The organism is Pseudomonas sp. 8209 (assembly GCF_028682105.1).
Lineage (GTDB): Bacteria > Pseudomonadota > Gammaproteobacteria > Pseudomonadales > Pseudomonadaceae > Aquipseudomonas > Aquipseudomonas palmensis.
Genome location: NZ_JANIAH010000014.1, coordinates 57672 through 115342, shown reverse-complemented (window position 1 = coordinate 115342; position 57671 = coordinate 57672). Strand labels below are relative to the sequence as shown.

Below are 57671 nucleotides of genomic sequence, written 5' to 3'. Positions count from 1 at the left end.
GAACCTGCTCAGCTACGACGGCACCCAGGCCGTGCGCAACGGCGTGATCGAACAGTACACCGGCCACACGCGGTTCAGCTGGGTCGACGGCGAAGACGTGGCGCGGGTGGCGGCGCAGGCCCTGCTGCACCCGCAGCGCCATGCCGGGCAGACCTACCGCCTGGGCTACGACGTGAAGTCCTACGACGAGGTGGCACAGGTGATGAGCGAGGTACTCGGCCAGCCGTTTCGCTATGACGCGCAATCACCCGACGTGTTTCTCGAAAACATGCGCGCCGCCGGCGCCGAGATGGCCTACATGAGCTGCGTGCACGACAACTTCACGCGCATGGCCGCCGGCACCATCCCCGGGGTCGACCAGGTGTTCGACAACTTCCAGGCCATCACCGGCCGCGAGCCGGTGCGCTGGGTGGATTTCGTGCGCAAGCACCGGGCTGCATTCGCCTACTGATCGAATACATGTCTGAATCTTTTTGTAAGAGGTAAATGACATATTAGAAGCGGGTCAATCTTCATTTTAAAATACAATAGTGTATGTTTGTGCGCGGTGCGCCTTGCGCCGTCGTGCATAACAATAAAATGAGGTATTGCCCCCTATGATCGGGTTGAGACATCTGCGTATCAGCACCCGCATCACCGTGCTGGTGATCGGTATCACCCTGTTTGTCGTGTTGCTCAGTGGCTGGCTGGGGCTGACCCTGCAACGCAGCCTGCTGCAGGAGAAGATGGCCGGTGTCGGCACTGCGCTGGACACCGCATCCACCCTGCTGGCGCATTATGAGAAGCAGGCCGAGGAAGGCCACCTGAGCCGCGCCGAGGCGCAGCGCCAGGCGGCAGAAATGGTCAGCCGCATTCGCTACCTGGGCGACAACTACCTGCTGATTCTCGACCTGCAGCACCGCATGCTCATGCACCCCAAGGCACCCGCCCTGGTGGGCAAGTCGCAGGCCGATTTCAAGGACGTCAACGGCAAGCCGTTCGCCCGTGAAATGATCGACCGGGCCGTGGCCCAGGGGCGCGGCACGGTCGAGTACTGGTTTCCGCGGGCAGCCGCGCAGGCGCCGGAATTCAAGGTGTCCGAGGTGGTGCTGTTCAAGCCTTGGGGCTGGGTGCTGGCCAGCGGCATCCACCCGCAGGACGTGCGCCACGAAGTGAACACGGTGCTGCGCATGCCGGCGTTGCTGGTGCTGGTGGCGTTGCTCGGCATGGCGCTATGCGCCTGGCTGCTGATTCGCAGCATCACCCGGCCGCTCAACCACACCGTGCAGGCGCTGGCTCGCGCCACCGATGGCCACACCGACCTGACCTTGCGCCTGCCCACCGACGGCTTCGACGAGCTGACCCAGGTGGCGCACAGCTTCAACCGCCTGGTGGAGGCTGCGCACCGCGTCACCCGCAGCATGGCCAAGGCCAGCCAGCGCATCTCCAGCACCAGCGACAGCCTGGGGCAGATCACCGAGGCGGCGCAGCGCAGCATGCAGGCCCAGCAACTGGAGACCGACAGCGTGGTCACGGCCATGAGCGAGATGGTCAGCACCGTGCAGGACGTGGCGCACAACGCCAGCGTCGCCGCCAGCGCCACCCGCGATGCCGAGCAACAGGCCACGGCCGGCAGCGCCACGGTGCGCGATGCCGGTGAGGCGATTGGTGCGCTGGCCGAGGCGCTGGAGCACAGCCGCAGCGTGGTGGACCAACTGGCCACCGACTCGGGCAGTGTCGGGCGCGTACTGGACGTGATCACCGCGATTGCCGAGCAGACCAACCTGCTGGCGTTGAATGCTGCCATCGAGGCGGCGCGTGCAGGTGAGCACGGGCGTGGCTTTGCGGTGGTGGCGGACGAGGTGCGCACGTTGGCGCGGCGTACGCAGCAGTCGACGCTGGAGATCCAGCAGATCATCAACCGCGTGCAGGCCGGTGCCAGCCAGGCGGCGGCGCAGATCGGCGCCAACGTCGAGTCGGCGCAGCAGCCGGTGGCCGCCTCGGCGCGGGCCGGGCAGGCGCTGGCGTTGATCGATGCGTCGGCGTCCACGGTGAGCCAGATGACCTTGCAGATTGCCAGTGCGGCGGAGCAGCAGGCGGCCACGGCAGACGGTATCAACCGCAGCGTCACGCGCATCCACGACGCCTCGACGGTGAGCGCGCGCACCATCGAGCAGACGCGCCAGTCGTGTGATGAGCTGAGGGCGTTGGCGCAGCAGCTGGAGGAGCAGGTGGGGCAGGTGGTTACGGGGTAGGGCGCGGCAACGGACGTGTAGGAGCGGGCCTTGCCCCGCGAACTGGTGCGAAGCACCAGCAGGACCGGCACAGGCGGCCTGACTGCCCCGCGAGCGCAGCGCGCCCGTTCGCCGGCAAGGCCGGCTCCTACAGGTACCGCGGTGATTCGACGCTGCCAACGCAAAACGCCCCGGCAAGCCGGGGCGTTTGTTCATCTACACACGATGCAAGCGCGTTACCAAAGCGCCACGGTGTAATCCACGTTCACCCGCAGCTCGTTGTCATCCCTGAACGCCGCAGTCGAGGCAAAGTCATTGCGGTACCACGCATGGCGCAACCGCAATGCAACGTTCTTGAACGTGCCGCTCTGCACCACGTACGACAACTCGATGTCCTTCTCGCTCTCGCTGCGCCCGCTGCCGCCCAGCGCATTCGGCAATTCGATGCGGCTGCCGTCCAGGTAGCGCAGCATGCCCTTGAGCCCCGGTACGCCCAGGGCGACGAAGTCGTAGTCATAGCGCACCTGCCAGGTACGCTCCTTGGGGTTGAGGAACTCGCTGCTCAATGCGCCCTCGCTCACCACCATCGGCTCGGACCCGGCGATGTACGGCATCGCCGTATCGCCGCTCAATTGCATGTAGCCCAGCCCCAGGCTGTGTGCGCCCAGGCTGTAGGTGCTCATCACGCCGAAGGTACGGTTGTCGACCTTGCCGGCCCTGGCCGGGCCGTCCTCGCCGCTGATGTGGTAACGCACATCGGTCTTCAGGCGCCCGTTCGCCACCGCACGGTTGTCGACGAAGCCAACGTAGTCCTGGCGATAGATGTCCTCCAGCTGCGCATGGTAGTACTTGAGCACCAGCTGCTCGGACCACTGATAGTCGCCGCCGCCATAGGTAAAGCTGTCCGACTCGGCTGCACCATTGAAGCGCCGGTTGGGCGCGGCGACGGTGATCTTCTGGTAGTTGGTGGAATCGCGCTGGTTCATGCGGTCCAGGCGCCCGCCGCTGAGGGTCAGGTTGTCGATGTCCTGGGACTTGAACTGCACTCCGCGAAAGGTCTGCGGCAGCAGGCGCGTGGGGCTGGCGAACAGGATCGGCGAAAACGGTGCCAGGGTGCCGGCCTGCAGTTCGGTCCTGGAGACCTTGACCTTGCCGGTCAGGCCCAGCTCCGAATAATCGTCGCGCGGGTCGCGGTCCCTGGGGTCGAACGGCAGCAGCCCGGTGCCGGTGCGCGCGGGGCTGGAGTCCAGTTTCAGGCCCAGCATGGCCTGGGCATCCAGGCCGAAGCCGACGGTGCCCGGGGTGTAGCCGGAAGTGAAGCGCAGGATGAAACCCTGGGCCCATTCGCGTGTCGCCGACTGCGCCGATTCGCCCTTGTAGTCACGGTCGAAGTAGTAGTTGCGCGCGGTCAGGGTGGCCTTGCTGTCTTCGATGAAACCCTGGGCCAGCAGTGCCGGGCTGAGCCCGCACAGGGTGCCGAGGGCGAGGGTGGTGTTGACCCGTTTCAGAGTGCTCATGGATCTGCCTTTTTTATTATTGTTGTGGGGGTTTATTCAGGGGCATGCAGCAGGACCCATTGCTGGTCCTGCACGCTCACCAGTGCACGCGCGCGCTGGTCATGGCCGAAATGGTCGGTGGCGCTGAGGTTGTACACGCCATGGGTGCCGACCACGTCGCGGGTCTGCTCCAGCTGGTCGCGCAGTTGCTGGCGAAATTGCGCGGTGCCGGGCTCGGCACCCTTGAGCGCCGCCGGGGTGGCCGCCTGCACCAGCAGCATGGCGTCGTACAGGTAGGCGCCGAACGGCGACAGGCTGTTGTCGCCGTACTTGGCCTGGTAGTCCTGCGCGTACTGGCTGGCGATGGCCTTGGAGGGGTGGCTGGCGGGCAGCTTGTCCCACACCACCACCGGGCCCACCGGCAGTATCGCACCGTTGAGCGCCTTGTCGCCGATGCGCAGGAACGCGCTGTTGGCCGCGCCGTGGGTGTGGTACACGGTGCCCTTGTAGCCCAGCCGGCGCAGCTCGGTATGCGGCAGCGCCGCCGGGGTGCCGGTGGCGCCGATCAGCACCGCGTCGGGCTTGCTGCTCATCACCTTCAGCGCCTGGCCGCTGACCGACGAGTCGGTGCGGTTGAAGCGCTCGTCGCGCACCAGCGTGATGCCTGCCGCCGGCGCCATTTCGCTGAGCACCTTGTGCCAGTCTTCGCCCCACACATCGTTGTAGCCGATGTAGGCGAGGGTCTTCACACCGTTCTGCTGCATGTGCTCGATCAGCGCCTGGGCCATCAGGGTGTTGGTCTGGGCGATGGTGAAGATCCAGCTCTGCTCGCCGCTGGCGGGGCTGAACGGTGCCAGGGCGATCTGCGCGGTCTGGCTCTCCTTGGCGATCTGCGCGACTGCTGCCGAGGTGGGCACGGTGGTCGAGCCGATCAGCAGGTCGACCTTGTGCTCGCTGACCAGCTTGCGCGCGTTCTTGGCCGCGGCGGTACTGTCGCTGGCATCGTCCAGTACCACGTATTTGACGGCCTGCCCGGCAATCTCCCTGGGCAGCAGCGCCACGGTATTGCGCTCGGGGATGCCCAGCGAGGCCCCCGGGCCGGTGGTGGAGAGAATCACGCCGACGGTCATGTCGGCCTGTGCAGCGGTCGACAGCGTGGCCAGCAACAGCAAGGGAAGAATCGGTTTCATGCAAGCTCCTGATATTGTTTTTATGGGTGTGGCAAGTGCTGCGGGGCGCTACGTGCCGGTAGCGCTGATCACCTCCGTGGTGGCGGTGGGCGCGGGTGCGCGGCCCAGGTAGCTTTCGACCACCCGGGGGTTGCAGGCCAACGCCTGGGCGTCGCCTTCAAGCACGATCTCGCCGACCTCCAGCACGTAGCCGTAGTCGGAAATCTTCAGCGCAGCACGGGCGTTCTGCTCCACCAGCAGGATCGACACGCCGCTCTGGCGCAGGGTGTCGAAGATGGTGAAGATCTCGCCGATCACCCGCGGCGCCAGGCCCAGGCTCGGTTCGTCGAGCATCAGCAGGCGCGGTTTGGCCATCAGCGCGCGGCCGATGGCGAGCATCTGGCGCTCGCCGCCCGAGAGCGTGCAGGCGGCCTGCTGGCGCCGTTCGAGCAGGCGCGGGAACAGCCCGAACACCTCGTCGAGGGTCTGCTGATGGTCGCGAAAACCGCGTCGGTGGCGGCTGAAGGCGCCCAGGCTCAGGTTGTCCTCCACGCTCATCAGGCCGAACAGCTCGCGGCTCTCGGGCACCAGCACCATGCCCTGGTCGATGCGCTGGGCCACGTCGTGGTGGCCCAGCAACGCCTGGCCGGCGTAGGTCACCTGGCCCTGGCAGGGCAGCAGGCCGATCAGCGCCGCCATCAGGGTGGTCTTGCCGGCGCCATTGGGGCCGATCAGGCTGACGATCTGGCCTTCCTCCAGGTGCAGGTCGAGGTTGCGTACCGCCTCGACCTTGCCGTGGTTGATCGACAGGTTGCGCACATCCAGCAGGCGACTCATTCGACACCTCCGAGGTAGGCGGCCAGCACCGCAGGGTTCTGCTGGATCTGCAGCGGGGTGCCGCTGGCCAGGGGCTGGCCGAATTCCATCACCACGATGTGGTCGGCCAGGCCCATCACGAACTCCATGTCGTGCTCCACCAGCAGCACGCCCAGGCCCTCGCCACGCAACTGCTCGAGCAGTTGCGCCAGCGCCTGTTTCTCGCCATGGCGCAGGCCGGCGGCGGGTTCGTCGAGCAGCAACAGCAACGGGTCGCTGCACAGCGCGCGGGCGATCTCGACGATGCGCTGCTGGCCCAGCGGCAGGCTGCCGGCCGGGGTGTGCAGGTATTCGCCCAGGCCCACCCGCTGGATCTGGCGCGTGGCCTCGGCGAGCAGGGCGGCTTCTTCCTTGCGTTCCAGGTGCAGCATCGAGCGCAGCAGCCCGGCCTTGCCCCGGGCATGGGCGCCGAGGGCGACGTTCTCCAGCACGCTCATCTCGCCCAGCAGGCGCACGTGCTGGAAGGTGCGGCTCACGCCCAGGTGGGCAATGGCGCGCGGCGACAGGCCTTCGATGCGCTGGCCGTTGAAGGTGATCTGCCCGGCATTGGGCGTCAGCACCCCCGACAGCAGGTTGAACAGGGTCGACTTGCCGGCGCCGTTGGGGCCGATCAGCGCGGTCACCTCGGCGGCATTCACCGACAGGCCCATGTTCTTGTTGGCCACCAGCCCGCCGAATTGCTTGAGCAGCCCCTGGGCCACCATCAGCGGCTTGCCGGCCGCCGGCATGCTGCGCCGGGGCAGGGCCGGCGCGTCATCCAGCACCAGGGTGCGCGGGCGGCTGGCCGGCAGCACGCTGCGCAGCACCGGCAGCAGGCCGCCGCGGGCGTACTGCAGCACCAGGATCACCAGCACGCCGAAGAAGATCATCTCGACGTTGTCGGCATGCCCGAACAGCTGCGGCAGCACGTCCTGCAGCACCTGCTTGATCAGGGTCAGCAACGCTGCGCCCAGCAGCGCGCCCCACAGGCTGGCGACGCCGCCCAGCACGATCATGAACAGGTACTCGATGCCCATCACCACCGAGAACGGCGTGGGGTTGACCACCCGCTGCAGGTGCGCGTACAGCCAGCCCGACAGGGCCGCGAGCAGGGCGGCGATGATGAACACCTGCAGGCGGCTGCGTGCGGTATCGATGCCCATCGCCTCGGCCATCCCGGCCGATTCCTTGAGGGTGCGGATGGCACGGCCCTGGCGGCTGTGCAGCAGGTTGTCGAGCAGCCACAGGCTGGCCGCCAGCAACAACCCGATCAGCACGGCGAAATCGGCCGAGCCGCTGATCTGCCAGCCCAGCAGCTCGATGTTCGGCAGGTTCTGCAGGCCGCCGAAGCCGCCCAGGCCCGGCAGGTTGCCGAACAGGTAGAACAGCGCCAGGCCCCAGGCCAGGGTGCCGATGGGCAGGTAGTGCCCGGCCAGGCGCAGGGTCAGCAGGCCCAGGCTGGTGGCCACCACCAGGGTGATCGCCAGCCCCGCCAGCAGGCCCAGCCACGGCGACAGGCCGTACTGGGTGGTGAGCACCGCGCTGGCGTAGGCGCCAATGCCCACGAATGCGGCCTGGCCGAACGAGGTCATGCCGCCGATGCCGGTCAGCAGCACCAGGCCCAGGGCCACCAGGCTGTACAGGCCGATGTAGTTGAGCAGGGTCACGTGAAACGCTGGCAGCACCAGCGGCGCCAGGCCCGCCACCAGCAGCAGGGCCAACAGAGGGATCAGTCGCAGGGCCATCAGTGTTGCTCCTCCAGATGCGGGTTTTTCAGCGACAGCCACAGCAGCACCGGGATCACCACGGTGAACACGATGACCTCCTTGTAGGCCGAGGCGCCGAAGTTGGCGAAGCTCTCCAGCACGCCGACGAAAAACGCACTGGCCGCGGCTATCGGGTAACTGGCCAGGCCGCCGAAGATCGCCGCCACAAAGCCCTTGAGGCTGATCAGAAAGCCCGAGTCGTAATACAGCGTGGTCAGCGGGCCGATCAGTACCCCGGAGATCGCGCCGATCAGCGCGGCCAGGCCGAACGCGGCCTTGCCGGCCAACTGGGTGGGGATGCCCACCAGCTGCGCGCCGGTACGGTTGAGCGCAGTGGCACGCAGCGCCTTGCCGTACAGGCTGTGGCCGAAGAAGGCATACAGCAGGCCGATCAGCAGCAGCGCGCTGCCGATCACCAGCAGGCTCTGCAGGCCCACCGGCAGCTCGCCGAGCATGAACACCGACTCGGCCAGGGCCTCGGTGCGCACGCCCTCGGCGCCGAACATCAGCAGGCTCACGCCCACCAGCGCGATATGCACCGCCACCGACACGATCAACAGCAACAGCACCGAGGTCTCGGCCACCCGCTGGTACACCAGGCGGTACAGCAACGGCCCCAGCGGCGTGACCAGGGCCAGGGTCAGCAGAATCTGCAGCAGCGCCGGCAGGCTCGCCAGGTCGAGGTTGCCCAGCACCGCCCACAACAGCAGCGGCAGGCTCAGGTAGCGCGCCAGCAGGCCCGGCAGCCGGCGCCATTGACGGCGCCGTGCGGCGTCGGTGCAGTCCAGTGCGCAGGCGGCCAGCGAGCAGCCCAGCAGCAGCCACACGGTGCCGGGCATCAGGCCCAGCTGCAGGGTGGCCAGGGTCAGGGCGCTGTAGGTGACGAAGTCGCCCTGGCACACCAGGATGGTGCGCGTCACCGAGAACACCAGCACCAGGGCCAGCGCCACCAGTGCGTAGATCGCGCCCGTGGTCAGGCCGTCCTGGGCAAGAAACGCCAGTATCGAGAAATCCATGGGCAGGCCTCAGCGAGCAGTGGGCAAGGGGGAGGTGGGGTGCCGGCCGCAGAGGGCGGTCGGCGTCGGTGCGGCGGTGCCGTACCGGGGGCGTGACGGGTCGGGCGCGCAGGGCGGGACCCGGCGAGAGCGTGCAGGCGCGTGCATAGTGAAGTACTCGTTTTCTATTCTTATTGTGGTGCGCCCCTGCCCGGGGCAGGGCAACATGCAAGGCGTTTAAATACACATGTGCATGTGTATGTATAGACTACGCGGGAAGGTGGGCGGCTTGTCAACAGGCGCCGCAGCGGCGCGCCTGCATTCGCCGATTTATTCGATTATCTATTTGAATTTATTGAATAAATATTTTTCAAGACGAGCGTGCCAATACCCGCTGGATGGCGGGTATTGGATATACAAAGATACATTTGTGTATTTGCAATGTGCCGAGCGGGTCGGCACAGGCGCTCAGGCCGGGGCGTGGCTGCACGCGGGGAGGAGGATGCCGGCCATGCGCTGGCTGCGCGCCAGGCGTTGTTGCGGGGTGTCTTCGCTGTGCAGCAGCGACAGGCTGATCTGGTAGGCGTAGATCAGGTAGGCGCGGTCCTGGGCTTCGTCGCTGGGCACGCCGGCCTGAATCAGCAGCCCCTCGATGTAGTTCAGGCGATGGCTGTCCACCTCGTCGATGGCCTGGCGCGCCTGCTTGTCGCGCCGCGCCCAGCCGCGGATGCCCAGTTCGATCGAGGCGGCGTCCTTGGCGGTCTGGCCGTGGGAAGGCAGCTCCAGCAGGCGCTGCAACTGCTGCAGCGGCGAGCTGTGGGCCGTGCGCAGGTTGAGGATCACATCCTCGGTGGCGCGTGCGCGCCAGTTGCCCAGGATGCCTTCGAGCAGTTCGCCGCGGCTTTTGAAGTGGTAGTAGAAACTGCCACGGGTGATCTTCAGTTCCTTGGCCAGGGTGTCGACGCGCACGGCGTCGACGCCGCTGGTGACAAGCACTTCCTGTGCCGCATGAATCCAATCTTCCCGCGTGAGGTTGGTGCGTGATGACATTGTGTAGGGCCTTGTCCAACAAGCTGGATAAGCGCCAGGGCAGCGCAGGGTTCGACGCTTGGCCTTGGCAGCAAACCGTCATTCTAACGCCCGCCGCAACGGCGAAGCTATTGCCGGCATTGGCCACAAGGCCAGTGCCGGGTGTCCGCATCCTGCCATACATGACAGTACATAGGTGTAGGTACGGCTGCTCATTATTTGAAAATAGTCATGTTTTTTCATTGACTCAGGTCAAAACGGTAAATAGCATGCAGATACACAACTGTATGTTAAGAATAAAAACCGGAGGCCGACATGAGCGCAACTGCAAAGACTCTGCTCGCAGCAGGGCACAACACCCACTACCACGAGGCCGGCCAGGGCGAGCCGCTGTTCCTGCTGCACGGCTCGGGCCCGGGTGTTTCGGGTTGGGCCAACTGGGCCGCCAGCGTGCCGGTGTTCGCCGACCGCTGGCGGGTGATCGTGCCGGACATCGCCGGCTTCGGTTTCACCGAGTTCAAGGATGACGCCCGGTACGACATCAAGCTGTGGGTCAGCCACCTGATCGGCATCATGGATGCCCTGGATATCCAGAAGGCCTCCTTCATCGGCAACTCGTTCGGCGGCGCCCTGGCCATCGGCCTGGCGGTGTTCGCCCCCGAGCGCGTCAACAAGCTGGTGCTGCTCGGCACCCCGGCCGGCGAGTTCGTGCAGACCCCCGGCCTGCGCGGCGCCTGGGAATACGAGCCGTCGCTGGCCAACATGCGCCAGCTGATGGAGCTGTTCCCCTACGACAAGGCGCTGATCACCGACGCCATGGTGCAGGCCCGCTACGAGGCCAGTGCCCGGCCCGGTGCCCAGGCCGCCTTGCGCAAGCTGATCCCGCAGCCCGCCGCCGAAGGCCAGACGATGGTCAAGGGCTTCCCCGCCGCCGCGCTGGCCAAGATCGTGGCGCCGACGCTGGTGGTACACGGTCGCGAAGACTGTGTGGTGCCGCCGGAGTGCGGGCTGCTGATCGCCAACAGCATTGCCGACGCCGACCTGCACCTGTTCGGGCGCTGCGGTCACTGGGTCCAGAGCGAGCAGCCACGGCGCTTTGCCGCGCTGGTTCGCGACTTTCTCGGCGAGTAGTCCGGCATGAGCAGAAACGTGATGGAGCGGGTGCTGTGGCAGCTGTGCGTGGAGCGCGCGGCCAAGCAGCGCTTTCGTGAAGACGCCGCAGGCTTCGTGCAGCGCTTTGCCCTGGCCCCCGACGAGGCGCAGATGATCCTCGACTTCGACGTGGCCGGCCTGCAGGCGGCCGGGGTCAACCCGATGCTGACCATGGGCTTCTGGCAGGAGCTTTCGCCGCAACGCAGCATGCGCGTCTACAAGCAGCGCCTGGGCTGTACCGATGAACAAGGCGCGGGGTTTTCCGCCGCGCTCAAGGGGTGAACCGATGGGCAAGATAGTGGGCGGCTTCTGGATGCCGCATGACCCGGTGATGTTCGTGGCGCCCGAAGCGCCACCGGCCGCACAACGCGATGCCGTATGGGGCGCCTATGCCCAATGCGCCGAGCGCCTGGCCGCCTTGCAGCCCACGGCGGTGATCATCGTCGGCTGCGATCACTACATCCTGTTCGGCCCCCATTGCCTGCCGCGCTACGTGATCGGCACCGGCGACGTGGACGGCCCCATCGACCGCCTGCCGGGCCTGGACCGGGGCGTGGTGCGCAACCACCAGGCGCTGGCCGAGCACATCGTCCATCACGGTGAAGGGCAGGGCGTGGACTGGACCGTGGCGCGCAGCTTCACCGTCGACCATTCGTTCTCGATCCCGCACCAGCTGGTGGTCAAGCCGGCCGAGGCCCTGCTGGGCCGTGAGCTGCCGAGCATCCCGGTGTACCTGGCGTGCGGCGTCGACCCGTACATCTCGCTGGAGCGCTCGGCCGACCTGGGCCGGCAACTGCGCGCGGCAGTCGAGGCGTTCGACGCCGACGAGCGCGTGGTGATCATCGGCAGCGGCGGCATCAGCCACTGGGTAGGCACCGTCGAGATGGGCCAGGTGGCCGAGGACTTCGACCGCGAAATCCTTGCCCACGGGGTCAACGGCGACCTGCAGGCACTGTGCGCCTACCGCGACGAAGACATCCTGCGTCGGGCCGGCAACGGCGCGATGGAAATCCGCAACTTCGCCTGCGCCATGGCCGCCCTGGAGCGTCCGCGCGGTGAAGTGATCGCCTATGAAGCCGTGCCCGCCTGGGTCACCGGCCTGGGCTTTGTGCAACTCAACAACGAGGAGCCGGCATGAGCCGCATACTGCTTTGCCAGCGTGACGAGCTGGCGCCGGGCGAACTGAAGAAGGTCGCCAACGGCGATGGCGATGCCCTGTGCGTCTACAACCTGGGCGGCACCTTCTACGCCACCACCGACATGTGCACCCACGCCACCGCCTCGCTGGCCGAAGGCGACATGGAAGACGACCTGATCACCTGCCCGGTGCACTGGGGCCAGTTCCATATCCCCAGCGGCAAGGCTGTGACCTTCCCCTGCGAACGGCACCTGCGCACCTACAAGGTCATCGTCACCGACCGCGAGGTGTATGCCGACACGGCCCTGGAAGCCGACGAGGCGCTGGCCGACGCCGACAGCCCGGTCTGACCGGGCGCCGTCCAACCGCATACCTGTGAGTCTGAACCATGGATAACAACAAGCACATACCGCTCAGAACCCTCGAAAGCACGCCCGCCCTGGGCAACCTCGACCGCCTCTGCGACATGCAGGAGGGGCGCCTGTCGGGCAAGGTGTTCTGGGACGAGGCGATCTACGAGCAGGAGCTGGAGAAGATCTTCGCGCGCTGCTGGCTGTTCGTCGCCCACGAATCCCAGTTGCCCAGGTCCGGCGACTACCTGACCACCTCGATGGGTGAAGATGAAGTGCTGGTGGTACGCCAGAAGGACGCCTCGATCAAGGTGTTCCTAAATGCCTGCCCGCACCGCGGCAACAAGGTGTGCTTTGCCGAGGCCGGCAACGCCCGCGGCTTCATCTGCAACTACCACGGCTGGTCGTTCGGCGCCGATGGCGGGCGCCTGATGGGCATGCACGAATCCAAGTGCTACGAAGAAAGCCAGTTCGACAAGTCCAGGCATGGCCTGCGCGAAGCCCGCGTGGCCAGCTACAAGGGCCTGGTGTTCGCCACGTTTGCCAGCGATGCGCCGACCCTGGAGGAGTACCTCGGGCCGATGACCTGGTACATGGACGTGATGCTCGACATGGACGAGGGCGGCAGCGAGTTCCTGGGCGGCTGCATCCGCTCCACCATCGAGTGCAACTGGAAGATCGCCGCCGAAAACTTCGTCGGCGACATCCTGCACGGCGGCTGGACCCACGACTCGGCGGCCAAGGCCATGCTCGGCGGCCCGGTGGCCAATGTCGGCGAACTGCCCGAATCCTACTCGGTGAACTGGAACGGCCACGGCTACGAGTTCGCCACCGACGTGGTCGGCAACGCCGCCACCCTGGGCGAAAAGGACATCAACAAGTACCTGCATGTGCTGCGCCCCAAGGTCGCCGAGCGCCTGGGCGAGTTCCGCTCGAAGCTGATCGGCGCGATCTCCTCGTTCACCGTGTTCCCCAACTTCTCGTTCCTGCCGGGGCAGAACACCGTGCGCATCTGGCAGCCGCGTGGCCCGCACAAGATCGAGCTGTTCACCTGGGTCATCGTCAACAAGAACGCCCCGCAGGACATCAAGGACAAATGGCGCCGTGGCGCGATGATGACCTTCTCGCCCACCGGCGTGTTCGAGATGGACGACGGCGAGAACTGGGAGTACTGCACCAAGACCAGCCGGGGCGTGGTCACGCGCTACCAGGACTTGTACGTGGGCCTGGGCATGCACACCCGCCTGGACGACAGCGAACTGCCGGGCAACGTGTTCAAGGGCCAGCTCAACGAATGCAACGCGCGGGCGTTCTACCAGCGCTGGAAAGACCTGCTGCAGGCACCGACCTGGGCCGACGTACCAGACCGCAACGGCACGCTGCGCTGAGGGGGCGAGATGACACACCAACTGCAGGACACCCCGGTGTCCATCGACGAGGCCCGCCGGGTCGAACAGTTTCTGCTGCGCGAGGCGCGCCTGCTCGACAACGAGTGCTGGGACCAATGGCTGCTGAGCCTGAGCGAAGCCATCCACTACTGGATGCCCGGCATCGAGAACCGTCGCCGCGAAGACAAGTCCGGGCCCTACCGCCTGGAGCACATGGCCTTCTTCGATGACGGCCTGCGCGAGCTCAAGCGCCGCGTGGCGCGCTTCAAGCAGCCCTCGGCCTGGGCCGAGAACCCGCCCACGCGCAACGTGCACCTGGTCAGCAACATCGAGGTGTACGCCGGCGCCGAGCCGGGCGAGTACCTGGCGTATTCGTGCTTCGTCAACGTGCGCAGCCGCGGCCTGGACGAACACGCCCAGCTGGCCGGGCGGCGCGAGGACGTGCTGCGCCTGGAGGCCGAGGGCCTCAAGCTGCTCAAGCGCAAGATTCTGATCCCCAACGCGATGTTGCTGTGCAAGAACATCAACACGTTCCTATGAGGGCCTGCACATGGCTTGGTTGAAAGGGCAGGTGGCACTGGTCACCGGCGGTACCGGCGGCATCGGCAGCGCCATCGTGCGCCGCTACGTGGCCGAAGGCGCCAGGGTCGCGGTAATGGGCCGCGACGCGGCGCAACTGGCGGCGCTGGCTGCCGAGCTGGGCGATGCGGTGATCACCGTGCAGGGCGACGTGGCGCGCTATCAGGATAACCAGCGCGCCGTGGCCGCCACCCTGGAGGCGTTCGGCAGGCTCGACACCTTCGTCGGCAACGCCGCGGTGTTCGACTATTTCACCCGCCTGGACCGCATCGCCCCGCAGGATTTCGAGGGTGCGTTCCAGAAACTCTTCGCCACCAACGTGCAGGGCTACCTGCTCGGCGCGCAGGCGTCGATCGAGGCGCTGCGCCAAACCCGTGGCAGCATGATCTTTACCTTGTCCAACAGTGCCTTTTATGCCGGCGGTGGTGGCATTCTGTACGTCACCGCCAAGCATGCGCTGGTGGGCATGATCCGCCAGCTGGCCTACGAGCTGGCGCCGGACATCCGGGTCAACGGCGTGGCGCCGGGGGCGACCAACACGCCGATGAAAAGCCTGGATGGCCTGAACAGCCGCAGCGTACCGCTCAACCAGATCCCCGGGTTCGAGGCCGGTGCCGCGCAGGCTGTGCCCCTGCAACGGATTGCCGAGCCCGAGGACCACACCGGGCACTACGTGCTGCTGGCCTCGCGCGAGAATGCCGGGTTGACCACCGCCAACATCATCCACAGCGATGGCGGCTGGGAGATTCGCAGCGCCGGCCCCACGCGGTCGCGCAAGGCCTGAGCCTTGATAACCAGAACAAGAGAGATGCGTGATGACAACAACAAGCCTGAGTGCACCGCAACAGCAACTCCTGAACCTGTTCGCCGGGCTCGACCTGCCGGTGCTGGCCGCGCCGATGTTCCTGGTGTCGGGCCCGCGCCTGCTCGCCGCCAGCTGCCAGGCCGGCATCGTCGGCAGCCTGCCGGCACCCAATGCGCGCACCGTCGAGCAACTGCAGCAATGGCTGGAACAGATCGTCGGCGAGCGTGACGCCGCGCAGCAGCGTGGCGAACAGTGGGCGCCGTGGATGCTCAACATGATCGTGCACAGCACCTACGACCGCTTCGAGGCCGAGCTTGAACTGGTGCGCCGTTACCAGCCGCCGATCGTTTCCACCGCCCTGGGCAGCCCCAAGCGCGTGCTCGACACCGTGCACGCCTATGGCGGGGTGGTGATCGCCGACGTGATCAGCCCGGCCCTGGCACGCAAGGCCGTGGCCGCCGGCGTCGATGGCCTGGTGCTGGTGTGCAACGGCGCCGGCGGGCATACAGGCAACTACAACCCGTTTGCCTTCGTCGCCGAAGTGCGCGAGTTCTGGGACGGCCCGCTGGGCCTGGCCGGGGCGATCTCCAACGGGCGCGACATCCATGCCGCGCAGGTGCTGGGCTGCGACTTCTCGCTGGTGGGCACGCGCCTGATCGCCACCCACGAAAGCCTGGTCGAGGACGCCTACCGCGACATGCTGGTGGAGTGCTCGCTGGACCAGGTGACCACCACCAAGGCGGTCAGCGGTGTGCTGGCCAACTGGATGCAGCCGTCGCTGGACAAGGCCGGCATCGACCCGCGCAGCGAAACCCGCCCCAGCATCGACTTCTCCGGCGACATCGCCACCGCCAACAAGGCGTGGAAGCACGTGTGGTCGGCGGGGCAGGGCGTGGGCCAGATCACCCGCACCTGCAGCGTGGCCGAGCTGGTCGACGAACTGCACCAGGGCTATCGCCAGAGTCGCGCGCGCGCGTTGTAAGCCAACCGGACCCGTTCAGGAGCAACCCCATGACCCACCCCAACCTTCAGGCCGCCGCCGCAGCGCTGGCCCAGGCCCGCTCGACCCGCACCCCGTGCGGGCGCATTTCCGAGCGTTTCGACATCCAGTCGCTGCACGACGCCTACGCCGTGCAGGAACTCGCCACCCAGGCCGCGCTGGCCGCCGGCCGGCGCCTGAGCGGGCGCAAGGTCGGCCTCACCTCGCTGGCGGTGCAGCAGCAACTGGGCGTCGACCAGCCCGACTTCGGCATGCTGTTCGCCGACATGGAATGCCACGATGGCCAGGCCATCGACAGCACGCGGCTGATCCAGCCCAAGGCCGAGGGCGAGATCGCGTTCGTGCTGGGGCGCGACCTGCCCGACCCCGACACCACCCTGGGCGAGCTGCTGCGCGCGGTCGACCATGTGCTGCCGGCGCTGGAGATCGTCGACTCGGCCATCGAGGACTGGAAGATCACCCTGGTCGACACCGTGGCCGACAACGCCTCCTCGGGCCTCTACGTGCTGGGCAAGACCCCGGTCAGCCTGCACGGCCTGGACCTGGCCCTGGAAGGCATGCTGCTGGAGAAGAACGGTGCCCAGGCCGCCATCGGCGTGGGCGCCGCGTGCATGGGCAACCCGCTGGATGCCTGCCTGTGGCTGGCGCGCACCATGGCCCTGGCCGGGCGCCCGCTGCAGGCCGGTGACGTGCTGCTGTCCGGCGCGCTGGGGCCGATGGTGCCGGTGGTGGCGGGCGACAGCCTGCGCCTGCGCCTGACCCGCCTGGGCGAAGTGAGCTGTCGCTTCACCTGAGCCGTGCCGGCTTGAACCCGGCGGCCTGACCGACCGCCGGTACCTACAACAATAAAACCAGTGAGCAGCGGGCCGACGGCCTGCCGCGCTCACGAGGGCGTGCAATGTACGACTTCTTCAACGACCCCACCCAGCTGGCCCCCGCCCAGGTGCTGTACGAACCGCGTGCCGACGGCAGCTTCGTGCTCAGCTCGCCCGAGCCGCTGCAACCCTATGCGCGCTGCATCGGCCAGTGGCTGGAACACTGGGCCGAGCAGGCGCCGCAGCGTGCCTACCTGGCCGAAAGGCGCGGCGCGGGCTGGTTCAGCCTGACCTACGAGCAGGTGCGCCAGCGCGTCGGCGCCCTGGCCCAGGGCCTGCTGGAACTGGACATCGCAGCCGGCCGGCCGCTGCTGATGCTCTCGGAAAACGACCTGGACCAGGCGCTGCTGACCCTGGCGGCGATGCACGTGGGCATCCCGGTGTCGACCATCTCGGTGGCCTACTCGCGCAATACCGGCAGCGGCTGCGCCAAGCTCAAGGCGATTGTCGAGGTGCTCAAGCCGGGGCTGATATTCGTCAACGACGGCGATGCCTATGGCCGCGCCATCGCCCTGGTCGACCCGGACTGCCCGGTGGTGGCGGCGCGCAACGCCCAGGAAATCCCCGGTGCGCTGGCCCTGCCGCACCTGTACAAGGCCGAGACCCCGGCGGTGATGGCCGCCTTCGCGCGCCTGGATGGCGACACCCCGGCGCGCTACCTGATGACCTCCGGCTCCACCGGTGCGCCCAAGGCCGTGGTCAACACCCACGGCATGCTCTGCGCCAACCAGCAGGCGATTGCCCAGTGCTGGCGCTTTCTGGAGCAGGGCGAACTGATCGTGCTCGACTGGCTGCCCTGGAGCCACGTGTTCGGCGCCAACCACAACTTCAACCTGGTGCTGCGCAACGGCGGCACCCTGTACATCGACGACGGCCTGCCGGTGCCGGGGCAGATCGACCGCACGCTGGAGAACATCCGCTCGGTCAGGCCCACGCTGTTCTTCAACGTGCCGCGCGGCTACGAGATGCTGCTGCCGCACCTGGAGCGCGACCCGGCGCTGGCCCAGGCCCTGTTCGGGCGCCTGCGCATGCTGTTCTATGCCGCTGCCGCCCTGCCGCAAAGCAGCTGGAGCCGGCTGGTGGCGTGTGCCGGGAAGGTGCGCGACACGCCGCTGTTCTTTGCCACCGAATGGGGCTCCACCGAAACCTCGCCGGTGGTCACCAGCGTGCATTTTGCCGCCGACAAGGCCGGCATCATCGGCCTGCCGGTACCGGGCACCGAGCTCAAGTTCGTGCCGGCCGGCGACAAGCTGGAGATGCGCGTGCGCGGCCCCTCGGTGTTCCCGCGCTACCTGGGCGACCCGGCCAGCACCCTGGCGGCGTTCGATGAAGAGGGCTTCTACCGCATCGGCGACGCCGGGCGCCTGGTCGACCCGGCGCGCCCCGAGCTGGGCGTGCAGTTCGACGGCCGTGTGACCGAGGACTTCAAGCTCAGCAGCGGCACCTGGGTGTCGGTGGGCACGCTGCGCCCACGCCTGGTCAGCGCGCTGGCGCCGTATGCCAGCGACTGCGTGATCGGCGGGCATGACCGCGACATGATCGGCGCGCTGGTCTACCCGTCCCAGGCCCTGCGCGACCTGCTCGGCGCCGAGGGCCAGCACATGAGCGGTGCACAGCTGGCGCTGCAGCCCGAGGTGCGCCTGGCGCTGTGCGCGGGCCTGCAGGCACTGGCCCGGGAATACCCGGCCTCGTCCCAGCATGCCGTGCGCCTGGTGATCCTCGATTCGCCGCCCAGCCTCAACGACGGCGAGATCACCGACAAGGGCTACATCAACCAGCGCACCGCCTTGAGCCTGCGCGCCGAGGCCGTGCAGCGCCTGTACGCCGACAGCCTCGACCCGAGCGTCATCCTCCTCGCCGAAGTCTACGGAGAAGCCGTATGAACCCTGCAAAATTCAATGTCGCCATCATCGGCTCCGGCAACATCGGCACCGACCTGATGATCAAGCTGCTGCGCCACGGCAAGCACCTGAAAATGGCCGTGATGGTCGGCATCGACCCGGCCTCCGACGGGCTGGAACGCGCCCGCCGCCTGGGCGTTGCCACCACCCACGAAGGGGTCGAGGGCCTGGCGCGCATGCCCGAGTTCGCCGATATCGACTTCGTGTTCGATGCCACCTCGGCCGGCGCCCATGTACGCAACGACGCCTACCTGCGCGCACGCAAGCCCGGCATCCGCCTGATCGACCTGACCCCGGCAGCCATCGGCCCGTACTGCGTGCCGGTGGTGAACCTGGAGCAGAACCTGGCGCAGTTGAACGTCAACATGGTCACCTGCGGCGGCCAGGCGACCATCCCGATGGTGGCCGCGGTGTCGCGGGTGGCCAAGGTGCACTACGCCGAAATCGTCGCCTCGATTGCCAGCAAGTCCGCCGGCCCCGGCACCCGCGCCAACATCGACGAGTTCACCGAAACCACTTCCAAGGCCATCGAAGCCATCGGCGGTGCAGCCAGGGGCAAGGCGATCATCGTGATGAACCCCGCCGAGCCGCCGCTGATCATGCGCGACACCGTGTTCGTGCTCTCCGAAGCCTGCGAGCAGGCCCGCGTGCAGGCTTCCATCCACGAGATGGCCCAGGCGGTGCAGGCCTACGTGCCCGGCTACCGGCTCAAGCAGCAGGTGCAGTTCGAGGTGATCGAGCCCCAGGCGCCGCTGCTGATCCCGGGCCTGGGCCGCTTCAGCGGGCTCAAGACCTCGGTGTTTCTCGAAGTCGAAGGCGCCGCCCACTACCTGCCGGCCTACGCCGGCAATCTCGACATCATGACGTCCGCCGCGATGGCGACCGCCGAGCGCATGGCCCAGGCCATGGCGCACAACTGAGGATGCCCGCATGACGTTCAATCCCGCCAAGAAGCTCTACATCAGCGACGTGACCCTGCGCGACGGCAGCCACGCGGTGCGCCACCAGTACTCGCTGCAGAACGTGCAGGACATCGCCCGTGCGCTGGACAAGGCCAGGGTCGATTCCATCGAAGTGGCCCACGGCGATGGCCTGCAGGGCTCCAGCTTCAACTACGGGTTTGCCGCCCACACCGACCTGGAGTGGATCGAGGCCGTGGCCGACGTGATCAGTCACGCCAGGATCACCACCCTGCTGCTGCCCGGCATCGGCACGGTGCATGACCTCAAGGCCGCGTATGACGCCGGCGCCCGCGTGGTGCGCGTGGCCACCCACTGCACCGAGGCCGACGTGGCCCGCCAGCACATCGAGTATGCGCGCGCGCTGGGCATGGACACCGTGGGCTTTCTGATGATGAGCCACATGATCCCGGCCGAGCAGCTGGCCGCCCAGGCCAAGCTGATGGAAAGCTACGGCGCCACCTGCGTGTACATGGCCGACTCCGGTGGGGCGATGAACATGCAGGACGTGCGTGATCGCTTTCGCGCGTTCAAGGCCGTGCTCAAGCCCGAGACCGAAACCGGCATGCATGCCCACCACAACCTCAGCCTCGGGGTCGCCAACTCGATCACCGCGGTGGAGGAGGGGTGCGATCGCATCGATGCGAGCCTGGCCGGCATGGGCGCGGGCGCCGGCAACGCGCCCCTGGAAGTGTTCATCGCCGCCGCCGAGCGCCTGGGCTGGAACCACGGCACCGACCTCTACACGCTGATGGATGCAGCCGACGACATCGTGCGCCCGTTGCAGGACCGCCCTGTGCGGGTCGACCGCGAATCGCTGGCGCTGGGCTATGCCGGGGTCTACTCCAGCTTCCTGCGCCACGCCGAAATCGCCGCGGCGCGCTATGGCCTGAAAACCGTCGACATCCTGGTCGAGCTGGGCAAGCGGCGCATGGTCGGCGGCCAGGAGGACATGATCGTCGACGTGGCGCTGGACCTGCTGGCCGCCGCCGGACGCGCGCAGTGACGGAGGGTACGCACATGAGCTTCACCCTGCAGATCCAGCCGGTCGGCCTGAGCTGCCCGGTCAACGCCGGGCAGAGCGTGCTCGACGCTGCCCTGGCCGATGGCCTGATGCTCAAGCACAGCTGCCGCACCGGCACCTGTGGCAGTTGCAAGGGCCAGGTGCTCAGCGGCGAGGTGGACCACGCCGACAGCCCGCTGGCAGTGCTCAGCGAAGCCGAGCGGGCCCAGGGCCTGGCGCTGTTCTGCTGCGCCAGGGCACGTTCCGACCTGGTCATCGACGCGCCGGAAGTCACCGAGCTGCGCGGCATCGGCATCCAGCAGATGGGCGTGCGCGTGGCCAGCCTAGACAAGGTCAGCCACGACGTGGCGGTGCTGCGCCTGATGCTCGCGCCGGGCACCGCATTCGCCTACCTGCCGGGGCAGTACGTGCAGGTGCTGCTCAAGGACGGCAGCCGGCGCAGCTACTCGATGGCCACCGCAGCGGCGCGCGACAACCAGCTTGAGCTGCACATCCGGCACATGCCGGGCGGGGTGTTCAGCGGGCATGTGTTCAATGCGTTGCAGCCCAGGGCGATCCTGCGCATGGAGGGGCCGTTCGGTTCGTTCTACCTGCGCGACAGCCAACGGCCGATGGTATTGCTGGCCAGCGGCACCGGCTTTGCCCCGGTGCAGGCGCTGCTCGAGCAACTGCGCGAGCGCGGCGACAACCGCCGCCCGGTGTACCTGTACTGGGGCGGGCGGCGCCGTGAGGACCTCTACCGGCATGAACAGCTGCTGGCCTGGGAGGCGCAGTTGCCGTGGCTGCGCTACACCCCGGTGCTGTCCGAGCCGGGCCCGGCCTGCGACTGGCAGGGTGCCACCGGCTTCGTGCACCGCCAGGTGCTGCAGGACTTCCATAGCCTCAAGGACTTCGAGGTCTATGCCTGCGGTGCGCCGATCGTGGTCGACTCGGCGCGACGCGATTTCGTCGAGCAGCGGGGGCTGGAGTCCGCGCATTTTCATGCCGATGCGTTCGTGTAGCTCAGGCCGGGCGAGCCCACGCACAGCGGGTGGGTGATCGCGTCACCGTCCTCGGCCTTCAGGGCCCTGGCCGGTGACCCCCCCATGCAGCCCGGATACAAAAAGTTACCTTGGGAAAACCCATTCAAATCAACCCATTAGGAAATTTACGGGATTCAGATACAAAAAATTTCAAAACTCCCGTGTACAGCTGAGGAAGGCCAGGGGTAATTTCTCCTACAAGCTGCGCGGTCAACTCTGCAATGGAATGCAGCCTGTAGCATCCCGGATCTTCATGCCTCCACCGGGGTTGCACCTACAACAATAGAGGGAGCTATCCGTGAACTGCATTTTCTGTGCAATCGCCAAGAAAGAAGCACCGGCCGCCGTTGTCTACGAAGACGAGCAGTGCCTGGCCTTTCTCTCGATTCAGCCGATCACTCCTGGCCATGTCCTGGTCATTCCCAAGGCCCACGCAAGCGGCCTGGGTGATATCCCTCCTCAAACCTGTGGCCACATGATGCGTGTGGGTCAACGGATGGCGGCCGCCCTGCGTGAAAGCGGCCTGAGCCTCGAAGAACAGCCCTGTGAAGGCATCAACCTGCTGCTGTGCGATGGCGCAGTGGCCGGGCAGACCGTAGGTCACGCGCACCTGCATGTGCTGGCCCGCTTTGTCGGTGACGGTTTCAACCTGGGTCATGCGGACCTCCCGATCGCCACGCCACAGGTGCTGGGCGAGCGCGCCGAGCAGATCCGCCGAGCCTTGGCCTCGCTACCACCGAACTGACAGCACCTCGCTCTGGTTCAACGGCACGCCCGCCACTAGCGGGTGAGTGTCTGGCTGTGCGCAGCCCGTAAATCAACAACCTATGGCTATCTACGCAAGGAGGCGAAGCTATGTATTGTCCTGTGGAAACTTAAGTCGTGCGCTGGGCTGAGTTGAATACTACAGATCACAATAAGAAGGGATTTCTCATGCCGTCACTCGCCAGTAACAAGGCTGACTTGCCTTCGGCAAGTATGCAGTTGGTCAAGGATGATTCCGCCGGTTCGGCCATCTACAGTTTCTATGATTCAGTCCTCCAGGAGTTGTGCCAGTCTGACAAGGTAAAGGTCAGGCAGGTGGTAACGCCTGCGCAATTCATCGAACTTTCTCGTGCCCGTAGCCGGTTGTATGGGCAGCGCAAGATCTATTACAAAACGCTGTTTGGCAACTCGGTCGACAACACCGTGTGCCTGGATGAGTACGACCCGCGTTCCTATGTGTTTGCCTTTTATCATGATGGTGAAATCATCGGCACTCAGCGTATTACGCCGTTCCCTCACGAGTCGGGTGAGTTCATCAGCCATGAACAACTGGTACAGTTCTCCGGGCCCAACTACGAGCACGAGTGCGTCGAACTTTCGCGCCTGATCGTCGACAAGCATGCCCCGGTCAAGAACGTGGTCAACGGGCTGGCCATGACCGGTGCCTCGCTGGTGGCCCTGCAAGGCGGCTACAAGACGTTCATCACCTATGTGAAGCCACGGCTGGCGCCGAAGTTCGACAGCTTCGTGTTCGATCAGGACGGCATCTTCTTCCAGATCAAGGCCCGTGGCGATCATTACTACGCCCTGTACAAGGGCGATCTGATGCCGTCGGTGACGCCCTTCTTCGGCCTGCCCAGCTGCCCGGCAGACCTGAAGGACGTCGATGACCTGATTCGCCATACCTTGGCCGCCCGTCACGCGAGGCAGTCACTGGCGGGATAAGCATCACACAATAACGACAACATTGAGGTTGATCCAAGATGGAAGCCAGGAACAAAGAAGTGGTCATCGAATTTTACGAGCGCATGTTTGGTCAGCGTGAACTGGCGGTTGCCGATACCTTGATTGCCGAGGACTACGTGCAGCACAACAACGTGTTCATTCCCCCGCGCCGCGAAGGCTTCAAGACCTACTTCACGCAGTTCTTCAAGACGTTCCCCGAGTCGGGTACCAGTATCGAGCGGGTCTGCGCCGAAGGCGATTATGTCTTCCTGTATGCCAAGCACTGGGCCAAGCACAGGTTCTTCACGGTGAACTACAAGGTGATCGATATCTACCGTGTTGAAAATGGTGTGCTGATGGAACACTGGGACACTATCGAAGGCCTGGGCTTCTTTTCCAAGTTCATCTACATCATCAAGTCCGTGCTGCGCCTGTAACGCCGTATTCGCCTGACCGTATAACACGTGTCATGAACGATTTATCAACACGCCAAGGAAGAGAGTGAAATGACTGAAGTGACCGCGTTTCGCAAAGAGCTCAAAGCCATCTGTGACGCCGAATGGGAAAAGATCAAGGCCGGCCGTTTTTTCCAGATGATGAAGCGTCCCGAACTGCAGCGTGAGCTGTACATCAAGTCGATTGTCCAGGTGTACCACTACACCAAGAACAACGCGATCAACCAGGCGGTGGCGTGCTGGAACCAGGACCACAAGAAGGTCGGCCTGCTGCGTTTCGCGATGAAGCATGCGCTGGAAGAGCTGGGCCATGAAAACATGGCGTACAACGACCTGATCGCCATTGGCGTGGACCCGTCGGAGTTCGAGAAACCGATGCTGCCGGCCACCGAGGCGTTCTACGGCTACCTGGACTTCGTTTCCGTATGCCGCGGCATCATTCCGCGCCTGGGCTACAGCTTCTGGGCCGAGGACTGCTATGAGCACCTCGAACCCCTGATGGACGTGTGCAAGAACCATCTCAAGCTGACCGACCAGCAACTGACCTTCTTCGTCGCCCACGCGATCATCGACGAGAAGCACTCCGAGCAGGTCAACGCCGCCATCGACCGCTGGGTCGTGACCGACGAAGAAAAAGAGGCGGTCAAGCAAGTGGCCCGCACCACGGTCTACCTGATGGGCAAGATCCTCGAGTCGGTCGCCGACGAGTTCTGATTGATCGGCACCAGGCGTCCTCGCGCACCCCGCTGCGCGAGGACTTTTTCACATGGCGTGCACAACAATAAAAACGATTGGCTGGTCATGGCGTTTGTCGAACCGCCTGGCGGCCACGGTCAATCCACCAGGAGGTGCCATGAGTAGTAATAGCGACATGATTACCTGGGGCATGATGCTGCGCAAAATTCCCTCGATCACTCGGGCCATTCCTCGGCTCGTCAGGGGCCTCAAGGTTTCCAAACTCAAGGCCGATCAGCCCTGTGGCCTGGGCTGGGCCTTCGAACAGGCGGTGGCGCGCAACCCTCAAGGGCCGGCGCTGCTCTACAAGGACACACGCTTCAGTTACGAACAGGTCAACCAGTGGGCCAACCGTTTCGCCCACTACCTGCTGGCCCGTGGCCTGAAAAAAGGCGATGTGGTAGGCATCTTCATCGAGAACCGCCCCGAATTGCTGGTCAGCGTACTGGCCGTGAGCAAGATCGGCGGCATCTGCGCCATGCTCAACACCTCGCAGACCAACAACGTGCTGATCCACAGCCTGGGCCTGGTCAACCCGTCGGCGATCATCGTCGGCCAGGAGCTGGTGCCATCGTTCGAGGCGGTGCGCGACGAGGTGGCCATCGACAGGCAGCGCACCTTTTTCCTGGCCGACACCGACACCACGCGCGATGCCGGCACCGCCCCCGAGGGCTACGTCAACCTGACCCTTGCCAGTCAGGGGCACGCTACGGCCAATCCGGCGACTACCCAGCAGGTCTACCTCGACGACGCCTGCTTCTACATCTATACCTCCGGCACCACCGGCCTGCCCAAGGCCGGGGTGTTCAAGCATGGGCGCTGGATGAAGGTCTACGGCAGCTTCGGCATGATCGCCCTGGACATGCGCCCCGATGACATCGTCTATTGCACCTTGCCGCTGTATCACGGCACCGGCCTGTGCGTGAGCTGGGGTTCGGCATTGGCCGGTGCCTCGGGCTTCGCCATCCGCCGCAAGTTCAGCGCCAGCCAGTTCTGGGAAGACACGCGCAAATTCAAGGCCACCACCATCTGCTACGTCGGTGAACTGTGCCGCTACCTGATCGATCAGCCTGCGGCCGGCAACGATGGCGACAACCCGGTGGTGAAGATGATCGGCAACGGCCTGCGTCCGGGCGTGTGGCTCGACTTCAAGAAACGCTTCAACATCGAGCGGGTCTGCGAGTTCTACGCCGCCAGTGACGGCAACATCGGCTTTACCAACATCCTCAATTTCGAGAACACCATCGGCTTTGCCATCAACGCCTGGTCGCTGGTGGAGTACGAACACGACACCGGCGAACCGCGGCGCAACGCCGACGGATTCATGCAGAAGGTCGGCAAGGGCGGTCAGGGCCTGTTGCTGGCCAAGATCGACGACGACGCCCCGTTCGATGGCTACACCGACCCGGAGAAGAGCAAGAAGGTGGTGCTCTACGACGTGTTCGAAAAGGGCGACCGCTACTTCAACAGCGGCGACCTGATTCGCGATATCGGCTTTGGCCATGCCCAGTTCGTCGACCGCCTGGGGGATACCTTCCGCTGGAAGGGCGAGAACGTCTCCACCACCGAAGTCGAGAACATCATGGTGCAGCACCCCCACATTGCCGAAGCCGTGGCCTACGGGGTGGAAATCAAGAACACCAACGGTCGCGCCGGGATGGCCGCCATCACCCCGTCGGCGCCGCTGGAGCAGCTGGATTTCTGCGACCTGCTGCGCTTCGTCAAGAGCCAGATGCCTCACTACGCGGTGCCGATGTTCCTGCGCGTCAAGACCTGCATGGAAACCACCGGCACCTTCAAGTACCAGAAGACCAAGCTCAGAAGCGAAGCCTTCGACCCCAGCCAGACCGGCGAAGACCCGGTGTATGCCTGGCTGCCGGGCACCGAAACCTACGTGCGGGTGACCGATCAGGTGCTGCAGGACATTCATGGCGGCAAGTTCCGCTACTGAAGGGCAACCGCGCCAGCGGCGCACCGCAAGGCCTGCCTGCATGCATGCGCAAGGCTGCTCACTGGAGCGGGCGGCCTTGCGTCCCACTTTCAGCTTCACTGCCCTGCAACTTCTGCCTGCCGGATTCTGCAGCAGCCCGTCGTGACCCCCACCGCTTGATTGCGCGCCTGATGCTCTGCCCCTTGCGGTACAGGGCATTCCGGAGTACAGCTGATGGCAGGATGCCTTCAGTTGTGGCATCGCAGGAGCGTTTCATGATGTCGACCCCCTTACTGCCGGTGCCGCTGCCGCACAAGCGTGACGTGCGCCTGGCCGTGCTGCTGTTGCTGGTGATCTGCGTATCGCTGGCATCGCTGACGGCCTGGAAGATATGGGCTGCACGTCAGCGCGCACTGAACGAGGTTCAGGTACACAGCCTCAACCTGACCCAGGCACTGGACACCTATGCCGAGGGCATCATCCGCCAGAGCTCGATGATGCTGCTGGGCCTGAGCGAGCGGCTCGAAGTCGATGGCGGCGGGCCGCAGCAACTGGCGCGCCTGGCCGGGCTGGTGGAGGAGCAGAACGAACTGCTGACGCAACTGCATGGGCTGACCATCTATGGCCCGACGGGCGAATGGCTGATGTCGACCAACGGCCCGATTCCGGACGGTGCGAACAGCGCCGACCGCGAGTTCTTCATCCACCATCGCGACAACCCGTCCCGCGAGGTGTTCATCGGCCCGCCGATCCGCAGCCGCTCCACCCAGGACTGGGTAATCACTGTCAGCCGGCGTTTCGAGCAGCCCGGGGGGCAGTTCGCCGGGGTGATCGCGGTGACCCTGGGGGTGGAGAACTTTCTACGCCTGTTCGGCAAGATCGACGTGGGCAAGGACGGTGCGATCGCGCTCACCTACACCAGTGGGCGCATCCTGGTGCGCTACCCGTTTCGCGAGCAGGACATGGGCCGCGACTTTTCCCGGTCGCCGATCTACACCCGCTACCTGGTGGAAAACTCGGTGGGCACGGCTTCGTTTGCCTCGAGCCTGGATGGGGTGGAGCGCCTGTATGCGTTTCGCAAGAACGAGCACCTGCCACTGGTGACCACCGTGGCCATCGGCAAGCGCGAGGCCCTGGACGCCTGGCGCATGGAAGCGTGGCTGACGGTGGGGCTGGTGCTGGCGTTGCAGGGGGTGATTGCGGTGATTGGCCGGCTGCTGATCCGCGACATGCGCCATCGTGCCGAGATGGATGCGCAGCTGCTGGTGGCGCGCGAAGAACTGCTGGCCACCAACCGGCAGCTGGCGGTGCTGGCCACCCACGACACGCTCACCGGGCTGGCCAACCGCCGGCGTTTCGACGAGGTGCTGGTCAGCGAAGTGCGGCGTGCCCAGCGCGAGGCCCAGCCGCTGGCGCTGCTGCTGATCGATATCGATCATTTCAAACGCTTCAATGACGCCTACGGGCACATTGGCGGTGATGAATGCCTCAAGGCGGTGAGCGCCTTGCTGCGCGAGTGCGTGCGCCGCCCGACGGATGTGGTGGCGCGTTATGGCGGGGAAGAGCTGGCGATGGTGCTGCCCAATACCGAGGTGGCGGGCGCGGTGGTGGTGGCCGAGACGGTGCTGGCGCGGTTGGCCGAGCTGAACATCGTGCATGCTGGCAGCCCGTTGGGGCGGGTGTCGGTGAGTATCGGCGTGGCAGGCATGGCGGGGCAGGGCGAAACGCCCCTGACGCTGGTGGCGGCGGCCGATCAGGCGCTGTATGCGGCCAAGGCGGCGGGGCGCAATCGGTGTGTGGTGTTCGAGGGGGGCGGTGCCGCCCATCGCGGGTCAAGCCCGCTCCCACAGGGGTAGCGCAAGCCTCTGTAGGAGCGGGCTTGGCCCGCGAAGAGGCCCTCACAGACGACACAAAAGCCTTATTGCCCCAACCACTGCGGCGTATTGAAGTTGCTCAGGCGCCGGTCCTCCTCTGCACACTCCACTGCCTGCAACGGATGCTCCAGCAACGCCCGCAGCAGGCTGCGCTCACCGGCCTGCCATGCCGCCTGCAAGCTCGCCTGCTGGCGCACCGGGATCACGCAGAACATCGGCTGCCACTGCTGGCCCTGGCGCACCATCGCCGCGCAGTCCCCGGTGACCGCCACGCTCAGCAGCTGCTCGAGCAACCCGCGCTCGATCAGCGGTGCATCACACGCCAGCACCACCAGCCAGGCATGCCGCGCCACCGCAAGCCCGGCCAGCACCCCGGCCAGCGGCCCGGGAAACCCAGGCTCGGCATCGCCCACCAACTGGTCGGCAAACGCCCGATAGGCGTGCTGGTTGCGATTGCAGGAAAGGATCAGGTCATCGCTCAGGTCACGCACCACGGCGTGCACGTGCGCGATCAGCGGGCGGCCCTGCCAGGACAGCAGGCCCTTGTCCTGCCCGCCCATGCGCTGGCCACGGCCGCCGGCCAGCAAAAGAATGGAGCAGGGGGGAAGTACGGCGGCGGTCATTGCAGGGTTCCAGTCCATAAGCGGGCTAGCACCATCCCATGACCGCCGCGCGGCTGTCCATCAGCTTTGTTCGACCACCGCAGGGTCGGCCTGGGCGTCACGCCGGCGCCAGCCGGTCACGCGCATCACCACCACGAAGAACACCGGCACGAACACGATCGCCAGCGTGGCGCTGAGCATGCCGCCGATCACTCCGGTGCCGATGGCCTGCTGACTCGCCGAGCTGGCGCCGGTGGCAATCGCCAGCGGCACCACGCCCAGGATGAACGCCAGCGAGGTCATCACGATGGGCCGCAGGCGCAGGCGCGCGGCCTGCACGGTGGCCTCGACCAGGTCATGCCCTTCGTCCACCAGGCTCTTGGCGAACTCGATGATCAGGATCGCGTTCTTCGCCGACAGGCCGATCAGGGTGATCAGGCCGACCTTGAAGAACACATCGTTGGGCATGTCGCGCAGGGTCACCGCCAGCACCGCACCGAGCACGCCCAGCGGCACCACCAGCAGCACCGAGGTAGGGATCGACCAGCTTTCGTACAGCGCCGCCAGGCACAGGAACACCACCAGCAGCGACAGCGCCATCAGCATCGGTGCCTGCGCCCCGGACAACTGCTCCTGCAGCGACAGCCCGGTCCATTCCAGGCCAAAGCCCAGCGGCAGGGCATCGACCAGGCGCTGCACCTCGGCCATCGCCGCGCCCGAGCTGTAGCCCGGTGCCGGCTCGCCCGACACGGCAATGGCCGGGTAGCCGTTGTAGCGGGTCAGTTGCACCGGCCCCGATACCCACTGCGCCTGGGCGAAGGCCGACAACGGCACCATCTTGCCGCTGGTGTTGCGCACGTGGATCTTGAGCAGGTCCTCGACCTGGCTGCGCTGGTCGCCCTCGGCCTGCACCACCACCCGCTGCATGCGGCCCTGGTTGGGGAAGTCGTTGACGTAGGTCGAGCCGATGGCCGTGTTGAGCACCGTGCCGATGTCGTCGAACGACACGCCCAGCGCGTTGGCCTGCTTGCGGTCGATCAGCAGCTGCACCTGCGGGCTTTCGGCCAGGGCGCTCTCGCGCACGTTGGCCAGCACCGGGCTTTTCGCGGCCTGGGCCAGCAACTGGTCACGCGCCGCCATCAGCCCGGCATGGCCCACGCCGGCACGGTCCTGCAGGCGGAACTCGAAACCGGTCGAGGTGCCCAGGCCATCCACCGAGGGCGGCAGCACCGCATAGGCCACCGCGTTCTTGAACTGGCTGAAGGCGATGTTGGCGCGCTCGGCGATGGCCTCGGCGCTGTCCTTGGCGGTGCGCTCGGACCAGTCCTTGAGCGTGGTGAACACCAGCGCCGCGTTCTGCCCGCTGCCCGAGAAACTGAAGCCCAGGATCACCGTGGTGTTGCCCACGCCAGGTTCGCCTGCGCTGTGCGCCTCGATCTGCTCGGCCACCTGCACGGTACGGTTGCGGCTGGCGCCGGGCGGCAGCTGCACGTCGGTGATGGTGTAGCCCTGGTCTTCGGTAGGCAGGAACGAGGAGGGCAGCTGGCTGAAGGTCCAGCCCAGCGCCACCAGCAGCAGGCCATACACCACCAGGTAGCGGCCGCTGCGCTGGATCGCGTGCATCACCCAGCGCTGGTAGCCGTTGCTCATGCCTTCGAACTTGCGGTTGAACCAGCCGAAGAAACCGCGCTTGACGTGGTGTTCGCCCTTGGCGATCGGCTTGAGCAGGGTGGCGCACAACGCCGGGGTCAGGCTCAGGGCAAGGAACGCCGAGAACAGGATCGATACCGCCATCGACGCCGAGAACTGCTGGTAGATCACCCCCACCGAGCCCTGCATGAACGCCATCGGCACGAACACCGCCACCAGCACCACGGTGATGCCGACGATGGCGCCGCTGATCTGCTGCATGGCCTTGCGCGTGGCTTGCTTGGGCGGCAGGCCTTCCTCGGCCATGATCCGCTCGACGTTCTCCACCACCACGATGGCGTCGTCCACCAGGATGCCGATGGCCAGCACCATGCCGAACAGGGTCAGCACGTTGATGGAGAAGCCCAGCGTCAGCATCACCGCGAAGGTGCCCATCAGCGCCACCGGCACCACCAGGGTCGGGATCAGCGTGTAGCGGATGTTCTGCAGGAACAGGAACATCACCAGGAACACAAGCACCATCGCCTCGATCAGGGTGTTGATCACCTGTTCGATCGACACCTTGACGAACGGCGAGGTGTCATACGGGATGTCGTACACCGCCCCGGGCGGGAAGTAGCGCGACAGCTCGTCCATCTTGGCCTTGACCAGGGTTGCGGTCTGCATGGCGTTGGCACCGGGCGCCAGCTGCACGCTGAAGGCGGTGGACGGCTTGCCGTTCAGGCGCGTGCCGTACTGGTACTCCTGGGCGCCGATCTCGACCCGCGCCACATCACCCACGGTGACCCGCGAGCCATCCGCATTGGCGCGCAGCACGATGTCGGCGAACTCCTGGGGCGTCGACAGCTGGCCCTTGATCAGCACGTTGGCAGTGATTTCCTGGGTCGGGCTGCCGGGCAGGTCGCCGATGCTGCCAGGGGCCACCTGGGCGTTCTGCGCGGCAATCGCAAGGTTCACATCCTCGGGGGTGAGGTTGAAGCCAATCAGCTTCTGCGGGTCGAGCCAGATACGCATGGCGCGTTCCGAGCCATACAGCTGCGCCTTGCCCACGCCCGGTACCCGGCGCACCTCGTTCATCACGTTGCGCGCCAGAAAGTCGCTCAGCGCGGTTTCGTCGAGGCGGTCATCGTCGGCGGTCAGGGTCACCAGCATCAGGAACCCGGTGGAGATCTTCTCCACCTGGAGGCCCTGCTGGGTCACCGCCCGCGGCAGGCGCGACTCGACGATCTTCAGGCGGTTCTGCACATCGACCTGGGCCAGTTCCGGGTTGGTGCCCGGCTGGAAGGTCGCCGTTACCGTGGCGCTGCCCAGGCTGCTGGTGGACTGGAAGTACAGCAGGTGATCGGCGCCGTTGAGCTCCTGCTCGATCAGGCTGACCACGCTCTCGTCCATGGTCTGCGCCGAGGCACCGGGGTATACCGCGTACACCTCGATCTGTGGCGGCGCCACGTTGGGGTACTGGGCCACCGGCAACTGCGGGATGGCCAGCGCACCGCCGAGCAGGATGAACAGCGCGACCACCCAGGCGAACACCGGGCGGTCAATAAAGAACTGCGGCATGGATCAGGGCCTCACTGGGCGGTGGTCTGGGCGATGGGGGCAGCCGTGTCGGTGGCGGGGGTCACGCTCACCTGGTCACCCACCTTCACGTGCTGCAGGCCTTCGGTGACGATGCGATCGCCCGGGGCCAGGCCCTCGGTGACGATCCAGCGGTCCTGCTGCACGCTGCCCAGCACCACGGCGCGCTCGCTCACGCGCTGCTCGGCGTCCACCAGCAGCACCCGCGGCAGGCCCGCGCTGTCACGCAGGATGGCCTGCTGCGGCACGCTGATGCCCTTGGGCTGCACCGCCTGTTCCAGGCGCACGCGGATGAAGCTGCCGGGCAGCAGGTCCAGGTCGGGGTTGGGGAACTCGCTGCGCAGGGTGATCTGGCCGGTGCTCGGGTCCACGCTGATGTCGGAGAACAGCAGCTTGCCCGCCAGCGGGTAAGGCGTGCCGTCATCCTGGATCAGCGTGGCGCGGGCCTGGTCCTGGCCCACCTGCTTGAGCTCGCCGGCACGCAGGGCACGGCGCAGGGCGTTGATCTCGCGGGTCGACTGGGTCAGGTCTGCATGGATCGGGTCGAGCTGCTGAATGATCGCCAGCGGGGTCGATTCGTTCTGCCCCACCAGCGCGCCCTCGGTCACCAGGGCACGGCCCACGCGCCCGGAAATCGGCGCGGTCACGGTGGCATAGCCCAGGTTCAGGCGCGCACGCTCGAGCGCGGCCTTGGCCGCTGCCACTTCGGCGTCGGCCTGCATGGCGGCGGCGCGGGCGTTGTCATGCTCCTGGCGGCTGATCGCGTCGATCGAAATCAGCTCGGCGTAGCGCTGGTCCTGCAGGCGCGCCTGAAAGCGCGTGGCCTCGGCCTTGGCCAGGTTGGCGCGGGCGCTGTCGTAGTCGGCCTTGAACGGTGCCGGGTCGATGCGAAACAGCACGTCGCCCTGTTTCACGTCGCTGCCCTCACGGTACACCCGCTTGAGCACCACCCCGGCCACCCGCGCGCGCACCTCGGCAATGCGTGGCGCCAGGATGCGCCCCGACAGCTCGGTGCTGATGGCCAGGGGTTGCTCGTGCACGGTTTCGACGCTGACGGCGGGCTTGGGGGCTTGTTCTTCGGCGGGCGGCTTGCTGTCGCAGCCGGCCAGGGCCAGGCTCAGCAGCAACAGGGGCGCCAGGGTACGCAGACGGACGGGGCTTGAACTGGGCATGCGGATCTTCCATAAATGACCCGGCAATGCTAAGGCAGCCGCGCTACAGGCAGTTGTTAAGCTATGTAGGGCGAGTGTGAAAAAGTGTGAAGAATTTCGCGACCTGCGAATAAGCGCTATATCCTGCCTGACTTTCCCGGCCTTTCAAACTACCCATGCCCACTATCCTTCTGGTCGAAGACGACTGCGCCCTGAGCGAACTGATCGCCAGCTACCTGCAACGCAATGGTTTCAGCGTCAGCGTGATTGCGCGGGGGGACCACGTGCTGGAAGAGGCGCGGCGCAGCAAACCCGACCTGGTGATCCTCGACCTGATGCTGCCGGGCCTGGACGGCCTGCAGGTGTGCCGGCAACTGCGCGCCGAATCGCTGCTGCTGCCGATCCTCATGCTCACCGCCCGCGACGACAGCCACGACCAGGTGCTGGGCCTGGAGATGGGCGCCGACGACTACGTCAGCAAGCCGTGCGAGCCGCGCGTGCTGCTGGCGCGGGTGCGGACCCTGCTGCGGCGCAGCAGCATCAACGAGCCGCATCTCGAGAGCGACCTGATCGTGATCGGCGGGCTGCGCATCGACCTGGCCGAACGCACCGTGCTGTGGCGCGACCAGACGGTGGAGTTGTCCAGCGGCGAGTTCAACCTGCTGGTGGTGCTGGCGCGCAATGCCGGCAGCGTGCTCAGCCGCGACTGCATCCTGCAGCAGTTGCGCGGCATCGAGTTCAACGGCACCGACCGCTCGGTGGACGTGGCCATCTCCAAGCTGCGGCGCAAGTTCGACGACAGCGCCGGCGAGGCGCGCAAGATCAAGACGGTGTGGGGCAAGGGCTACCTGTTCAGCCGAGTCGAGTGGGAATTCTGAGGAGCGGCCACGGCCATGCTGAAAATTCTGGTACGCCTGTACCTGGTGACCATCGTCGCGTATGCCGGGTCGATCTTCCTGATCCCCGAACTCATCCTGCATGTGTTCCATGACCGCTACATCGCCTACAACCAGGACCAGGCGCGGGGCGTGCAGCGCCTGATCGTCAACCAGTTCCACCTCAAGCACCGCGACAGCTGGCCCCAGGTGGCCGAGGCGCTGAACACCGATTTCGCCCCCCTCAGCATCGAGCTGCGCCGGCGCGCCGACCTGGACCTGAACGCCGAGGAGCAGGCGCACCTGCAGGCCGGCCAGTACGTGGTGCGCCTGGGGGAGTGGGGCTATTACGAAACCGCCCTGGCGCCGCTGGACAGCGAGTGGATGGTGGTGCTGCGCAACCCGCCGGACCCGGCGGACATCTACCTGCTGTCGTGGGGCATCACCGTGCTGATCGGTGCGGCGCTGCTGGGCTGCCTGCTGTTCTGGGTGCGCCCGCACTGGCGTGACCTGCAGCGGCTCAAGGCCACTGCGCAGCGCCTGGGCGAAGGCAACCTGGCGGAGCGCACGCTGATCTCGCCACGCTCGAACATCGGCGCGTTGGCCAAGGTGTTCGACACCATGGCGGCGGATATCGAATGCCTGCTGACCCAGCAGCGCGAGTTGCTCAATGCGGTGTCGCATGAGCTGCGCACGCCGCTGACCCGCCTGGATTTCGGCCTGGTGCTGCTGTACGACGAAATGCCCCCGGCCAGTCGCAAGCGCCTGCTGGAACTGGTGGGGCACGTGCGCGAGCTGGATGCGCTGGTACTTGAGCTGCTGTCGTACAACCGCTTGCAGAATGGCCAGGGTGGCGAGCGGGTGGAGGTGGCGCTGCCCGAGTTCGTCGACAGCATCCTGGGCAGCTATGCCGAAGAGCTGGATGGGCGCGGGGTGAGCCTGGAGGTGCGTGCCGAGCCGGATCTGCCGCGCTTTGTGCTGGACCCGCGGTTGACGGCGCGGGCGGTGCAGAACCTGATCCGCAACGCCATGCGTTATTGCGGGCAGCGTATCCTGCTGCGCCTGAGCGTGGATGCCAAGGGCGCGTGCGTGCTGACCGTCGAGGATGACGGCATTGGCATTCCGCAGGAGGAGCGCGAGCGCATCTTCCAGCCGTTCTACCGCCTGGATCGCAGTCGGGACCGTGCCACGGGCGGGTTTGGCCTGGGGTTGGCGATCAGCCGTCGGGTGATCGAGGGGCAGGGTGGCACCCTGACGGTGGGGCAGTCGGCGTTGGGGGGGGGCACAGTTTCGCATCTGCTTGCCGCGGGGGCGGTAGGGGCGACAAGTCTGATGTCAGGTGGATTCACTGCAATCGGGTGTCGAACACACCGAGGCTGGCAATACCGCCCCGTGTAGGAGCCGGCCTTGCCGGCGAAGCGCCGCGCTTGCGGCGCTCGATCCTGAGAGCGCTGCAAGGGCATCGGTTGGCACTAGTCGTCCACCGCCATTGCTGGCTGGTTTTCTCGCTCACCCCTTCAATCATCAGCCTTGAAATTCATTCGGGCTGGAAGGTGCCTGTCTTGAATCCACCGGTGCTCCCAAAACCGAGCGCCGCCCGCGCGGCGCTTCGCCGGCAACGCCGGCTCCTACATTGGCTGCAACGAACCATGGCCTGCAGGAATGCAACTGCGCCGATCACGGCCCCGGCCGCTGCGGCCGCACCGACACCCCGAACGCATTGCCCATGCGCTGCCCCGTGGCCGACTGGTTGAACAACCCCAGCTGGTTCGGCGCGCGCCGGCTCACATCCACCTCCATCGCCTTGCGGTTGGCCTGCGCCGCGCGCTGCCCGTTGCCGTTCTGCAACTGGCGCGTCAGGCAGTCGTACGCCAGCGCCCGCGCCTGGCCCACCTGCACGTCGATGCAACCCTCGTCCTGTCCCGCCTGCACCACGCCACTCGACAGGCCACTCAGCAGACCGGCAACCAGCCACAACCCCGCGATTCGACAGCCCATGTCCATGCCCTCCCTGAAGCGGTTTCCCCCAGTCTAGCCCCAGGCGAATTCCCACATCGTTAAGGTTTTTTGCCTACCGCTGTCACATCAGATTCATACACAGGCCCCACGATGGCGACTTTCGGGGGAGACACCGGTTTGCGCCACTGCCTTGCCAGAATCGCCGTGCTGCTGTGGGCCGTGCTGGCGATGCCGGTGCACGGCGCAGGCCCGATCCGTTTCGACATACCGGCCCAGCCACTGGACGAGGCGCTGCACGCCTTCGGCCAGCAGAGCGGCATGGCGGTGCTGGTGGACCGGGAGCTGACCGCACGCCAGCGCTCGATGCCGCTGAACGGCGCGTTCAGCGCCCGCGACGGCCTGCGCAGGCTGCTCGAAGGCACCGGGCTGATGGCCCGCTACAGCGGCGCCGAGGCCTTCACCGTGCAGCGCGTGGCACTGCCGGCAGCCGCGCCGAACCCGCGTGCCACAGGCGGGGCCGGCGCGGCCGGCAATTATGCGCGCACGCTGCAACGCGCCGTGGAACAGGCGCTGTGTGCCAGCGCGCTGGCACGCCCAGGCCATTACCGGGCCGCAGTGCAGGTATGGATCGACGCCCGCGGGGTGCTGGCCCAGAGCCGCCTGCTGGCCTCCACCGGCGATCACCGGCGTGACAGCGCGCTGGTCGAAAGCCTGCGCGCCCTGCGCCTGGAGCGGCCACCGCCCTCGGCGCTGGCGCAACCGGTGACGCTGCTGCTGTTGCCCGATACACGCATGGACTGCCCTTAATCGCATGGAGGCTAGGCAGTATGAATACACCTCTGGTCACGTTGTTCCTGACCTCTTACGACGAGTTCAAGGTGCGCCTCAAACGCCGCCTGGGTTCGGACGACCTGGCCTGCGACGTGCTCCAGGAAACCTACCTGCGGGTCGACCGCATGCAGGCCACCCACGCGCTGCACAAGCCCAACGCCTACCTCTACCGCATGGCCCTGAACATCGCCGCCGACCGGCGCCAGGCCGACGCCCGGCTGCTCACCGGCGCCGAGGTCGAAGACCTGCTGCAGGTGGCCGAAGACCAGGATCCGGCGCGCATTGTCGGCGGCCAGCAGGAAATCCAGTGCCTGCTCGGCGCACTCTACGAACTGCCGGCACGGCGCCGGCGCATCTTCATTGCCGCGCGCCTGGAGGAAGCCTCGCACCTGGAAATCGCCCAGCGCTTCGGCATCTCCACGCGCATGGTCGAGAAGGAGCTCAAGGCCGCACTGGGTTACTGCGCCACGCGGCTGGAAAGAAAAGTGTTCCAGCGGTTCGGTCCCGGTGCGGGAAAACCGTCTTGAACAATACACAGCGCCATTTTGATGCAGGCCCCTCAGACCATGACACCCCAGACTTCGGCTGAACCCAGCCTGCACAGCCAGGCCCAGGACTGGTTGCTGCTGCTTACCTCCGGGCGCGCCACCGTCGCCGACGCACGCGCCCTGCGCCAGTGGTGCGCACAGAGCCCGGCGCACGCCCAGGCCTTCGAGCAGGCCCGCCAGCTGTGGCAGCAGCTGGAGCCGGCGGCGCGCCAGGCCGAGCGCGTGGTGCCCCTGCGTACCCTGGGGCGCCGTGCGTTCCTGGGCGGCGCGCTGGCGGCCTCGGCAGCCTTCGTGCTGCTGCGCAGCAACCTGGTGGACGGGCTCGGCACGCCAGCGGCAGACTTTCACACCGGCGTCGGCGAGCAGCGGCGCATCGAACTGACCCAGGGCATCGCGCTGGAGCTCAACACCCAGACCCGCATCAACCGCAGCGGCGAAGCGATCGCCCTGCTCGAAGGCGAGGTCGAGGTGCTGGCCCAGGCCCCGGTGCAGGTGCAGGCCGGGCAGGCCTGGGTGTCGGCCCAGGCCGGGCGCTTCAATGTGCGCCACACCGATTCGGCCGTGTGCGTCACCTGCCTGCAGGGCCAGGTGCAGATTCTCTGGCAGGGCCGCAGCTTGCCGCTGCCCGCCGGCCAGCAGCTGCGTTACGACGCCCGCAGCGCCGGCAGCGCGCAGCCGTTCGATGCCGAACAGGTAATGGCCTGGCGCGAGCAGCGGCTGGTGTTCCATGACGCGCCGCTGAGCCAGGTGATCGACGAAATCAACCGCTACCGCCCCGGCATGCTGGTGCTGCTCAACCCCAGCCTGGGGCGACGCAAGGTGCAGGCGCGCTTCAGCCTGGCGCAGCTGCCAGGGGTGGCGCAGCTGATCCGCGACGCCTACGGCGCACGCTGCACCGAACTGCCCGGTGGCGTGGTGCTGCTCAGTTGAGCGGCCCCAGTACCTGGCGGTAACGCTGCGGGCCCTGGGCGCTCTGGCGCAGCAGTTCGATCTCGAGCCCCGGCGGATTGTCCCGGGCCTCGCCGGTCAGGTGCCGCCAGCCCTTGCCCGGCTCCCACACCCGCAGGTTGAATTCAGCCACATCCTCCAGTACCGCCACCCGGCCGGCAGGCGCCGGTAGCGGGAAGCGATCGCGTGCCGGCGCCGCGGCGCGGTACAGCGTGCCACCCTGCAACCACCAGCGCACGCGCATCAGGCCGTCGTCGGCGGCGCTGCTGCGAATCAGCTCCAGGCGCGCCGGGCGCCCGTCGCTGGCCTGCACCCGCACCGCAGGCAGCGGTTTTTCGCTGGGCGGGTCCATGCCAGCCAGCACCGGCTCGGCCAGTTCGCTGCTGGCACGCAGGGCCAGGTCGCGCTCCAGCTGGTTGAAAACCCGCAGCAGGGCGCGGGCCTGTTCGGTGCTGTCCTTGACGTGGCGGTCGGCGCGGCTGACGCTGTCCAGCCCGCGCCAGGCCACCAGGCTGACGATGGCCATCAACAGGATCGCCACCATCACCTCGATCAGGGTGAACCCGCCTTGCGGGTGGCGCCTCATGGCTGGTGCACCTCGACGCGGCCGGCGGCATCGCGGCGCACTTCGATCTGCTGCTGGCCGCTGACCAGGCGCAGGGTCAGCGGCTCGCCGATCCATTCCGGGTCGATGCGCACGGCCCGCTGCGGGGTGCGCTGCACCGTCACCGGCGCGGCCTGCCAGGGGCGCGGGCGCAGCAGCGGGTCGCTGTCCAGCGCCGCGCCGGCCCGCACAAAACGGTAGCCGTCGCGGTCGGCCTGCCAGAGCAGGGCGCGGCCATCGGCCTGCACCTCGCTCTGGGCCACCAGCAGCAATTGCGCCAGGCGCTCGGCGTCTTCGCGCAAGGCCCTGGCCGGGTCGGGGCGGATGTTCAGGCTGATGGCGGCGCTGGCGATGCCGACGATCACCAGCACCACCATCAGTTCGATCAGGGTAAAGCCCTGTTGTGGATGGCTGCGTTGCATGGGGCGATGCCTCCTTGGCTGGTGACAGCGTGCACGGCGAAGATGATCGTCGTGTGAAACAAAAGCGTGAGAATCGGCGCGTATGCTCGGGCCAGGAACCACACGGAGACCGTTCCCCATGGCACTAGCATTCAAACCCGTGGCTGCCCCGCAACTGGTCCAGGGCGCGGCGCTGCTCGCGGCGCTGGCCGGGCTCGCGACCTGGGGCACGTTGCTCTGGACGCCCACCCCCCAACCAGTGCCGGCTGCCATGGAGCAGACCCTATCGGCACCCCCGGCCGCCGCCGGACAGTGGTTCGCCAACCTGCCGGCGCAGGTCGACATCAGCCTCAGCGGGCTGCTGGCCGGCAGTGCCGGTGCGGTGGCCATCGTCTCGCTCAACGGCGGCGCGCCACAGGCCGTGCGGGTGGGCGAGCAACTGGCGCAGGGGGTGCAACTGGTGGCCATAGAAGCCGATGCGCTGGTGATCGAGCGCGCCGGGGAACGCAGCCGCATCGGCATCGCCCGACTGCCCGAAGGCCCCGCGCTGCCGCGCCTCATTCGCCCCTAGGCGCCTGGCCCAGCCAGCTCTCCAGGCGCGCCAGCGGCGGGCCTTCACGGTCACGCTCGAACACCTCCAGGCGCACCTGCAGCAGCCCACCGGGGCGGCTGTCGACCTGCTGCTCGCAGCGCAGGCGCAGGCGCCCCTGGTCGCACTCCAAGCGGCGCAGGCCCGGGGTTGCCTGGCCTTCCAGGCGCAGTTCGGCAAGGCGCGCCTGGGCCGAGAGCAGGGCCAGCGACTTGTCGCGCAGCAGGCCATTGCCCTGGGTCATCAGCCCGGCCGCGCGCACTGCAGCGGCCATCGCCACGGCCACGATGGCCAGCGCCACCAGCACTTCGATCAGGGTAAAACCGGCCTGTTGCGGGCGGCGTCTGCGCATGGGCATCTCGGTGTGGGCAAAGCTGCATCCTAGGGGGTCTGTCTGACCGATTGGCGACCGGAACTCCCGAGGATTTTCAATACCACTGACATATGCCCTTGCCACAATCGGCCCCCGAATCCCGCCAAGGAATGCCGAGATGTCGCTTACCTGCCCACGCCGTTCTGCCCCCCGTCGCCAACGCGGCTTCACCCTGATCGAGATCATGGTGGTGGTGGTCATCCTCGGGATCCTGGCAGCGATGGTGGTGCCCAAGGTGCTCGACCGCCCCGACCAGGCGCGTGCCACCGCCGCCCGCCAGGACATCGCCGGGCTGATGCAGGCGCTCAAGCTCTACCGCCTGGACAACGGCAGCTACCCCAGCGCCGCCCAGGGCCTCAAGGTACTGGTGGAAAAACCCTCCTCGGCCAAGCCCGGCACCTGGCGCGCCTACCTGGAGCGCCTGCCCAACGACCCCTGGGGCCGCCCCTACCACTACCTCAACCCCGGTGCCAACGGCGAGATCGACGTGTTCTCGCTGGGCGCCGATGGCGAGCCTGACGGCGACGGCGTGAACGCCGATATCGGCTCCTGGCAGCTGTAGGCGCCGTGATGAGACCGTCCGCGCAGCAACGCGGAATGGCGATCATCAGTGCCTTGCTGATAGCCGCCGTGGTGGCGGTGATAGCAGCGGGCATGATCAGCCGCCAGAGCGTATTCACCCGTGAGCTGGAAAGCCTGCAGCAGCGTGCCCAGGGGCAGGGCGTGCTGCAGGCGGGCCTGGCCTGGAGCCGTGAGGTACTGGCCGAGCAGCGCCGCGTCGACCCGCTGGTACGCCTCGACCAGGGCTGGGCGCGCCCCATCGCCGGCCTGCCGGTGGGCGAGCACGGCGCGGTGTTTCAGGGCCGGCTGGAAGACGAGCAGGGCAAGTTCAACCTGCGCAACCTGGTGGTCGAGGAGCAACCCGACGCGCAGGCCCTGGCCACCTTCGAGCGCCTGTGTGCACTGATCGGCCTGGCCGCGCCGGTGGCGCAGGCGATCGCGGCGCGGGTGATCGACGGCTACCCGCGCCGGCAGGCGCCCGTGGCCGAGGCAGTGCACGGCTTCGACAGTGGCCGCGCAACCTCGCCGGGTGCCGCTTCGCGCCCGGTGCCGGCACGCCGGCCGATGCTGCGCAGCCTCGACCAGCTGGCCGTGCCGGGGCTGGATGCCGAAGGGCTGGCGCGCCTGCGCCGAGTGGCCACGGTGCTGCCGGCCAACACCTGGATCAATGGCAACACCGCGTCCGCCGAGGTGCTGGCGGCGCAGGTGCCGGGCTTGAGCGTAGACAAGGCGCGCCAGCTGATCGCCGAGCGCGACGGCGGGCGCTGGTTCGTCAACCGCGGGGATTTCGTCAACCGCCTGCAGATGCCCCACGTGGTGCTCGAAAGCGTGCCGGTGGGCATTACCAGCGACTGGTTCCGCCTGCACGGCGTGGCCCGCAGCGGCTCGCGCGAGGTGCGCCTGGAGGCGCTGCTGCTGCGCGGGCAGGCGCCCCTGGCACAGGTTGTCTGGGCACGGGTGGGCGCATGAAGGCACAACTGCACATGGCATTGCCGCGGCTGGCGGCGCTTGAGGACGGGGCGCGGGTCGGCTATCGGCAACTGGACCGCCAGGGCCGGACCGAGGCCGAGGGCGAGGCGGCGCAGGCGCAGCTCAAGAGCCTGGCGCGGGGCCGCGAGGTGCTGGCGTGGCTGCACCCGGACGACAGCCTGTGCACCGAGCTGGTACTGCCGCCGTTGCCGGCGGCGCGCCTGGGGGCGGCGGTGCAGTGCGCGGCGCAGGGCCTGATACTGGGCGATGTGCGCGCCGTGCATATCGCCCACGGGCCCCGGGCAGCGGACGGGAAGGTGGCGGTGGCATGGCTGGGGCAGGCGGCATTGCAGGGCCTGGCGCAGTGGCTGTCGAATGCCGGCCTCAAACCCCGGGGCCTGTACCCGACCCCGGCAAGGGCCGGCGCATGCCCGGTGGCGAGCCTGCACAGCGGCCTGCGCGCCCCTGGCGCCGCACAGCACGGCTGGCCACGGGCACTCGCCCTGTGCGCCAGCGCCGCCATGATCTGGACCCTGGGCCTGAACCTCTACGCCGCGCGGCTGGCCGACACCGGCCAGCAACTGCGCCAGCACATGCACCAGCAGGTACGCGCTGCCTACCCGCAGTTGCAGGTGATCCTCAACCCGCTGCAACAGGTACGCCAGCAGCTCGCCGCCGGCGACAATGGCGCGGTCGCACCCTTCAACCACCTGCTGCAGGCCGCCGGCAGCGCCATGCCGTTTCTGGCCGGCGCAGTCGAGCAACTGACCTACCACGACGGCGTGCTCGACCTGCAGCCACTGCCCGGCGCCGCACGGCCCCCGGCCGACAACGCCTGGCAAACACAGCTGGCGGCACAGGGCATCGAGGCCAGCAGCAGCGACCACGGCTGGACCCTGCGCCCGGCGACCGCCACGGGCGAGGAGGTGGCCAATGTTGAATAAGGCACGGCACCCCCTGCGCCGCCTGCGCCCCTGGTGGCACGGCCTGAGTGCGCGCGAGCGCCGCGCCGTGGCCCTGACCGCACTGCTGCTGGGCACCACGCTGTGGTGGCTGGTGCTGGTGCAGCCGGCACTGGCGCGCATCGCCCACTGGGAGGCCGAAACGCCCAGGCTGCGCAGCCAGGCGCAAACCCTCGACGGCCTGCTTGCCCACGCCCCCTCACTGCCGGGCGCCGCGCAACAGGCGCCGGCCCTGCGCCAGAGCCTGGAGCACGCCGGGCTCAGCGGCCATTACCAGCTTCAGGCGGTGGAGGGCGGCTGGCAGCTCGATCTTGTCCAGGCCCCCGCCGAGGCCGCCACCGCCTGGCTGCTGCAGGCCCCCGCACAACTGGGCCTGACGGTGGTGCACAGCCGCCTGCAACGCGACCCGCTGGCCGACCCCTCGGCCACGGCGTCGTTCTCCGGAATCGTTCGCTTGGACCAGGCGCAAGGCGCTAAGGAATCGTCATGATGTGCACCCAACTGCCGCGCCGACTGGCCGGCCTGGCTCCCCTGGTACTGGCACTGGCCCTGGCCGGTTGCAGCCAGCAGCCTGCGCAGCCACTGGCCAGCAGCGAGCTGGGCCGACCGCTGGCCAACGTGCAGCCCGGGCCGACCAGCCTGGAACGCCACGGCCTGCAGGCGCGGGTCGAGCCACAGCGCCCGGCCCCGCGTGCCCCTGCCCACCGCGCCAGGCCCCACAGCGATGGCAGCGCCAGTGCCGCACCGGGCAACCCGCTGGGCGACCAGCCGGTGCAGCTGAACTTCGTCGACGCCGACATCCAGGCCGTGGTGCGCGCCCTGTCGCGGGCCACCGGGCGCCAGTTTCTGGTCGACCCGCGGGTCAAGGGCCAGCTGACCCTGGTGTCCGAAGGCGAGGTGCCGGCCACACGTGCCTACGCCATGCTGCTGGCGGCCCTGCGCATGCAGGGCATCAGCGTGGTCGACGTGGGTGGCGTCAGCCAGGTGGTGCCCGAGGCCGACGCCAAGCTGCTGGGCGGGCCGATCAACAGCAAGGATGCCGGCACCGGCATGCTCACCCGCACCTTCCGCCTGCAATACGAGAACGCGGTCAACGTGATCCCGGTGCTGCGCCCCATCGTGTCGCCCAACAACCCGATCAACGCCTACCCCGGCAACAACACGGTGGTGGTCACCGACTATGCCGAGAACCTCGAGCGTGTGGCCCGGCTGCTCGACAGCATCGACATCCCCAGCGCCATCGACACCGACGTGGTGGCGATCCAGAACGGCATCGCCAGCGACATCGCGGCAATGGTCTCGGAGCTGCTCGAAACCCAGGGCAACGACCCCACCCAGAAGATCAGCGTGATCGGCGACCCGCGCTCCAACAGCGTGGTGATCCGCGCAGGCAGCCCCGAGCGCACGCAACTGGCCCGCGACCTGATCTACAAGCTCGACAACGCACAGAACAACCCCAGCAACCTGCACGTGGTGTACCTGCGCAACGCCCAGGCCGGCAAGCTGGCCCAGGCCCTGCGCGGGCTGCTCACCGGCGAGAGCGACAGCAGCAGCGGTGACGACGCCCGCGCCAGGCTCAGCGGCGGTGGCCTGCTGGCAGGCAAGCAGAACGGCAGCGGCGCGGCGGCGAACACCGCGCAGACCACCAGCGCCACCCCGCCAGCCGCCACCTACGGGGCCAGCCTCGGCCAGGCCGGCAACGCCTATGGCAACGGTTCGCAGGGCAGCGAGCAGAACACCGCGTTTTCCGCCGGCGGGGTGACCATCCAGGCCGACGCCACCACCAACACCCTGCTGATTTCGGCACCCGACCCGCTGTACCGCAACCTGCGCGAGGTGATCGACCTGCTCGACCAGCGCCGCGCCCAGGTGGTGATCGAAAGCCTGATCGTCGAGGTCAGCGAAGACGACGCCAACGAATTCGGCATCCAGTGGCAGGCCGGCAACCTGGGCAAGAACGGCGTGTTCGGCGGCGCCAACCTGGGCGGTGCCGGGTTCAATCGCGGTGCCAGGAACAGCATCGACGCGCTGCCCCCCGGCCTGAGCGTGGGCGTGGTGGACGGCACGGTGAACATCCCCGGCATCGGCGAGGTGCTCGACCTCAAGGTGCTGGCCCGCGCCCTGACCAGCAAGGGCGGCAGCAACGTGCTGTCCACGCCCAACCTGCTGACCCTGGACAACGAGGCGGCGAGCATCTTCGTCGGCCAGACCATCCCCTTTGTCAGCGGCCAGTACGTCACCGATGGCGGCGGCACCAGCAACAACCCGTTCCAGACCATCCAGCGCGAAGAGGTGGGGCTCAAGCTCAACGTGCGCCCGCAGATCTCCGAAGGCGGCACGGTCAAGCTCGACATCTACCAGGAGGTCAGCAGCGTCGACGAACGCGCCTCCAGTGCCGCCGGCACGGTCACCAACAAGCGCGCCATCGACACCAGCATCCTGCTCGACGACGGCCAGATCATGGTGCTCGGCGGCCTGCTGCAGGACGGCTACACCCAGGCCAACGACGGCATTCCGTTTCTTTCCAGCCTGCCGGGGGTGGGCGTGCTGTTTCGCAACGAGCGCCGCGCCACCAGCAAGACCAACCTGATGGTGTTCCTGCGCCCCTACATCATTCGCGATGCCGAGGTGGGGCGCAGCATCACCCTCAACCGCTACGATTTCATCCGCCGTGCCCAGGGCGGGCTCAAGCCGGCCCATTCCTGGGCGCTGCCGGACGCGCAGATGCCGCTGCTGCCCAGCGCCGAGCAGGGCGTACCGCGCGCGGGCGCGGCCATCGACACCCCGCGTGCGGCGATCCGTGCCGTGCCGCTGGATGAAATCGGGGTTGCCCGGTGAGCCGCCTGCCGTACGCCTGGGCCAAGGCCCAGCGCGTGGTGCTGCTGGCCGGCGAGCACGCCGCGCCCCTGCGCCTGTGCCCCTCGACCCCGGCCTGGGCGTTGGGCGAGGTGCGCCGCCAGTTCGGCGAGCAGGCCGCCGAGCAGGTCAGCGAAGACGAGCTCGACCGCCTGCTGACCAGCGCCTACAGCGACAACGGCGGCGCCGCAGCGGCGGTCGGCGCGGCCGAGAACGACGTCGACCTCGACCGCCTGATGCAGGACATGCCCGAGATCACCGACCTGCTCGACACCCAGGACGGCGCGCCGGTGATCCGCATGATCAACGCGCTGCTGACCCAGGCTGCCGGCGACGAGGCCAGCGACATCCACATCGAACCCTTCGAGACCCACTCGGTGGTGCGCTACCGGGTCGACGGCACCCTGCGCGACGTGGTCTCGCCGCGCAAGGCGCTGCACGCGGCGCTGGTGTCGCGGATCAAGATCATGGCGCAGCTGGACATCGCCGAAAAACGCCTGCCCCAGGACGGGCGCATCGCCCTGCGCGTGGCTGGCCGGCCCATCGATATCCGTGTGTCCACCGTGCCCACCGGGCATGGCGAGCGGGTGGTGATGCGCCTGCTGGACAAGCAGGCCGGGCGTCTGCAACTGGAAACCCTGGGCATGGCCCCGGCGCTGCTGGCCCGCCTGGACGTGTTGATTCGCCAGCCCCACGGCATCGTGCTGGTCACCGGGCCCACCGGCAGCGGCAAGACCACCAGCCTGTACGCGGCGCTGGCGCGGCTCGATGCCAGCGTCAGCAACATCCTCACCGTCGAGGACCCGGTGGAGTACGACCTGCCGGGCATCAGCCAGATCCAGGTGAATGCACGCATCGACATGACCTTTGCGGTGGCCCTGCGCGCGATCCTGCGCCAGGACCCGGACATCATCATGATCGGCGAGATCCGCGACCTGGAGACTGCGCAGATCGCGGTGCAGGCCTCGCTCACCGGGCACCTGGTGCTGGCCACGCTGCACACCAACGACGCGGTGTCGGCGGTCAACCGCCTGCTCGACATGGGCGTGGAACCCTTTCTGCTGGCCTCGGCGCTGCTCGGCGTGCTGGCCCAGCGCCTGGTACGGCGGCTGTGCCCGCACTGCCGTCAGCCCGACCCGAACGCCCCCGGCCAGTTTCGCCCCCACGGCTGTGCCAGCTGCAACCACACCGGCTACAGCGGGCGTACCGGGATCCACGAGCTGTTCTGCATCGATGACCCGATTCGCGGCCTGATCCACCAGGGCGCCGACGAACAGGCCCTGCGCGCCGCAGCGCGCCAGGCCGGCATGCTGAGCATGCGCGAGGACGGCCAGCGCTGGGTCGACAGCGGCAGTACCGCCGTGGAAGAAATCCTGCGTGTGACCCGGGACGCCTGATGAGCCGATACCGTTATGAAGCCGCCGATGCCCAGGGGCGCATCAGCCGTGGCCAGCTGGAGGCCGACAGCCCGACGGCGGTGATCGGGCAATTGCGCGGGCTGGGCCTGAGCGCCTTGCAGGTCGAGCCGGAGCCTGCCGTCAGTGCCGGCGGCGGGTTGTTCGCCAGCAAGCTGTCGGATGCGGACCTGGCCTGGACCACGCGCCAGCTGGCCAGCCTGCTGGCCGCCGGGCTGCCGCTGGAGGGCGCTCTGAGCGCGACCCTGGAGCAGGCCGAACGCAAGCACATCGCCCAGGTGCTGGGCGCGGTGCGCGGCGACGTGCGCAGCGGCATGCGCCTGGCCGACGCGCTGGCGGCGCGCCCGCGGGACTTTCCCGAGATCTACCGCGCACTGATCGCGGCGGGGGAGGAGTCCGGCGACCTGGCCCAGGTGATGGAGCGCCTGGCCGACTACATCGAAGACCGCAACACCCTGCGCGGCAAGATCCTCACCGCGTTCATCTACCCCGGCGTGGTCGGGCTGGTGTCGATCGGCATCGTGATCTTTCTGCTCAGCTACGTGGTGCCGCAGGTGGTCAGCGCCTTCACCCAGGCGCGCCAGGACCTGCCGGGGCTGACCCTGGCGATGCTTAACGCCAGCGACTTCATCCGGGCCTGGGGCTGGCTGTGTTTCATCGTGCTGGTGGCCGGGGCATGGGGCTGGCGTGTGTACCTGCGCGGCGCGTCGGCACGCCTGGCCTGGCACAGCCGGGTGCTGCGCCTGCCGTTGCTGGGGCGCTTCGTGCTGGGCCTGAACACCGCACGCTTCGCCTCGACCCTGGCGATTCTGGGCAGTGCCGGGGTGCCGTTGCTGCGGGCCCTGGAGGCGGCGCGCCAGACCCTGGCCAACGACCGCCTCGACCAGTGCGTGAGCGAGGCCACGGCGCGGGTGCGCGAAGGCGTGGGGCTGGCGTCGGCGCTGGCGGTGGAGAAGGTGTTCCCGCCCTTGCTGATCCACCTGATCGCCAGCGGCGAGAAGACCGGCAACCTGCCGCCGATGCTCGACCGCGCGGCGCAGAGCCTGGCCAAGGACATCGAGCGCCGAGCGATGGGCATGACCGCATTGCTGGAGCCGCTGATGATCGTGGTGATGGGTGCGGTGGTGCTGCTGATCGTGATGGCGGTGCTGCTGCCGATCATCGAGATCAACCAGCTGGTGCAGTGAATTGTTTCTTGCGCGGGGTGAACACCCGAGTCGGCCGGGTGGTGAATCCGGGAGGTTGCTGCGGTGTTGCGGCTGACGCCTTCGCCGGCAAGGCCGGCTCCTACAGGATCACACCAACCCCTGTAGGAGCCGGCCTTGCCGGCGAAGGACCGCACTGTGGCCTTGAAAACACCCGAGAAATTACCCGCCAAGCTCCCGATGTTTTTTCCTCTGACTGTCACCGCGCACTGCCAACCTAAGCCTCGTGGATCGGCCAGCAAGCCCTCTGGATCAAGGCGCTGCGCCACGCCACCGTGACATGCAAGCGCGACTCACCTCAACGTACGAACACGACGAAAGGAGCTTCTTCATGTTTAAGCGCACTATGATCGCAGCCTCGCTGGCTGTTGCCGCACTGGCTTCGGCTCAATCGATGGCAGCGGTTGTCGGTGGCGGTGCCACCCTGCCACAAGGCCTGTACACCACCCCAGGCGTACTGGGCGCCGGTTTCGACACCTACACCGGTGTTGGCAGCGGTAAAGGCAAGTCGGCTTTCCTGTTCAACCGTGCCGCCGATATCAACAAGCCCGCCGGTGTGACCGTCGATTTCGCAGGCAGCGACTCGATCCTTTCCGATGCGGAAATCAACACCTACAACCTGGACCACAACAGCGCCGGCAACGACGTCGCCAACAAGTGGGGCCCGCTGATCCAGGTTCCGTCGGCAGCCACCTCGGTCACCATCCCGTACAACCTCAAGCTGGCCAACGGCACTGCCGTCAACGACCTGAACCTGACCAGCGCCCAGCTGTGCGGGATCTTCTCGGGTTCGATCAGCAACTGGAACCAGATCGACGCCAGCTACCCGAACAAGGCCATCAAGGTGTTCTACCGCAGCGGCAGCAGCGGCACCTCCGAGATCTTCACCCGTCACCTGAACAGCCAGTGCCCGACCCAGTTCGGCGTCAGCAGCACCTTCACCACCGCTCAGGTCGGTGCAGAGCCCGCCACGTTCCAGGGTGTTGCCCTGAGCGGCGATATCGTGACCTCGGTGTACGGCACCGAAGACGCCATCGGCTATGTAGGCCCTGAAGACGTGGATGCCACCAACAACGCCAAGGTCGCCCGCGTCAACAACCTGCTGCCAACCGTCGGCAACGTGCAGACTGCACTGGCCAACGCCGCGCCACCGGCCACCGCCGCCGCACGCGCGATTCCGCAGAACTGGGCCCCGGTGCTGGCCAACCCGGCCACCGGCTACTCCATCGTTGCCTACACCAACCTGATCTTCGGTCAGTGCTACAAGGACGCCGCAGACGGCACCGCCGTCGTCGCCTTCCTGAACCGTCATTACGGCGCCACCACCAACAACGATGCGGCCATCATCGCGCAGAAGCTGATCCCGTTGAGCCCAGCCTGGAAAAACGCCGTTCGCCTGCAGTTCGCCAACCAGTCCGGCGCACTGGGCGTGAACAACCTCAGCGTGTGCAACACCCAGGGTCGCCCGGCCTAAGCCGCGCCGACGCCTGTCGCTGTACCCCGTCGGTAACGGCTCGCGCCGTTACCGGCTTTTGCGTTTCAGAACGCCACCGATCACATGAACTTTGCGTGACAAAGGTTCGGTCTGCCGCCCGTGCAACCGCCTATGTCATAGGTCACCGGCCGCACCGGCGTGTGGCACCCCATTACCGCGATGGACCAGAAAAGGATTGATTGCAATGCGCCTTGGCACTGCTGCTTCGCCCTCCCACCGTACCCACCGTCAGGCCGATATGCCCCTGCTGCGGCTCAAGCCGCTGGCCCAGGTGATTGCGCTGCTGGCCCTGGCCGGCAGCGTGCAGGCGGCGCCTGCGGCGTTCAGTTCGGCCTGGTTCGCGGCCAAGGGCAGCGCGCCGCAGGCCGGCGGTACGGGCGGGCAGGGCGGTGCGGTGCAGTTGCCGGGGCTGCCACCGCCGCTGGCCCAGCAGCAGCGTGCCAATGCCCAGTTGCAGCGTTCGCTGCAAAACCTCAACAACACCGTGGCCGCCATCGCCGCGCAACAGGCTGCCCAGGCGGCCGGCCGCGCCGCCGCGCTGGCGGCGCCCTCGAGCATCCACAACGGCCTGGGCGGCAATGGCCTGAACCCGCTGCTCGATGCCAATGGCAAGCCGTTGTTCACCAACGCCGAGGCTCCGGTACAGACGCAGAAGGGCGGCACCACCCAGGTGACGATCAAGCAGACGGCCGACAAGGCGATTCTCAACTGGGACACCTTCAACGTCGGCCGCGACACCCAGCTGACCTTCCAGCAGGACGCCAACTGGGCGCTGCTCAACCGCGTCGGCAACAGCGTCGCGCCCAGCCAGATCCAGGGCACGATCAAGGCCGACGGTACGCTGATGATCGTCAACCGCAACGGCATCGTGTTCAGCGGCAGCAGCCAGATCAACGTGCGCAACCTGACGGCGGCCGCCGCCACCATCAGCGACCAGCAGTTCACCGAGCGCGGCCTGTACGTGGACAGCCTGGGCAGCCAGCCGACCTTCACCGATGCCGCCGGCAAGGTCATGGTCGAGCGCGGCGCGCTGATCCAGACCCACGCCCCGGCCAGCTCCACCCAGGGCGGTGGCTACACCCTGCTGCTGGGCCATGAGGTGGAGAACGCCGGCCAGTTGATCAACGCCAAGGGCCAGGCGACCCTGGCGGCGGGCGATACCTTCTACATCCGCAAGGGCGTCGGCACGGCGGGCAACCCGTACTCCACCACCCGCGGCAACGAGGTGGCCACCACCCTGAAGGCCGGCAGCACGGCCGGCACGGTGAGCAACAGCGGGCTGATCCAGGCCAGCCAGGGCGACATCACCCTGACCGGGCATCAGGTGCGCCAGCAGGGCGTGGCCGTGGCCACCAGCTCGATCGACAACCGCGGCACCATCCACCTGCTCAACGCGGCCAGCGACCGCACCGGCAACGTGACCCTGGCCGCCGGCAGCACCACAGCCATCGTCATCGACGCCAACCCCGGCAGCGCACTGGACAGCCAGCGCGAGGCGGTGCGCAAGGACCTGGGCGGGCAGGTCAACCAGCGCAGCGGCGCGTTCGACAACCTCAGCGCGGTGGCCGATGACCGCAGCCTGTCGCGGGTGGAGATCGTCAGTGGCGGCACGGTGGACTTCCAGGGCGGCTCGCTGACCCTGGCCACCGGCGGCCAGGTGGCGGTGAGTGCCGGCCAGCGCAGCCTGCTGCGCGACGGCGCGGTGCTGGACGTGGCGGGCGCGGTCGGGGTCAAGCTGGCCATGGACAGCAACAGCATCAAGGTCAACATCCAGGGCAACGAGCAGCGCGACGCGGCGGGCAACCGCGACAGCGGCGCGCTCAACAGCACCGATGTGTGGGTCGACATCCGCGAGCTGGTGCACGTGGCCGCCGGCACCAACGGCTACGAGGGCGAGCGCTGGTACACCGCCGGCGGCCTGCTGGAAGTGGGCGGCTACCTCGGCACGCGCAGCCACGGGCTGGGCGAGTGGCTGGCCCAGGGCGGCACGGTGAGCTTCACCGGGGGCGACCTTGTGACCCAGTCCGGCTCGCTGGTCAACCTCTCGGGCGGCACGCTGGACGTGGCCACCGGCTACCTCAAGCAAACCTGGCTCAAGGGCGCCGACGGGCGCCTGTACAACCTCTCGCGTGCCCCTGGCGACGTGCTGTACCAGGGCGTGTACAAGGGCTACGAGCAGCACAGCGCACGCTGGGGCCAGACCCGCTACTTCTACAGCCCGCTGATCGCCCCGCGCGAGCGCCTGGAGAACGGCTACACCGTTGGCCGCGATGCCGGGCGGCTGGTGGTCGGCACCGCCAATGCGCAGCTGGGCGGTGACATCCTGGGTGAAACCTTCAAGGGCGACCACCAGCTGCAGGCCCCCCAGGCCGGCCTCGACGGCTACCGGCAAAGCCAGCTGAGCCAGGCCCGCGGCGCGCAGCTGATCGTTGGCGACTACCGGCCCACCGCCACGGGCAGCGTGCTCAACGCCGGCGCGGGCAACCTGCACCAGGTGGTGATCGGCTCGCAGGTGCAGGGCGGCTCACTGACCCTCGACGCCCCGGTCGAGGCCGAGCGCGAAGGCGTCCTGCGCCTGGAGGCCGAGCGCCTGCGCGAGCTTGGCGGCCTGCAGGTGGCCGCGTATGAGAGCATCCGCCTGGAGCAGGCGCTGAACCTGGCCGACGGCGCCGGCCTGAGCCTGCTGGCGCCACAGGTGCAGATAAACGCCGACCTGGTCAGCCACGGCGGCGACCTGCTGCTGGGCAACCTGCAACGCGGCTCGGACAGCCTGCGGGTCGGCAATGCCGGCCTGGCCGCGCGTATCGAGGTGGCCGACGGGGTTCGCGTGGAGGCCAGCGGCCGGCGCCAGGACGGCGTCAATGCGCAGCCCGCCGACCTGTCGGCCTGGCTGGACGGCGGTTCGCTGGCCCTGCGTGGCACCGGCGACATTCGCCTGGGCCAGGGCAGTGTGCTGAGTGTGGAAAGCGGCGCGGCGCGCACCCCCGACGGCAACTGGCGCGGAGGTGCCGGTGGCGACCTGAGCCTGGCCAGCCTGACCTCGGGCGGGGCCGGTGGGCAGTTGCTGCTGGGCGGCGAGCTGCGCGGGTACGGCACCACGGGCGCCGGCACGCTGGCCCTGCGCGGCGACACCGTGAGCATCGGCGCCGATACCCCGGCGGCCAGCCTGAACCTGGGCAGCGATTTCTTCGCCAAGGGCTTTGCCCGCTACGAGGTGGTGGGCAACCAGCGCCTGGAGGTGGCGGCCGACAGCCAGGTGCAGGTGACGCGGCCGGTGTATCGCCTGCGTGGCGATGCCCGTTCGGCGGCCGAGGCGCTGGAGCTGTGGACGCCACCGCAGTACCTGGAGAACGCCGCCAAGGGCGTCCTGACCCAGCGCGCCGGTGCCAGCCTGCTGCTGCAGGCGGGCAGCGAGCTGGACCAGTCGGCCCAGCAGGTGGCGTCACGCTGGCTGCAGGTAGCCAGCGGCAGCCGTATCCAGGTCGATGACGGGCAGTCCATCACGTTGCGCAGCCCCGGTGGCCTGCAAGTTGACGGCAGCCTGGTGGCACACGGCGGGCAGATCACCCTGGCTGACACTGTTGTGCAGGAGGCCTTGACCAGTGCGGTGCGGTTCGAGCCGCATCAACGGGCGATCCGGGTCGGCGCCGGGGCGCTGCTCGACGTATCGGCCCGAGCCGTGACCGCCGTGGACGCGCGTGGCGAGCGCTATGGCGAGCTGCGCCAGGGCGGCAGTATCGTCATCGGCAGCACCTTCGACCCCAACCTGGGTGGCGCGCTGGCCCCCGACCTGTTCGTGGTGGTCGAGCGTGGCGCTGTACTGGATGCGTCCGGCAGCCAGATGAGCGTCGATGTACCCGGGGTTGGCGCGACTCGGCTGGCCAGCCAGGGCGGCAGCATCAGCCTGAGTTCGATCAATGGCCTGTACGTGGACGGCGAGTTGCGTGCAGCGGCGGGTGGCGCTGGCGTGGCGGGCGGCAGCCTGACCCTTGCGCTGGAGAGCGGTACCTACCCGATCACCCCGGCCTATGCCGAGGCCATCCGCCAGCGCGAGCTGCGTATCAGCCCGCGCGGGGAAGCCTTCGCCAACCAGGCCGGTAAGCTGGAACATGGCCATGGCCACCTCAGCGTGGCCCAGGTGGCGCAGGGCGGGTTCGATGCACTGACGCTGTTCAGCCGCGGCGTGATCAGCTTTACCGACGACGTGACGCTGCAACCGGCGCGCAGCCTGCACCTGTATGCCGGTGCACTGGGGCTGGCCGAAGGGGCTCGCGCCGATACCCGGGTGCGCCTGTCGGCTGCGCATGTGCGTCTGGCCGGGTACACCAGCCTGCCGCCGGCCGGGCCGGGCCTCACCAACAATCAAATCGGTATCGCGCTTTCGTCGCAAGCCGATCAGGCCAGGCTGCAGGTGGATGCGGCGCTGATCGACGTACGCAATACCCTGAAGTTCGGCACGGGGGTGAGTGAAGCGCTGAGCATCGATCGACGCGGCTTCCATCAGGTCAGCCTGAACAGCAGCGGCGATCTGCGCCTGCTCAAGACACTGGGCGGTAACGACACGCGGCTGGTGGCGCCGGGCACGCTGACCCTGAGCGCGGCGCAGATCTACCCTGGCACCAATGCCGTGGCAGTGATCAAGGCCGAGCATGTGAAGATTGCGCGCAGCAGCGCGGCCACGCCTGCCCAGCCCTATTCGCTGTTTGGCGCGCTGTCGATACAGGCCGACACCATCGACCAGCAGGGCGTGCTGCGCGCGCCCCTCGGCGCCCTGGTACTGGGCACCGCCAGCACCCGCGAAGTGACCCTGCGCCCTGGCAGCCTGACTTCGGTCAGTGCCGCCGGCCTGGTGATGCCTTATGGCGGCACGGTAGATGGCCTGGTGTACAACTTCGCCGGCCAGTCGCTGAACAGCACGGTGCTGGGCCAGAGTCTGCCCAACGGCTGGCTCAACGTGACCCTGGGCGGTGGCAGCATCGCGGTCCAACCCGGTGCGGTAATCGACCTGTCCGGCGGTGGCGATGTGCGCGGCGCCGGCTTCATCTCCGGGCGCGGCGGCTCCACCGATGCCCGCTATCACCCGCTGGTGCGCAACAACCCCGATGGCAGCTTCAGCCTGCCGGGCCTGGCGGACAACCCGGTGTACGCCATCGTGCCCGGTGTGCAGGCCAGCGTGGCGCCCGAAGCGGTGGCGGGCGAGCCATCGGGTTCGATGCCGTTGGTGGGCCAGCAGATCACCCTGGACGCCGGGATCCCAGGCCTGCCCGCCGGCACCTACACCTTGCTGCCGGCCAGTTATGCGCTGTTGCCGGGGGCCTACCGTGTCGAGGTCAACGGCCAGGCCAGCGTCGGCGCGCCGCAGGCAGGTGCCATGGCGCTGCGCAATGGCTCATGGGGCCTGACCGGCAAGCGCTCGATCGCCGGCAGCGGGCTGGGCGATGCCCTGTCGCAGCACCTGATACTGACCGGTGCCGACACCTTGCGTCGGTACTCGCAGTACAACGAAACCAGTTTCAGCCAGTTCCTGCTCAACGATGCCGCACGCCTGGGTATCCCGCGTGCCGCGCTGCCCATCGATGCCAAGGGCCTGACCCTGGACCTGGGCCATAACGACACCACGCGGCCCGGCTTCAGCATGCAGGGCGTGCTGTTGAACAAACCGGCGGACAAGGGCCACGGCAGCATCGCCACGGTGCTGTTCGGCGACACCCTGGTGATCCACGGCGACAACGCGCCCGCCACACCGGGTGCCGGCGAAACCGCCATTGCCGCGTCGCAGCTCAACGCCCTGGGTGCCAGCAGCCTGCGCATCGGCCATGCCGGGCAGCGGGTGTACGGGCAGGGTGGCAACCAGCTGCTGTTCGGTGATGCCAGGGGCACCAGCATCGTGCTCAAGGGTGGCGCACACCTGAAGGCCGCCGAAGTGCTGATGGTTACCGGGCGCATCGCCGGCGCCATCAACATAGAGCAAGGCGCGAGCATCGATACGCTCGGGCAGGGCGCACCCGCCTACGACAGCCGCGACGGCTACCTCTACAACCCGCACAACAGCAGCCTGCTGATCGTGTCCAATGGCTGGGTCGACGTGCTGGCGCCGCAAGCGCCCAGCGGGACGATCACCGGGCCGGGCAGCATCCTGATCGGCGGCTGCCTGACGCGGTGCAGCGGCCAGACCGAGCTGTATTCCGAAGGCACCATTGCCGCCGCCACCAACAACCGCTTCAGCCTCGACGACCAGGTGCGCTTCGGCACCCGCAACCTGACCCTGGCGGTGGGCGCGATCAACGTCGGCAGTGCGCAAAGCCTGGCCGCCGCCGCTGCGGCGGGCTACCTGCCCAGCGGCCTGACCCTCAACCAGCAGGTGCTCGACCGCCTGCTGCAGGGCGATACCCGCCGTGGCGCGCCGGCCCTGGAAACCTTGACGCTGACCGTGCAGGACAGCCTCAACTTCTTCGGCACCACCGCGCTCGACACCCTCGACCCGGCGACCGGCAAGTCGCGCCTGAGCAACCTGGTGCTGGGCACCCCGGCGATCTACGGGCATGGCGCGGCCACTGACGTGGCCAGCATTCGTACCGGCAACCTGATCTGGAGTGGCGCCACCCAGGCCGCGCCGGCCCTGCTCGGCAACGGTGCCGGCACCGGCAGCGGACGGCTGCAGATCGAAGCCCGGCGCATCGAACTGGGGTATGGCCCGCAGGCGCAGAGCAGCAGCCAGCCGGCGTTCGAGCGCCTGGCGCTGGGCTTCAGCGACGTGGCGCTGCTGGCCAGCGAACGCCTGACTGCCAACCACCGTGGCAGCCTGTCGGTGTATCAGTCACGCGGCGAGTATGTGACCGGCGAAGGCTACCGCTACAGCGGCGGCAACCTGCTGGTGCGCACCCCGCTGGTGACCGGTGAAGCCGGCTCGGTCAACCAGGTGCGCGTCGGCGGTGCCCTGCAGATGCTCGCGGGGGCGGCGCCGAGCACCGCCGACGCGCAGCTCAAGGCCGGGGCGCTGGGCGCCGAATGGTCGTTCAGCGCGCAGCGCATCGACCTCGACACCCGCGTGGCACTGCCCAGCGGCAAGCTGACCCTCGACAGCCAGGGCGACCTGCGCCTGGGCCAGGCGGCGCAACTGGACCTGGCCGGGCGCAAGGTCAGCCTCAACGACCTGGACAAGTACAGCTGGGGCGGCGACGTGATCCTGCGCAGCCAGCACGGCAACATCCACCAGGCGGCCGGCTCGATCATCGACCTGCACGCCGAACACAACCAGGCCGGCAGTCTGGAGGTGGTGGCGCTGGACGCCAGTGCCGGCCAGGTCGACCTGCAAGGCCGCCTCCTGGGTGCAAGCTCCGGCCACTACGATGCCGGGGGCACCCAGGTGCCCTACGCGGGTGCGGGTTTCACCCTGCGTGCCCAGGGGCTGGCCGGTGACTTGAGCAGTGCCTTCGCCACGCTCAACCAGCGCCTGAACGACGGCGGCGTGCATGGCAGCCGGCGCTTCCAGTTCAAGCAGGGCGACCTGCAGATCGGCAACGGGGTGCGCGCCAACCAGGTGCAGGTGTCGCTGGACAACGGCCATCTGCGTGTCAACGGCCTGATCGATGCCAGCGGCGAGCGTGTCGGCAGCATTCGCCTGGCCGCCGGCAATGGCCTGACCCTGGCCCAGGGCGCGGTGCTCGATGCACATGGCA

The 57671-nt window shown here is 67.5% G+C and carries 48 protein-coding genes and 2 pseudogenes (2 of these 50 cut by a window edge); 37 read left to right on the top strand and 13 right to left on the bottom strand.

What is annotated here, in order from left to right; all coding sequences use genetic code 11:
* The 3 genes and pseudogenes from NP552_RS25040 to NP552_RS26205 form a co-directional block, all read left to right on the top strand.
* Nucleotides 1–451, top strand: the 3' portion of a protein-coding gene (locus NP552_RS25040; protein ID WP_054916111.1) for an SDR family oxidoreductase. It extends 437 nt beyond the left edge of the window; 451 of the gene's 888 nt are visible here — the last part of the coding sequence; the start codon falls outside the window, past its left edge; the stop codon is at nt 449–451.
* 145 nt (nt 452–596) lie between these two features.
* Nucleotides 597–1370, top strand: a pseudogene (locus NP552_RS26210) (cache domain-containing protein); the annotation flags it as partial.
* A gap of 30 nt (nt 1371–1400) precedes the next feature.
* Nucleotides 1401–2234, top strand: coding sequence for a methyl-accepting chemotaxis protein (locus NP552_RS26205; RefSeq protein ID WP_371920459.1), 834 nt, complete (start codon nt 1401–1403; stop codon nt 2232–2234).
* Between the two features lie 215 nt (nt 2235–2449).
* Here the strand turns inward: NP552_RS26205 and NP552_RS25030 are convergent, their stop codons facing one another.
* The 6 genes from NP552_RS25030 to NP552_RS25005 form a co-directional block, all read right to left on the bottom strand.
* Nucleotides 2450–3730, bottom strand: a complete 1281-nt coding sequence (locus tag NP552_RS25030; protein ID WP_054916110.1) for an OprD family porin — start codon at nt 3728–3730, stop codon at nt 2450–2452.
* A 32-nt stretch (nt 3731–3762) separates the two neighbouring features.
* On the bottom strand, nt 3763–4899 hold the full coding sequence (locus NP552_RS25025; protein ID WP_043861069.1) for an ABC transporter substrate-binding protein: 1137 nt from the start codon (nt 4897–4899) through the stop codon (nt 3763–3765).
* 48 nt (nt 4900–4947) lie between these two features.
* Nucleotides 4948–5715 carry an ABC transporter ATP-binding protein gene (locus NP552_RS25020; protein ID WP_274097268.1) on the bottom strand — a complete coding sequence of 256 codons (768 nt, stop codon included), beginning with the start codon at nt 5713–5715 and terminating at the stop codon, nt 4948–4950.
* Nucleotides 5712–7478, bottom strand: coding sequence for a branched-chain amino acid ABC transporter ATP-binding protein/permease (locus tag NP552_RS25015; RefSeq protein WP_253087090.1), 1767 nt, complete (start codon nt 7476–7478; stop codon nt 5712–5714). Before NP552_RS25015 ends, NP552_RS25020 begins: the two co-directional genes overlap by 4 nt.
* Nucleotides 7478–8515, bottom strand: coding sequence for a branched-chain amino acid ABC transporter permease (locus NP552_RS25010; protein WP_043861071.1), 1038 nt, complete (start codon nt 8513–8515; stop codon nt 7478–7480). The genes NP552_RS25015 and NP552_RS25010 overlap by 1 nt, the downstream gene beginning before the upstream one ends.
* Nucleotides 8516–8962: 447 nt before the next feature.
* Nucleotides 8963–9544 carry a TetR/AcrR family transcriptional regulator gene (locus NP552_RS25005; RefSeq protein WP_043861072.1) on the bottom strand — a complete coding sequence of 194 codons (582 nt, stop codon included), beginning with the start codon at nt 9542–9544 and terminating at the stop codon, nt 8963–8965.
* A gap of 294 nt (nt 9545–9838) precedes the next feature.
* On the opposite strand from NP552_RS25005, the gene NP552_RS25000 reads away from it, so the two are divergent.
* From NP552_RS25000 to NP552_RS24910, 19 genes are all read left to right on the top strand, one after another.
* Nucleotides 9839–10654, top strand: coding sequence for an alpha/beta fold hydrolase (locus NP552_RS25000; RefSeq protein ID WP_274097267.1), 816 nt, complete (start codon nt 9839–9841; stop codon nt 10652–10654).
* 6 nt (nt 10655–10660) lie between these two features.
* The gene (locus tag NP552_RS24995) at nt 10661–10957 is read left to right on the top strand and encodes an extradiol ring-cleavage dioxygenase (RefSeq protein WP_043861074.1); all 297 of its coding nucleotides are present in this window, start codon (nt 10661–10663) and stop codon (nt 10955–10957) included.
* A 4-nt stretch (nt 10958–10961) separates the two neighbouring features.
* Nucleotides 10962–11813: a protocatechuate 3,4-dioxygenase gene (locus NP552_RS24990; RefSeq protein WP_054916106.1), complete on the top strand. Its 852-nt coding sequence runs from the start codon at nt 10962–10964 to the stop codon at nt 11811–11813.
* Nucleotides 11810–12163, top strand: coding sequence for a non-heme iron oxygenase ferredoxin subunit (locus NP552_RS24985; RefSeq protein WP_058541175.1), 354 nt, complete (start codon nt 11810–11812; stop codon nt 12161–12163). Before NP552_RS24990 ends, NP552_RS24985 begins: the two co-directional genes overlap by 4 nt.
* Nucleotides 12164–12201: 38 nt before the next feature.
* Nucleotides 12202–13551 carry an SRPBCC family protein gene (locus tag NP552_RS24980; protein WP_043861077.1) on the top strand — a complete coding sequence of 450 codons (1350 nt, stop codon included), beginning with the start codon at nt 12202–12204 and terminating at the stop codon, nt 13549–13551.
* Between the two features lie 9 nt (nt 13552–13560).
* Nucleotides 13561–14091: a 3-phenylpropionate/cinnamic acid dioxygenase subunit beta gene (locus tag NP552_RS24975; protein WP_274097266.1), complete on the top strand. Its 531-nt coding sequence runs from the start codon at nt 13561–13563 to the stop codon at nt 14089–14091.
* 10 nt (nt 14092–14101) lie between these two features.
* Nucleotides 14102–14914: a 3-(cis-5,6-dihydroxycyclohexa-1,3-dien-1-yl)propanoate dehydrogenase gene (gene hcaB, locus NP552_RS24970; protein WP_054916105.1), complete on the top strand. Its 813-nt coding sequence runs from the start codon at nt 14102–14104 to the stop codon at nt 14912–14914.
* A gap of 31 nt (nt 14915–14945) precedes the next feature.
* Nucleotides 14946–15917 (top strand): NAD(P)H-dependent flavin oxidoreductase, encoded by a 972-nt coding sequence (locus tag NP552_RS24965; RefSeq protein ID WP_043861080.1) that lies wholly within the window; start codon nt 14946–14948, stop codon nt 15915–15917.
* Between the two features lie 29 nt (nt 15918–15946).
* Nucleotides 15947–16729: a 2-keto-4-pentenoate hydratase gene (locus tag NP552_RS24960; protein ID WP_058541174.1), complete on the top strand. Its 783-nt coding sequence runs from the start codon at nt 15947–15949 to the stop codon at nt 16727–16729.
* A 104-nt stretch (nt 16730–16833) separates the two neighbouring features.
* Entirely contained in the window at nt 16834–18693 is a 1860-nt protein-coding gene (locus NP552_RS24955) for a feruloyl-CoA synthase (protein WP_088515453.1), read from the top strand.
* Nucleotides 18690–19631 (top strand): acetaldehyde dehydrogenase (acetylating), encoded by a 942-nt coding sequence (locus tag NP552_RS24950; RefSeq protein WP_043859792.1) that lies wholly within the window; start codon nt 18690–18692, stop codon nt 19629–19631. Before NP552_RS24955 ends, NP552_RS24950 begins: the two co-directional genes overlap by 4 nt.
* Nucleotides 19632–19641: 10 nt before the next feature.
* The gene (dmpG, locus tag NP552_RS24945) at nt 19642–20676 is read left to right on the top strand and encodes a 4-hydroxy-2-oxovalerate aldolase (protein ID WP_043859793.1); all 1035 of its coding nucleotides are present in this window, start codon (nt 19642–19644) and stop codon (nt 20674–20676) included.
* 14 nt (nt 20677–20690) lie between these two features.
* Nucleotides 20691–21695 carry a CDP-6-deoxy-delta-3,4-glucoseen reductase gene (locus tag NP552_RS24940; RefSeq protein ID WP_274097265.1) on the top strand — a complete coding sequence of 335 codons (1005 nt, stop codon included), beginning with the start codon at nt 20691–20693 and terminating at the stop codon, nt 21693–21695.
* Nucleotides 21696–22014: 319 nt separating this feature from the next.
* Nucleotides 22015–22461 carry an HIT family protein gene (locus NP552_RS24935; protein ID WP_043859795.1) on the top strand — a complete coding sequence of 149 codons (447 nt, stop codon included), beginning with the start codon at nt 22015–22017 and terminating at the stop codon, nt 22459–22461.
* A gap of 335 nt (nt 22462–22796) precedes the next feature.
* Nucleotides 22797–23426, top strand: a complete 630-nt coding sequence (locus NP552_RS24930; RefSeq protein ID WP_229589306.1) for an N-acyl amino acid synthase FeeM domain-containing protein — start codon at nt 22797–22799, stop codon at nt 23424–23426.
* Nucleotides 23427–23485: 59 nt separating this feature from the next.
* The gene (locus NP552_RS24925; protein WP_274097264.1) at nt 23486–23863 is read left to right on the top strand and encodes a nuclear transport factor 2 family protein; all 378 of its coding nucleotides are present in this window, start codon (nt 23486–23488) and stop codon (nt 23861–23863) included.
* A 69-nt stretch (nt 23864–23932) separates the two neighbouring features.
* Nucleotides 23933–24595 (top strand): iron-containing redox enzyme family protein, encoded by a 663-nt coding sequence (locus NP552_RS24920; RefSeq protein ID WP_043859798.1) that lies wholly within the window; start codon nt 23933–23935, stop codon nt 24593–24595.
* 139 nt (nt 24596–24734) lie between these two features.
* Nucleotides 24735–26567 carry a long-chain-acyl-CoA synthetase gene (locus tag NP552_RS24915; RefSeq protein WP_043859799.1) on the top strand — a complete coding sequence of 611 codons (1833 nt, stop codon included), beginning with the start codon at nt 24735–24737 and terminating at the stop codon, nt 26565–26567.
* Nucleotides 26568–26824: 257 nt separating this feature from the next.
* Entirely contained in the window at nt 26825–28402 is a 1578-nt protein-coding gene (locus tag NP552_RS24910) for a sensor domain-containing diguanylate cyclase (RefSeq protein WP_274097263.1), read from the top strand.
* Between the two features lie 62 nt (nt 28403–28464).
* Here the strand turns inward: NP552_RS24910 and mobA are convergent, their stop codons facing one another.
* The 3 genes from mobA to NP552_RS24895 are packed head-to-tail and all read right to left on the bottom strand — an operon-like array spanning nt 28465 to nt 33422.
* Nucleotides 28465–29043 (bottom strand): molybdenum cofactor guanylyltransferase MobA, encoded by a 579-nt coding sequence (mobA, locus tag NP552_RS24905; RefSeq protein WP_043859686.1) that lies wholly within the window; start codon nt 29041–29043, stop codon nt 28465–28467.
* Between the two features lie 60 nt (nt 29044–29103).
* Nucleotides 29104–32232, bottom strand: coding sequence for an efflux RND transporter permease subunit (locus NP552_RS24900; RefSeq protein ID WP_274097262.1), 3129 nt, complete (start codon nt 32230–32232; stop codon nt 29104–29106).
* Nucleotides 32233–32243: 11 nt separating this feature from the next.
* Nucleotides 32244–33422 carry an efflux RND transporter periplasmic adaptor subunit gene (locus NP552_RS24895; RefSeq protein ID WP_054916098.1) on the bottom strand — a complete coding sequence of 393 codons (1179 nt, stop codon included), beginning with the start codon at nt 33420–33422 and terminating at the stop codon, nt 32244–32246.
* Between the two features lie 155 nt (nt 33423–33577).
* Between NP552_RS24895 and NP552_RS24890 the strand changes: the two genes are divergently transcribed.
* Nucleotides 33578–34279 carry a response regulator transcription factor gene (locus NP552_RS24890; protein ID WP_043859689.1) on the top strand — a complete coding sequence of 234 codons (702 nt, stop codon included), beginning with the start codon at nt 33578–33580 and terminating at the stop codon, nt 34277–34279.
* A gap of 15 nt (nt 34280–34294) precedes the next feature.
* A pseudogene (locus tag NP552_RS24885) lies at nt 34295–35594 on the top strand (ATP-binding protein).
* Between the two features lie 359 nt (nt 35595–35953).
* Here NP552_RS24885 and NP552_RS24880 read toward each other — a convergent pair.
* Nucleotides 35954–36274, bottom strand: a complete 321-nt coding sequence (locus NP552_RS24880; RefSeq protein ID WP_054916095.1) for a hypothetical protein — start codon at nt 36272–36274, stop codon at nt 35954–35956.
* A 189-nt stretch (nt 36275–36463) separates the two neighbouring features.
* Here NP552_RS24880 and NP552_RS24875 point away from each other — a divergent pair, with 189 nt between their 5' ends.
* Genes NP552_RS24875 through NP552_RS24865 form a run of 3 tightly spaced genes read left to right on the top strand, consistent with a single transcriptional unit; the run spans nt 36464 to nt 38544 of the window.
* A complete protein-coding gene (locus tag NP552_RS24875; protein WP_043860353.1) occupies nt 36464–37042 on the top strand; it encodes an STN domain-containing protein in 579 nt (192 codons plus the stop codon).
* Between the two features lie 20 nt (nt 37043–37062).
* Entirely contained in the window at nt 37063–37593 is a 531-nt protein-coding gene (locus NP552_RS24870) for a sigma-70 family RNA polymerase sigma factor (RefSeq protein ID WP_043860351.1), read from the top strand.
* Between the two features lie 39 nt (nt 37594–37632).
* Complete coding sequence (locus NP552_RS24865) at nt 37633–38544, top strand: FecR family protein (protein ID WP_274097259.1); 912 nt, start codon at nt 37633–37635, stop codon at nt 38542–38544.
* Here NP552_RS24865 and NP552_RS24860 read toward each other — a convergent pair.
* Together NP552_RS24860 and gspH are read right to left on the bottom strand one after the other, a co-directional pair.
* Nucleotides 38537–39148, bottom strand: coding sequence for a prepilin-type N-terminal cleavage/methylation domain-containing protein (locus NP552_RS24860; RefSeq protein WP_054916093.1), 612 nt, complete (start codon nt 39146–39148; stop codon nt 38537–38539). The genes NP552_RS24865 and NP552_RS24860 overlap by 8 nt on opposite strands.
* Complete coding sequence (gene gspH, locus NP552_RS24855; RefSeq protein WP_054916092.1) at nt 39145–39588, bottom strand: type II secretion system minor pseudopilin GspH; 444 nt, start codon at nt 39586–39588, stop codon at nt 39145–39147. Before gspH ends, NP552_RS24860 begins: the two co-directional genes overlap by 4 nt.
* A 118-nt stretch (nt 39589–39706) precedes the next feature.
* On the opposite strand from gspH, the gene NP552_RS24850 reads away from it, so the two are divergent.
* Nucleotides 39707–40138 carry a type II secretion system protein N gene (locus NP552_RS24850; RefSeq protein ID WP_043860347.1) on the top strand — a complete coding sequence of 144 codons (432 nt, stop codon included), beginning with the start codon at nt 39707–39709 and terminating at the stop codon, nt 40136–40138.
* Here the strand turns inward: NP552_RS24850 and gspI are convergent.
* Nucleotides 40125–40508, bottom strand: a complete 384-nt coding sequence (gspI, locus tag NP552_RS24845) for a type II secretion system minor pseudopilin GspI (protein WP_043860346.1) — start codon at nt 40506–40508, stop codon at nt 40125–40127. The two genes, NP552_RS24850 and gspI, sit on opposite strands and share 14 nt — an antisense overlap.
* Nucleotides 40509–40647: 139 nt before the next feature.
* Between gspI and gspG the strand changes: the two genes are divergently transcribed.
* From gspG to NP552_RS24800, 9 genes are all read left to right on the top strand, one after another.
* Entirely contained in the window at nt 40648–41091 is a 444-nt protein-coding gene (gene gspG / locus NP552_RS24840; RefSeq protein WP_274097258.1) for a type II secretion system major pseudopilin GspG, read from the top strand.
* Nucleotides 41092–41099: 8 nt separating this feature from the next.
* The gene (gene gspK / locus NP552_RS24835) at nt 41100–42059 is read left to right on the top strand and encodes a type II secretion system minor pseudopilin GspK (RefSeq protein ID WP_240619902.1); all 960 of its coding nucleotides are present in this window, start codon (nt 41100–41102) and stop codon (nt 42057–42059) included.
* Nucleotides 42056–43003: a type II secretion system protein GspL gene (gene gspL / locus NP552_RS24830; RefSeq protein WP_100633791.1), complete on the top strand. Its 948-nt coding sequence runs from the start codon at nt 42056–42058 to the stop codon at nt 43001–43003. Before gspK ends, gspL begins: the two co-directional genes overlap by 4 nt.
* Nucleotides 42993–43511: a type II secretion system protein GspM gene (gspM, locus tag NP552_RS24825; protein ID WP_100634023.1), complete on the top strand. Its 519-nt coding sequence runs from the start codon at nt 42993–42995 to the stop codon at nt 43509–43511. Before gspL ends, gspM begins: the two co-directional genes overlap by 11 nt.
* The gene (gene gspD, locus NP552_RS24820) at nt 43508–45859 is read left to right on the top strand and encodes a type II secretion system secretin GspD (protein WP_100633793.1); all 2352 of its coding nucleotides are present in this window, start codon (nt 43508–43510) and stop codon (nt 45857–45859) included. The genes gspM and gspD overlap by 4 nt, the downstream gene beginning before the upstream one ends.
* On the top strand, nt 45856–47274 hold the full coding sequence (gspE, locus tag NP552_RS24815) for a type II secretion system ATPase GspE (RefSeq protein WP_043860340.1): 1419 nt from the start codon (nt 45856–45858) through the stop codon (nt 47272–47274). The genes gspD and gspE overlap by 4 nt, the downstream gene beginning before the upstream one ends.
* Nucleotides 47274–48479 (top strand): type II secretion system inner membrane protein GspF, encoded by a 1206-nt coding sequence (gene gspF, locus NP552_RS24810; RefSeq protein WP_274097257.1) that lies wholly within the window; start codon nt 47274–47276, stop codon nt 48477–48479. The genes gspE and gspF overlap by 1 nt, the downstream gene beginning before the upstream one ends.
* Before the next feature lie 349 nt (nt 48480–48828).
* Nucleotides 48829–49971: a substrate-binding domain-containing protein gene (locus NP552_RS24805; RefSeq protein ID WP_043860338.1), complete on the top strand. Its 1143-nt coding sequence runs from the start codon at nt 48829–48831 to the stop codon at nt 49969–49971.
* A 205-nt stretch (nt 49972–50176) separates the two neighbouring features.
* Nucleotides 50177–57671, top strand: partial view of a filamentous hemagglutinin family protein gene (locus NP552_RS24800; protein WP_274097256.1) — the 5' portion only. It continues 5138 nt past the right edge of the window; the window shows 7495 of its 12633 coding nt (coding positions 1–7495); the start codon lies at nt 50177–50179; its stop codon lies off the right edge, out of view.

Coding starts and splice junctions, on each gene's coding strand:
- NP552_RS24995 (WP_043861074.1), top strand. CDS start 10,661: ATGAGCAGAAACGTGATGGAGCGGGTGCTGTGGCAGCTGTGCGTGGAG.
- NP552_RS24900 (WP_274097262.1), bottom strand. CDS start 32,232: ATGCCGCAGTTCTTTATTGACCGCCCGGTGTTCGCCTGGGTGGTCGCG.
- NP552_RS24870 (WP_043860351.1), top strand. CDS start 37,063: ATGAATACACCTCTGGTCACGTTGTTCCTGACCTCTTACGACGAGTTC.
- NP552_RS24950 (WP_043859792.1), top strand. CDS start 18,690: ATGAACCCTGCAAAATTCAATGTCGCCATCATCGGCTCCGGCAACATC.
- NP552_RS24880 (WP_054916095.1), bottom strand. CDS start 36,274: ATGGGCTGTCGAATCGCGGGGTTGTGGCTGGTTGCCGGTCTGCTGAGT.
- NP552_RS24940 (WP_274097265.1), top strand. CDS start 20,691: ATGAGCTTCACCCTGCAGATCCAGCCGGTCGGCCTGAGCTGCCCGGTC.
- NP552_RS24965 (WP_043861080.1), top strand. CDS start 14,946: ATGACAACAACAAGCCTGAGTGCACCGCAACAGCAACTCCTGAACCTG.
- NP552_RS24960 (WP_058541174.1), top strand. CDS start 15,947: ATGACCCACCCCAACCTTCAGGCCGCCGCCGCAGCGCTGGCCCAGGCC.
- NP552_RS25030 (WP_054916110.1), bottom strand. CDS start 3,730: ATGAGCACTCTGAAACGGGTCAACACCACCCTCGCCCTCGGCACCCTG.
- NP552_RS25015 (WP_253087090.1), bottom strand. CDS start 7,478: ATGGCCCTGCGACTGATCCCTCTGTTGGCCCTGCTGCTGGTGGCGGGC.
- NP552_RS24805 (WP_043860338.1), top strand. CDS start 48,829: ATGTTTAAGCGCACTATGATCGCAGCCTCGCTGGCTGTTGCCGCACTG.
- gspG (WP_274097258.1), top strand. CDS start 40,648: ATGTCGCTTACCTGCCCACGCCGTTCTGCCCCCCGTCGCCAACGCGGC.
- NP552_RS24955 (WP_088515453.1), top strand. CDS start 16,834: ATGTACGACTTCTTCAACGACCCCACCCAGCTGGCCCCCGCCCAGGTG.
- gspH (WP_054916092.1), bottom strand. CDS start 39,588: ATGCAACGCAGCCATCCACAACAGGGCTTTACCCTGATCGAACTGATG.
- NP552_RS24875 (WP_043860353.1), top strand. CDS start 36,464: ATGCCGGTGCACGGCGCAGGCCCGATCCGTTTCGACATACCGGCCCAG.
- NP552_RS24915 (WP_043859799.1), top strand. CDS start 24,735: ATGAGTAGTAATAGCGACATGATTACCTGGGGCATGATGCTGCGCAAA.
- mobA (WP_043859686.1), bottom strand. CDS start 29,043: ATGACCGCCGCCGTACTTCCCCCCTGCTCCATTCTTTTGCTGGCCGGC.
- NP552_RS24980 (WP_043861077.1), top strand. CDS start 12,202: ATGGATAACAACAAGCACATACCGCTCAGAACCCTCGAAAGCACGCCC.
- gspM (WP_100634023.1), top strand. CDS start 42,993: ATGTTGAATAAGGCACGGCACCCCCTGCGCCGCCTGCGCCCCTGGTGG.
- gspI (WP_043860346.1), bottom strand. CDS start 40,508: ATGCGCAGACGCCGCCCGCAACAGGCCGGTTTTACCCTGATCGAAGTG.
- gspK (WP_240619902.1), top strand. CDS start 41,100: ATGAGACCGTCCGCGCAGCAACGCGGAATGGCGATCATCAGTGCCTTG.
- NP552_RS25010 (WP_043861071.1), bottom strand. CDS start 8,515: ATGGATTTCTCGATACTGGCGTTTCTTGCCCAGGACGGCCTGACCACG.
- NP552_RS26205 (WP_371920459.1), top strand. CDS start 1,401: ATGGCCAAGGCCAGCCAGCGCATCTCCAGCACCAGCGACAGCCTGGGG.
- dmpG (WP_043859793.1), top strand. CDS start 19,642: ATGACGTTCAATCCCGCCAAGAAGCTCTACATCAGCGACGTGACCCTG.
- NP552_RS24890 (WP_043859689.1), top strand. CDS start 33,578: ATGCCCACTATCCTTCTGGTCGAAGACGACTGCGCCCTGAGCGAACTG.
- NP552_RS25020 (WP_274097268.1), bottom strand. CDS start 5,715: ATGAGTCGCCTGCTGGATGTGCGCAACCTGTCGATCAACCACGGCAAG.
- gspF (WP_274097257.1), top strand. CDS start 47,274: ATGAGCCGATACCGTTATGAAGCCGCCGATGCCCAGGGGCGCATCAGC.
- NP552_RS24975 (WP_274097266.1), top strand. CDS start 13,561: ATGACACACCAACTGCAGGACACCCCGGTGTCCATCGACGAGGCCCGC.
- NP552_RS24865 (WP_274097259.1), top strand. CDS start 37,633: ATGACACCCCAGACTTCGGCTGAACCCAGCCTGCACAGCCAGGCCCAG.
- NP552_RS25005 (WP_043861072.1), bottom strand. CDS start 9,544: ATGTCATCACGCACCAACCTCACGCGGGAAGATTGGATTCATGCGGCA.
- NP552_RS24910 (WP_274097263.1), top strand. CDS start 26,825: ATGTCGACCCCCTTACTGCCGGTGCCGCTGCCGCACAAGCGTGACGTG.
- NP552_RS24860 (WP_054916093.1), bottom strand. CDS start 39,148: ATGAGGCGCCACCCGCAAGGCGGGTTCACCCTGATCGAGGTGATGGTG.
- hcaB (WP_054916105.1), top strand. CDS start 14,102: ATGGCTTGGTTGAAAGGGCAGGTGGCACTGGTCACCGGCGGTACCGGC.
- NP552_RS24895 (WP_054916098.1), bottom strand. CDS start 33,422: ATGCCCAGTTCAAGCCCCGTCCGTCTGCGTACCCTGGCGCCCCTGTTG.
- NP552_RS24985 (WP_058541175.1), top strand. CDS start 11,810: ATGAGCCGCATACTGCTTTGCCAGCGTGACGAGCTGGCGCCGGGCGAA.
- gspD (WP_100633793.1), top strand. CDS start 43,508: ATGATGTGCACCCAACTGCCGCGCCGACTGGCCGGCCTGGCTCCCCTG.
- NP552_RS25025 (WP_043861069.1), bottom strand. CDS start 4,899: ATGAAACCGATTCTTCCCTTGCTGTTGCTGGCCACGCTGTCGACCGCT.
- NP552_RS24920 (WP_043859798.1), top strand. CDS start 23,933: ATGACTGAAGTGACCGCGTTTCGCAAAGAGCTCAAAGCCATCTGTGAC.
- NP552_RS24990 (WP_054916106.1), top strand. CDS start 10,962: ATGGGCAAGATAGTGGGCGGCTTCTGGATGCCGCATGACCCGGTGATG.
- NP552_RS24850 (WP_043860347.1), top strand. CDS start 39,707: ATGGCACTAGCATTCAAACCCGTGGCTGCCCCGCAACTGGTCCAGGGC.
- gspL (WP_100633791.1), top strand. CDS start 42,056: ATGAAGGCACAACTGCACATGGCATTGCCGCGGCTGGCGGCGCTTGAG.
- NP552_RS25000 (WP_274097267.1), top strand. CDS start 9,839: ATGAGCGCAACTGCAAAGACTCTGCTCGCAGCAGGGCACAACACCCAC.